The sequence below is a fragment of the Pseudomonas sp. St316 genome, from assembly GCF_018325905.1.
Taxonomy (GTDB): domain Bacteria; phylum Pseudomonadota; class Gammaproteobacteria; order Pseudomonadales; family Pseudomonadaceae; genus Aquipseudomonas.
In genome coordinates, this window is record NZ_AP021901.1 from 227,984 (window position 1) to 285,654 (window position 57,671).

Annotated in this window: 40 protein-coding genes, 3 tRNA genes, 4 rRNA genes and 1 pseudogene (2 of these 48 running past the window's edge); 35 read left to right on the forward strand and 13 right to left on the reverse strand. The window is 60.7% G+C overall.

Going from position 1 to position 57,671, the window contains the following annotated elements:
- Positions 1-877, reverse strand: the 5' portion of a protein-coding gene (locus tag KI237_RS01060; protein ID WP_212798434.1) for a LysR family transcriptional regulator. The gene continues 20 nt to the left of window position 1, outside the view; only the first 877 of its 897 coding nucleotides appear in the window; its start codon is at positions 875-877; the stop codon falls past the left edge of the window.
- Between the two features lie 156 nt (positions 878-1,033).
- Here KI237_RS01060 and KI237_RS01065 point away from each other — a divergent pair, with 156 nt between their 5' ends.
- From KI237_RS01065 to pgaD, 14 genes are all read left to right on the forward strand, one after another.
- A complete protein-coding gene (locus tag KI237_RS01065; protein ID WP_014335919.1) occupies positions 1,034-2,215 on the forward strand; it encodes an acyl-CoA dehydrogenase in 1,182 nt (393 codons plus the stop codon).
- A gap of 13 nt (positions 2,216-2,228) precedes the next feature.
- Positions 2,229-3,449 (forward strand): CaiB/BaiF CoA transferase family protein, encoded by a 1,221-nt coding sequence (locus KI237_RS01070; RefSeq protein ID WP_212798435.1) that lies wholly within the window; start codon positions 2,229-2,231, stop codon positions 3,447-3,449.
- Between the two features lie 629 nt (positions 3,450-4,078).
- Positions 4,079-5,615 (forward strand): 16S ribosomal RNA (locus KI237_RS01075).
- Positions 5,616-5,696: 81 nt separating this feature from the next.
- Positions 5,697-5,773, forward strand: a tRNA-Ile gene (locus KI237_RS01080).
- A gap of 30 nt (positions 5,774-5,803) precedes the next feature.
- Positions 5,804-5,879: transfer RNA gene (locus KI237_RS01085), tRNA-Ala, on the forward strand.
- A 245-nt stretch (positions 5,880-6,124) separates the two neighbouring features.
- Positions 6,125-9,016, forward strand: a 23S ribosomal RNA gene (locus KI237_RS01090).
- A gap of 158 nt (positions 9,017-9,174) precedes the next feature.
- Positions 9,175-9,290, forward strand: a 5S ribosomal RNA gene (rrf, locus tag KI237_RS01095).
- Between the two features lie 105 nt (positions 9,291-9,395).
- Positions 9,396-9,511 (forward strand): 5S ribosomal RNA (gene rrf / locus KI237_RS01100).
- Together the 16S, 23S and 5S rRNA genes with 2 tRNA genes alongside form the textbook arrangement of a ribosomal RNA operon.
- A gap of 174 nt (positions 9,512-9,685) precedes the next feature.
- Positions 9,686-10,324, forward strand: a complete 639-nt coding sequence (locus KI237_RS01105) for a hypothetical protein (protein WP_063323526.1) — start codon at positions 9,686-9,688, stop codon at positions 10,322-10,324.
- Positions 10,325-10,482: 158 nt separating this feature from the next.
- On the forward strand, positions 10,483-11,988 hold the full coding sequence (locus KI237_RS01110) for a YdgA family protein (RefSeq protein WP_212798436.1): 1,506 nt from the start codon (positions 10,483-10,485) through the stop codon (positions 11,986-11,988).
- Between the two features lie 245 nt (positions 11,989-12,233).
- Positions 12,234-14,714 (forward strand): poly-beta-1,6 N-acetyl-D-glucosamine export porin PgaA, encoded by a 2,481-nt coding sequence (pgaA, locus tag KI237_RS01115; RefSeq protein ID WP_212798437.1) that lies wholly within the window; start codon positions 12,234-12,236, stop codon positions 14,712-14,714.
- Between the two features lie 12 nt (positions 14,715-14,726).
- Entirely contained in the window at positions 14,727-16,724 is a 1,998-nt protein-coding gene (pgaB, locus tag KI237_RS01120) for a poly-beta-1,6-N-acetyl-D-glucosamine N-deacetylase PgaB (RefSeq protein WP_212798438.1), read from the forward strand.
- Position 16,725: 1 nt separating this feature from the next.
- Positions 16,726-18,081, forward strand: a complete 1,356-nt coding sequence (gene pgaC / locus KI237_RS01125) for a poly-beta-1,6-N-acetyl-D-glucosamine synthase (protein WP_060739781.1) — start codon at positions 16,726-16,728, stop codon at positions 18,079-18,081.
- Positions 18,078-18,584, forward strand: coding sequence for a poly-beta-1,6-N-acetyl-D-glucosamine biosynthesis protein PgaD (gene pgaD / locus KI237_RS01130; protein ID WP_212798439.1), 507 nt, complete (start codon positions 18,078-18,080; stop codon positions 18,582-18,584). The genes pgaC and pgaD overlap by 4 nt, the downstream gene beginning before the upstream one ends.
- Before the next feature lie 80 nt (positions 18,585-18,664).
- Here pgaD and KI237_RS01135 read toward each other — a convergent pair whose 3' ends face one another.
- Positions 18,665-20,197 carry an FAD-dependent oxidoreductase gene (locus KI237_RS01135; RefSeq protein ID WP_212798440.1) on the reverse strand — a complete coding sequence of 511 codons (1,533 nt, stop codon included), beginning with the start codon at positions 20,195-20,197 and terminating at the stop codon, positions 18,665-18,667.
- 139 nt (positions 20,198-20,336) lie between these two features.
- On the opposite strand from KI237_RS01135, the gene KI237_RS01140 reads away from it, so the two are divergent.
- From KI237_RS01140 to KI237_RS01150, 3 genes are all read left to right on the forward strand, one after another.
- A complete protein-coding gene (locus KI237_RS01140) occupies positions 20,337-20,897 on the forward strand; it encodes a YbhB/YbcL family Raf kinase inhibitor-like protein (RefSeq protein ID WP_212798441.1) in 561 nt (186 codons plus the stop codon).
- Between the two features lie 161 nt (positions 20,898-21,058).
- A complete protein-coding gene (locus KI237_RS01145) occupies positions 21,059-21,232 on the forward strand; it encodes a hypothetical protein (protein ID WP_018606597.1) in 174 nt (57 codons plus the stop codon).
- Between the two features lie 39 nt (positions 21,233-21,271).
- The gene (locus KI237_RS01150; RefSeq protein ID WP_212798442.1) at positions 21,272-22,585 is read left to right on the forward strand and encodes an MFS transporter; all 1,314 of its coding nucleotides are present in this window, start codon (positions 21,272-21,274) and stop codon (positions 22,583-22,585) included.
- A gap of 245 nt (positions 22,586-22,830) precedes the next feature.
- Here the strand turns inward: KI237_RS01150 and KI237_RS01155 are convergent, their stop codons facing one another.
- Both KI237_RS01155 and KI237_RS01160 read right to left on the reverse strand, forming a co-directional pair.
- Positions 22,831-23,418 carry a hypothetical protein gene (locus KI237_RS01155; protein ID WP_134922324.1) on the reverse strand — a complete coding sequence of 196 codons (588 nt, stop codon included), beginning with the start codon at positions 23,416-23,418 and terminating at the stop codon, positions 22,831-22,833.
- Positions 23,419-23,428: 10 nt separating this feature from the next.
- Entirely contained in the window at positions 23,429-24,040 is a 612-nt protein-coding gene (locus tag KI237_RS01160; RefSeq protein ID WP_134922325.1) for a hypothetical protein, read from the reverse strand.
- Between the two features lie 207 nt (positions 24,041-24,247).
- On the opposite strand from KI237_RS01160, the gene KI237_RS01165 reads away from it, so the two are divergent.
- From KI237_RS01165 to KI237_RS01175, 3 genes are all read left to right on the forward strand, one after another.
- Positions 24,248-25,921, forward strand: a complete 1,674-nt coding sequence (locus KI237_RS01165) for a vWA domain-containing protein (protein ID WP_212798443.1) — start codon at positions 24,248-24,250, stop codon at positions 25,919-25,921.
- A 171-nt stretch (positions 25,922-26,092) separates the two neighbouring features.
- Positions 26,093-26,665, forward strand: a complete 573-nt coding sequence (locus KI237_RS01170) for an RNA polymerase sigma factor (protein WP_212798444.1) — start codon at positions 26,093-26,095, stop codon at positions 26,663-26,665.
- A complete protein-coding gene (locus KI237_RS01175; RefSeq protein ID WP_212798445.1) occupies positions 26,662-27,279 on the forward strand; it encodes a hypothetical protein in 618 nt (205 codons plus the stop codon). Before KI237_RS01170 ends, KI237_RS01175 begins: the two co-directional genes overlap by 4 nt.
- 57 nt (positions 27,280-27,336) lie before the next feature.
- Here the strand turns inward: KI237_RS01175 and KI237_RS01180 are convergent.
- Positions 27,337-27,413, reverse strand: a tRNA-Arg gene (locus KI237_RS01180).
- Positions 27,414-27,762: 349 nt separating this feature from the next.
- Here KI237_RS01180 and gabD point away from each other — a divergent pair.
- From gabD to KI237_RS30695, 3 genes and pseudogenes are all read left to right on the forward strand, one after another.
- Positions 27,763-29,205 carry an NADP-dependent succinate-semialdehyde dehydrogenase gene (gabD, locus tag KI237_RS01185; protein WP_212798446.1) on the forward strand — a complete coding sequence of 481 codons (1,443 nt, stop codon included), beginning with the start codon at positions 27,763-27,765 and terminating at the stop codon, positions 29,203-29,205.
- A 171-nt stretch (positions 29,206-29,376) separates the two neighbouring features.
- A complete protein-coding gene (gabT, locus tag KI237_RS01190) occupies positions 29,377-30,654 on the forward strand; it encodes a 4-aminobutyrate--2-oxoglutarate transaminase (protein ID WP_212798447.1) in 1,278 nt (425 codons plus the stop codon).
- A gap of 139 nt (positions 30,655-30,793) precedes the next feature.
- A pseudogene (locus KI237_RS30695) lies at positions 30,794-32,010 on the forward strand (HDOD domain-containing protein).
- 140 nt (positions 32,011-32,150) lie between these two features.
- On the opposite strand, the gene KI237_RS01200 reads toward KI237_RS30695, so the two are convergent.
- Together KI237_RS01200 and desA are read right to left on the reverse strand one after the other, a co-directional pair.
- A complete protein-coding gene (locus KI237_RS01200; protein ID WP_212798448.1) occupies positions 32,151-33,140 on the reverse strand; it encodes a GGDEF domain-containing protein in 990 nt (329 codons plus the stop codon).
- A gap of 290 nt (positions 33,141-33,430) precedes the next feature.
- Positions 33,431-34,615, reverse strand: a complete 1,185-nt coding sequence (gene desA / locus KI237_RS01205; protein ID WP_212798449.1) for a delta-9 fatty acid desaturase DesA — start codon at positions 34,613-34,615, stop codon at positions 33,431-33,433.
- A 146-nt stretch (positions 34,616-34,761) separates the two neighbouring features.
- Here desA and dibA point away from each other — a divergent pair, with 146 nt between their 5' ends.
- The gene (gene dibA, locus KI237_RS01210) at positions 34,762-36,669 is read left to right on the forward strand and encodes a phosphodiesterase DibA (RefSeq protein WP_212798450.1); all 1,908 of its coding nucleotides are present in this window, start codon (positions 34,762-34,764) and stop codon (positions 36,667-36,669) included.
- Positions 36,670-37,537: 868 nt separating this feature from the next.
- On the opposite strand, the gene KI237_RS01215 is transcribed toward dibA, so the two are convergent.
- Positions 37,538-37,921 carry a DUF6124 family protein gene (locus KI237_RS01215; protein ID WP_212798451.1) on the reverse strand — a complete coding sequence of 128 codons (384 nt, stop codon included), beginning with the start codon at positions 37,919-37,921 and terminating at the stop codon, positions 37,538-37,540.
- A 483-nt stretch (positions 37,922-38,404) separates the two neighbouring features.
- Between KI237_RS01215 and oscA the strand changes: the two genes are divergently transcribed.
- The 8 genes from oscA (at position 38,405) to KI237_RS01255 (ending at position 46,928) form a co-directional block, all read left to right on the forward strand.
- Positions 38,405-38,587: a sulfur starvation response protein OscA gene (gene oscA / locus KI237_RS01220; RefSeq protein WP_003186967.1), complete on the forward strand. Its 183-nt coding sequence runs from the start codon at positions 38,405-38,407 to the stop codon at positions 38,585-38,587.
- 132 nt (positions 38,588-38,719) lie between these two features.
- Positions 38,720-39,733 carry a sulfate ABC transporter substrate-binding protein gene (locus tag KI237_RS01225; RefSeq protein WP_212798452.1) on the forward strand — a complete coding sequence of 338 codons (1,014 nt, stop codon included), beginning with the start codon at positions 38,720-38,722 and terminating at the stop codon, positions 39,731-39,733.
- A 143-nt stretch (positions 39,734-39,876) separates the two neighbouring features.
- On the forward strand, positions 39,877-40,695 hold the full coding sequence (gene cysT, locus KI237_RS01230; protein ID WP_013692011.1) for a sulfate ABC transporter permease subunit CysT: 819 nt from the start codon (positions 39,877-39,879) through the stop codon (positions 40,693-40,695).
- A 12-nt stretch (positions 40,696-40,707) separates the two neighbouring features.
- Positions 40,708-41,577 (forward strand): sulfate ABC transporter permease subunit CysW, encoded by an 870-nt coding sequence (gene cysW, locus KI237_RS01235; protein WP_212798453.1) that lies wholly within the window; start codon positions 40,708-40,710, stop codon positions 41,575-41,577.
- 3 nt (positions 41,578-41,580) lie between these two features.
- Positions 41,581-42,570, forward strand: coding sequence for a sulfate/molybdate ABC transporter ATP-binding protein (locus tag KI237_RS01240; RefSeq protein ID WP_212798454.1), 990 nt, complete (start codon positions 41,581-41,583; stop codon positions 42,568-42,570).
- 272 nt (positions 42,571-42,842) lie between these two features.
- Complete coding sequence (locus tag KI237_RS01245; protein ID WP_212798455.1) at positions 42,843-44,210, forward strand: cytochrome C; 1,368 nt, start codon at positions 42,843-42,845, stop codon at positions 44,208-44,210.
- Positions 44,200-44,709: a sorbitol dehydrogenase gene (locus KI237_RS01250; protein WP_212798456.1), complete on the forward strand. Its 510-nt coding sequence runs from the start codon at positions 44,200-44,202 to the stop codon at positions 44,707-44,709. Before KI237_RS01245 ends, KI237_RS01250 begins: the two co-directional genes overlap by 11 nt.
- Positions 44,706-46,928: a GMC oxidoreductase gene (locus tag KI237_RS01255; RefSeq protein WP_212798457.1), complete on the forward strand. Its 2,223-nt coding sequence runs from the start codon at positions 44,706-44,708 to the stop codon at positions 46,926-46,928. Before KI237_RS01250 ends, KI237_RS01255 begins: the two co-directional genes overlap by 4 nt.
- A 139-nt stretch (positions 46,929-47,067) precedes the next feature.
- On the opposite strand, the gene KI237_RS01260 is transcribed toward KI237_RS01255, so the two are convergent.
- Entirely contained in the window at positions 47,068-47,592 is a 525-nt protein-coding gene (locus tag KI237_RS01260) for an Mpo1 family 2-hydroxy fatty acid dioxygenase (protein WP_212798458.1), read from the reverse strand.
- A gap of 87 nt (positions 47,593-47,679) precedes the next feature.
- On the opposite strand from KI237_RS01260, the gene KI237_RS01265 reads away from it, so the two are divergent.
- Complete coding sequence (locus tag KI237_RS01265) at positions 47,680-48,366, forward strand: Crp/Fnr family transcriptional regulator (protein ID WP_212798459.1); 687 nt, start codon at positions 47,680-47,682, stop codon at positions 48,364-48,366.
- A gap of 198 nt (positions 48,367-48,564) precedes the next feature.
- On the opposite strand, the gene KI237_RS01270 is transcribed toward KI237_RS01265, so the two are convergent.
- The gene (locus KI237_RS01270) at positions 48,565-49,569 is read right to left on the reverse strand and encodes an AraC family transcriptional regulator (RefSeq protein WP_212798460.1); all 1,005 of its coding nucleotides are present in this window, start codon (positions 49,567-49,569) and stop codon (positions 48,565-48,567) included.
- A gap of 100 nt (positions 49,570-49,669) precedes the next feature.
- Between KI237_RS01270 and KI237_RS01275 the strand changes: the two genes are divergently transcribed.
- Both KI237_RS01275 and KI237_RS01280 read left to right on the forward strand, forming a co-directional pair.
- Positions 49,670-50,743, forward strand: a complete 1,074-nt coding sequence (locus tag KI237_RS01275) for a fatty acid desaturase (protein ID WP_212798461.1) — start codon at positions 49,670-49,672, stop codon at positions 50,741-50,743.
- A gap of 373 nt (positions 50,744-51,116) precedes the next feature.
- On the forward strand, positions 51,117-52,997 hold the full coding sequence (locus KI237_RS01280; protein WP_212798462.1) for a methyl-accepting chemotaxis protein: 1,881 nt from the start codon (positions 51,117-51,119) through the stop codon (positions 52,995-52,997).
- Between the two features lie 601 nt (positions 52,998-53,598).
- On the opposite strand, the gene KI237_RS01285 is transcribed toward KI237_RS01280, so the two are convergent.
- The 3 genes in view from KI237_RS01285 to KI237_RS01295 are tightly spaced (at most 32 nt apart) and all read right to left on the reverse strand, a layout consistent with a single transcriptional unit that may run on beyond the window.
- Positions 53,599-54,063 carry an SRPBCC family protein gene (locus KI237_RS01285; RefSeq protein ID WP_212798463.1) on the reverse strand — a complete coding sequence of 155 codons (465 nt, stop codon included), beginning with the start codon at positions 54,061-54,063 and terminating at the stop codon, positions 53,599-53,601.
- A gap of 32 nt (positions 54,064-54,095) precedes the next feature.
- The gene (locus KI237_RS01290; RefSeq protein ID WP_212798464.1) at positions 54,096-57,635 is read right to left on the reverse strand and encodes a non-ribosomal peptide synthetase; all 3,540 of its coding nucleotides are present in this window, start codon (positions 57,633-57,635) and stop codon (positions 54,096-54,098) included.
- Between the two features lie 10 nt (positions 57,636-57,645).
- Positions 57,646-57,671 carry the end of a diiron oxygenase gene (locus KI237_RS01295; RefSeq protein WP_212798465.1) on the reverse strand. The gene runs 907 nt beyond the window's last position, so the window shows 26 of its 933 coding nt (coding positions 908-933); its start codon lies beyond the right edge, outside the window; it ends in the stop codon at positions 57,646-57,648.

Genomic DNA, 57,671 nt, shown 5'->3' on the forward strand with positions numbered 1-57,671 from the left:
TTGCTTGCTTCACAAGCCAATCGCGAAAAGCTCGAAGAGAGGCGGATTCGACCTTTCGCTCCGGAATCATCAGGTAGTACGCCTTGATGCTCGATAACGCGCTACGGTTGGCCACGACCAGTCGTTGCTCTGCCAGCTCGCGCTGAATCAAGAAGGGCGGAATCAGCGCAATCCCCATGTCGTGCATGGCCGCTTGGGCAAGCATGGAGAATAGTTCATAACGTGGGCCTGTCAGGTCTCGTGCAATGTTCAGGTTCTGGGCGTTGAACCACTGGCGCCACGCATACGGACGAGTGGTTTGCTGGAGCAAGGGCAATTCGGCGATGGCCTCTGGTGCCAGGCTCGTCCGGTCTCCCAATAAGGTAGGGCTGCATACCGGCATCGGATTTTCGCCCATCAGTTTGTGGGATTCGGTACCGGACCAGTCCGCATCACCAAAATAGATGGCGGCATCAAACTCTGTGTCCGCAAAGAGAAAGGGTCGTGTGCGGTTGGTCAGGTTGACGGTGACTTCCGGATGCTGCAGCTGGAAATCCTTGAGGCGGGGTAGCAGCCATTGAGTGCCAAAGGTTGGGACCACGGCCAGTTCGATCACGTTCGCACCGGTATGCCCCATCACTGAAAGAGCGTCGCGCTCGACGGCATCCAGTTGAGTGGCAACTCGGCGGCTGTAGGAAAGGCCGGCTTCAGTCAGCTTGACGCCTCGACGTGAGCGTCGGAAAAGCTCCACGCTGAGAAAGTCTTCCAGGCTGGCGATTTGTCGGCAGATAGCGCCCTGCGTAAGAGAAAGCTCGTGTGCCGCCTTGGTGAAGCTCTCATGACGTGCGGCAGCCTCGAAACTGATCAGGGCGGTGGTGCTGGGGATTTTACGGCGCATGTACGCAAGCCTCACTCAATATCGACATAAACGGGGTTTATGGCGTTTACGGAGTGAGAAATTAGCACAAGATAGTGCGCAATCCTCGTTTGCCCTTGTAGGAAAGCGCGCCTAGGATCAATCCACGATTTTCATTTAATTGGCGAGGACTCTTTCATGGCCGGTAAAGCGAGCTTCAACTGGATCGATCCATTGTTGCTGGATCAGCAGCTCACCGAAGAAGAACGCATGATCCGCGACACTGCCGAGCAGTTCGCCCAGCAGAAGCTCGCGCCGCGGGTGCTGGAAGCGTTTCGCCATGAGAAGACCGACCCGGCGATTTTTCGCGAGATGGGTGAGGTGGGCCTGCTGGGGGCAACCATTCCTGAGCAGTACGGCGGCAGTGGGCTGAATTACGTCAGCTATGGCCTGATCGCTCGTGAAGTGGAGCGCGTCGATTCCGGTTATCGCTCGATGATGAGCGTGCAGTCGTCGCTGGTCATGGTGCCGATCAATGAATTCGGTACCGAGGCGCAAAAACAGAAGTATCTGCCAAAGCTGGCGTCTGGTGAATGGATCGGTTGCTTTGGTCTGACTGAGCCGAACCATGGTTCCGACCCGGGCGCGATGATTACTCGTGCACGCAAAGTGGAAGGCGGCTACAGCCTGACGGGTAGCAAAATGTGGATTACCAACAGTCCGATCGCCGACGTCTTTGTCGTCTGGGGTAAGGACGACGCTGGCGATATCCGCGGCTTCGTTCTCGAGAAGGGTTGGAAGGGCCTGAGTGCGCCGGCTATTCATGGCAAGGTCGGCCTGCGCGCCTCCATCACTGGTGAAATCGTGATGGACAACGTATTCGTTCCGGAAGAGAACATTTTTCCCGATGTCCGCGGCCTGAAGGGCCCGTTTACTTGCCTGAACTCGGCGCGTTATGGCATCTCCTGGGGCGCCTTGGGGGCGGCTGAGTTCTGCTGGCATACCGCCCGCCAGTACACGCTGGACCGACAGCAGTTTGGGCGTCCGCTGGCTGCCAATCAGTTGATCCAGAAGAAGCTGGCCGACATGCAGACCGAAATCACGCTGGCCTTGCAGGGATGCCTGCGTCTGGGGCGTATGAAAGATGAAGGCACGGCGGCGGTCGAGATCACCTCGATCATGAAGCGCAACTCCTGCGGCAAATCTCTGGATATCGCTCGCATGGCGAGGGACATGCTGGGCGGCAATGGTATTTCCGATGAGTTCGGCATCGCTCGTCATCTCGTGAACCTGGAAGTCGTAAACACCTACGAAGGTACCCACGACGTTCATGCGCTGATCCTGGGGCGTGCGCAAACCGGTATCCAGGCGTTCTATTAATAGGAGAACGTTCATGGGCGCGCTTTCGCATCTGCGGGTGTTGGATTTATCGAGGGTCCTGGCCGGGCCGTGGGCCGGACAGATCCTGGCGGACCTGGGGGCTGATGTCATCAAGGTCGAGCGCCCCGGCAACGGTGACGACACGCGTGCCTGGGGGCCGCCTTTCCTGAAGGATGCTCGAGGCGATAACACGACCGAGGCTGCTTATTATCTGTCGGCCAATCGCAACAAGCAGTCGGTGACCATTGATTTCACGCGCCCAGAGGGGCAGCGGCTGGTGCGAGAGCTGGCGGCCAAATCCGACATTCTGATCGAGAACTTCAAGGTTGGCGGGCTGGCGGCCTATGGTCTGGACTACGAGTCGCTAAAGGCGATCAATCCGCAATTGATCTATTGCTCAATTACCGGTTTTGGCCAAACCGGCCCTTATGCCAAGCGCGCCGGGTATGACTTCATGATTCAGGGGCTGGGGGGCTTGATGAGCCTGACCGGCCGCCCTGAGGGCGATCAGGGTGCGGGGCCGGTGAAGGTGGGGGTCGCGCTGACGGATATCCTCACGGGGCTGTATTCGACTGCTGCTATTTTAGCGGCACTGGCGCATCGTGATCATGCCGGCGGCGGGCAGCACATCGATATGGCCTTGCTGGATGTTCAAGTGGCCTGCCTGGCCAATCAGGCGATGAATTACCTGGCCACAGGTAATGCGCCGAAGCGGTTGGGCAATGCTCATCCGAATATCGTGCCTTATCAGGATTTTCCTACGGCCGATGGCGATTTCATCCTTACGGTGGGTAATGACGGCCAGTTCCGAAAATTCGCTGAGGTTGCCGGCCAACCTCAGTGGGCTGATGACCCGCGTTTTGCCACAAACAAGCTGCGGGTGGCGAATCGGGCGGTGTTGATTCCGTTGATTCGCCAGGCGACGGTGTTCAAGACTACTGCTGAGTGGGTGGCTCAATTGGAGCAGGCGGGCGTGCCGTGTGGGCCAATCAACGACCTTGCCCAGGTGTTTGCCGATCCTCAGGTGCAGGCGCGTGGATTGGCGATGGAGCTGCCTCACGTACTGGCTGGTAGTGTGCCGCAGGTGGCCAGTCCGATTCGACTCTCCGAGACGCCGGTGGAATATCGCAATGCGCCTCCTTTATTGGGTGAGCATACGCTGGAGGTCTTGCAGCGAGTGTTGGGGCTGGACGAAGCCGCGGTGGCGGCGTTCAGGGAGGCGGGGGTCCTATGAGTCTTCTCTTCTATATAGAGGGCGGTTCTTAAGGGCGAAAGCAGCGGTTTTGCCAGTGTTACGCAACTTATTGATAGGAAAGCGTAATTAGGGGTTGACGGCAGATTCTGGAAGTCTATAATTCGCCCCACTTCCGGCGCAGTCGAAACGGAAAACTCCTTGAGATTCAATGAGTTAAGTAGGTTTCGAGGGTGTTGGGCTTCAGATCATCGAAGTCCGGAAGGAGCAGGTAGAGCAGCGTAGTTTGGCTCTATCGGCGGTTCGATCTTCTCGGTCGAAAGCGGTGAAAAAGAGGTGTTGACAGCAGCGAGTAACGCTGTAGAATTCGCCTCCCGCTAACGAGAGATCGAAAGCGCAAGTGGTTGAAGTTGAAAAGGAAACTTTGAAAACTTCTGAAAATAACCGCTTGACAGATACACGGGGCGCTGTAGAATGCGCGCCTCGGTTGAGACGAAAGACTCAGCCAACCGCTCTTTAACAACTGAATCAAGCAATTCGTGTGGGTGCTTGTGGAGTCAGACTGCTAGTCAACAGATTATCAGCATCACAAGTTACTCCGCGAGAAATCAAAGATGTAACCAACGATTGCTGAGCCAAGTTTAGGGTTTTCTCAAAACCCAAAGATGTTTGAACTGAAGAGTTTGATCATGGCTCAGATTGAACGCTGGCGGCAGGCCTAACACATGCAAGTCGAGCGGTAGAGAGGTGCTTGCACCTCTTGAGAGCGGCGGACGGGTGAGTAATGCCTAGGAATCTGCCTGGTAGTGGGGGATAACGCTCGGAAACGGACGCTAATACCGCATACGTCCTACGGGAGAAAGCAGGGGACCTTCGGGCCTTGCGCTATCAGATGAGCCTAGGTCGGATTAGCTAGTTGGTGGGGTAATGGCTCACCAAGGCGACGATCCGTAACTGGTCTGAGAGGATGATCAGTCACACTGGAACTGAGACACGGTCCAGACTCCTACGGGAGGCAGCAGTGGGGAATATTGGACAATGGGCGAAAGCCTGATCCAGCCATGCCGCGTGTGTGAAGAAGGTCTTCGGATTGTAAAGCACTTTAAGTTGGGAGGAAGGGCATTAACCTAATACGTTAGTGTTTTGACGTTACCGACAGAATAAGCACCGGCTAACTCTGTGCCAGCAGCCGCGGTAATACAGAGGGTGCAAGCGTTAATCGGAATTACTGGGCGTAAAGCGCGCGTAGGTGGTTCGTTAAGTTGGATGTGAAATCCCCGGGCTCAACCTGGGAACTGCATTCAAAACTGTCGAGCTAGAGTATGGTAGAGGGTGGTGGAATTTCCTGTGTAGCGGTGAAATGCGTAGATATAGGAAGGAACACCAGTGGCGAAGGCGACCACCTGGACTGATACTGACACTGAGGTGCGAAAGCGTGGGGAGCAAACAGGATTAGATACCCTGGTAGTCCACGCCGTAAACGATGTCAACTAGCCGTTGGGAGCCTTGAGCTCTTAGTGGCGCAGCTAACGCATTAAGTTGACCGCCTGGGGAGTACGGCCGCAAGGTTAAAACTCAAATGAATTGACGGGGGCCCGCACAAGCGGTGGAGCATGTGGTTTAATTCGAAGCAACGCGAAGAACCTTACCAGGCCTTGACATCCAATGAACTTTCCAGAGATGGATTGGTGCCTTCGGGAACATTGAGACAGGTGCTGCATGGCTGTCGTCAGCTCGTGTCGTGAGATGTTGGGTTAAGTCCCGTAACGAGCGCAACCCTTGTCCTTAGTTACCAGCACGTTATGGTGGGCACTCTAAGGAGACTGCCGGTGACAAACCGGAGGAAGGTGGGGATGACGTCAAGTCATCATGGCCCTTACGGCCTGGGCTACACACGTGCTACAATGGTCGGTACAGAGGGTTGCCAAGCCGCGAGGTGGAGCTAATCCCACAAAACCGATCGTAGTCCGGATCGCAGTCTGCAACTCGACTGCGTGAAGTCGGAATCGCTAGTAATCGCGAATCAGAATGTCGCGGTGAATACGTTCCCGGGCCTTGTACACACCGCCCGTCACACCATGGGAGTGGGTTGCACCAGAAGTAGCTAGTCTAACCTTCGGGAGGACGGTTACCACGGTGTGATTCATGACTGGGGTGAAGTCGTAACAAGGTAGCCGTAGGGGAACCTGCGGCTGGATCACCTCCTTAATCGACGACCGCAGCTGCTCCATGAGCTCCCACACGAATTGCTTGATTCATTGAAGAAGACGAAAGAAGCAGCCCGAAATTGGGTCTGTAGCTCAGTTGGTTAGAGCGCACCCCTGATAAGGGTGAGGTCGGCAGTTCGAATCTGCCCAGACCCACCAATTTTGTGTGGGAAACGCCTGTAGAAATACGGGGCCATAGCTCAGCTGGGAGAGCGCCTGCCTTGCACGCAGGAGGTCAGCGGTTCGATCCCGCTTGGCTCCACCACTACTGCTTCGATTGTATAAAGCTTAGAAATGAGCATTCCATCGGTTCGATGGTGAATGTTGATTTCTAGTCTTTGACTAGTTCGTTCTTTAAAAATTTGGGTATGTGATAGAAAGATAGACTGAACGTTACTTTCACTGGTAACGGATCAGGCTAAGGTAAAATTTGTGAGTGGCTCAATGAGCGTGATCGAATTTTCGGCGAATGTCGTCTTCACAGTATAACCAGATTGCTTGGGGTTATATGGTCAAGTGAAGAAGCGCATACGGTGGATGCCTTGGCAGTCAGAGGCGATGAAAGACGTGGTAGCCTGCGAAAAGCTTCGGGGAGTCGGCAAACAGACTTTGATCCGGAGATGTCTGAATGGGGGAACCCAGCCATCATAAGATGGTTATCTTGTACTGAATACATAGGTGCAAGAGGCGAACCAGGGGAACTGAAACATCTAAGTACCCTGAGGAAAAGAAATCAACCGAGATTCCCTTAGTAGTGGCGAGCGAACGGGGACTAGCCCTTAAGCTTCTTTGATTTTAGCGGAACGCTCTGGAAAGTGCGGCCATAGTGGGTGATAGCCCTGTACGCGAAAGGATCTTAGAAGTGAAATCGAGTAGGACGGAGCACGAGAAACTTTGTCTGAATATGGGGGGACCATCCTCCAAGGCTAAATACTACTGACTGACCGATAGTGAACTAGTACCGTGAGGGAAAGGCGAAAAGAACCCCGGAGAGGGGAGTGAAATAGATCCTGAAACCGTATGCGTACAAGCAGTGGGAGCCCACTTTGTTGGGTGACTGCGTACCTTTTGTATAATGGGTCAGCGACTTATTTTCAGTGGCGAGCTTAACCGAATAGGGGAGGCGTAGCGAAAGCGAGTCTTAATAGGGCGTCTAGTCGCTGGGAATAGACCCGAAACCGGGCGATCTATCCATGGGCAGGTTGAAGGTTGGGTAACACTAACTGGAGGACCGAACCGACTACCGTTGAAAAGTTAGCGGATGACCTGTGGATCGGAGTGAAAGGCTAATCAAGCTCGGAGATAGCTGGTTCTCCTCGAAAGCTATTTAGGTAGCGCCTCATGTATCACTGTAGGGGGTAGAGCACTGTTTCGGCTAGGGGGTCATCCCGACTTACCAAACCGATGCAAACTCCGAATACCTACAAGTGCCGAGCATGGGAGACACACGGCGGGTGCTAACGTCCGTCGTGAAAAGGGAAACAACCCAGACCGTCAGCTAAGGTCCCAAAGTTATGGTTAAGTGGGAAACGATGTGGGAAGGCTTAGACAGCTAGGAGGTTGGCTTAGAAGCAGCCACCCTTTAAAGAAAGCGTAATAGCTCACTAGTCGAGTCGGCCTGCGCGGAAGATGTAACGGGGCTCAAACCATACACCGAAGCTACGGGTATCACGTAAGTGATGCGGTAGAGGAGCGTTCTGTAAGCCTGTGAAGGTGAGTTGAGAAGCTTGCTGGAGGTATCAGAAGTGCGAATGCTGACATGAGTAACGACAATGGGTGTGAAAAACACCCACGCCGAAAGACCAAGGTTTCCTGCGCAACGTTAATCGACGCAGGGTTAGTCGGTCCCTAAGGCGAGGCTGAAAAGCGTAGTCGATGGAAAACAGGTTAATATTCCTGTACTTCTGGTTATTGCGATGGAGGGACGGAGAAGGCTAGGCCAGCTTGGCGTTGGTTGTCCAAGTTTAAGGTGGTAGGCTGGAATCTTAGGTAAATCCGGGATTCTAAGGCCGAGAGCTGATGACGAGTTACCCTTTGGGTGACGAAGTGGTTGATGCCATGCTTCCAAGAAAAGCTTCTAAGCTTCAGGTAACCAGGAACCGTACCCCAAACCGACACAGGTGGTTGGGTAGAGAATACCAAGGCGCTTGAGAGAACTCGGGTGAAGGAACTAGGCAAAATGGCACCGTAACTTCGGGAGAAGGTGCGCCGGTGAGGGTGAAGCACTTGCTGCGTAAGCCCACGCCGGTCGAAGATACCAGGCCGCTGCGACTGTTTATTAAAAACACAGCACTCTGCAAACACGAAAGTGGACGTATAGGGTGTGACGCCTGCCCGGTGCCGGAAGGTTAATTGATGGGGTTAGCTAACGCGAAGCTCTTGATCGAAGCCCCGGTAAACGGCGGCCGTAACTATAACGGTCCTAAGGTAGCGAAATTCCTTGTCGGGTAAGTTCCGACCTGCACGAATGGCGTAACGATGGCGGCGCTGTCTCCACCCGAGACTCAGTGAAATTGAAATCGCTGTGAAGATGCAGTGTATCCGCGGCTAGACGGAAAGACCCCGTGAACCTTTACTATAGCTTTGCACTGGACTTTGAATTTGCTTGTGTAGGATAGGTGGGAGGCTTTGAAGCGTGGACGCCAGTTCGCGTGGAGCCAACCTTGAAATACCACCCTGGCAACTTTGAGGTTCTAACTCAGGTCCGTTATCCGGATCGAGGACAGTGTATGGTGGGTAGTTTGACTGGGGCGGTCTCCTCCTAAAGAGTAACGGAGGAGTACGAAGGTGCGCTCAGACCGGTCGGAAATCGGTCGTAGAGTATAAAGGCAAAAGCGCGCTTGACTGCGAGACAGACACGTCGAGCAGGTACGAAAGTAGGTCTTAGTGATCCGGTGGTTCTGTATGGAAGGGCCATCGCTCAACGGATAAAAGGTACTCCGGGGATAACAGGCTGATACCGCCCAAGAGTTCATATCGACGGCGGTGTTTGGCACCTCGATGTCGGCTCATCACATCCTGGGGCTGAAGCCGGTCCCAAGGGTATGGCTGTTCGCCATTTAAAGTGGTACGCGAGCTGGGTTTAGAACGTCGTGAGACAGTTCGGTCCCTATCTGCCGTGGACGTTTGAGATTTGAGAGGGGCTGCTCCTAGTACGAGAGGACCGGAGTGGACGAACCTCTGGTGTTCCGGTTGTCACGCCAGTGGCATTGCCGGGTAGCTATGTTCGGGAAAGATAACCGCTGAAAGCATCTAAGCGGGAAACTTGCCTCAAGATGAGATCTCACTGGGACCTTGAGTCCCCTGAAGGGCCGTCGAAGACTACGACGTTGATAGGCAGGGTGTGTAAGCGCTGTGAGGCGTTGAGCTAACCTGTACTAATTGCCCGTGAGGCTTGACCATATAACACCCAAGCAATTTGTGAACTCGAAAGAGGCCAGATTGCGGTGTGTGAAGACGAAACGAACCGAAAGTTCGAGAGACTCGACAGCAACACACAAATCTATCGCATACCCATTCGCTGGCACGTGACCGCAAGGCACGCACCGGCTACCGAATTTCTTGACGACCATAGAGCATTGGAACCACCTGATCCCATCCCGAACTCAGCAGTGAAACGATGCATCGCCGATGGTAGTGTGGGGTTTCCCCATGTGAGAGTAGGTCATCGTCAAGATTAAATTCCGAAACCCCAATTGCGAAAGCAATTGGGGTTTTGTTTTTAGTAGAAGTCATCGATTTTACCGAGACGTTGTTGTTGAACGGCTCGGTCACAGAATTTCTTGACGACCATAGAGCATTGGAACCACCTGATCCCATCCCGAACTCAGTAGTGAAACGATGCATCGCCGATGGTAGTGTGGGGTTTCCCCATGTGAGAGTAGGTCATCGTCAAGATTGAATTCCCAGAACCCCTGTCTGCCTCAGCAGCCAGGGGTTTTGTCGTTTTGGGCCGGTAATCGGATCGAGCCCAATGCCCCGGCAAACCCCCTGCGCCGTTGCTATGCTGTGAGAGTCGGGCCCTGGCGACCAAAAAGGCCCGCGACGTCACTGGTCATGGGGATTCCAATAATGAAAAACCCTTATGCTCCCGGCTTCTGGTGCGCCATTGCGGCCTTGCTGCTGCTTTCGGCCACTTATTTCTATGGCGTCATGCTGACTCACCAGATCGACAAAGCCCTGTTGTTCCTCGATAGCGCCGCGGCGTTGATCGGCGTGATATCTATTGCAATCGTGGCCTGGGCATCGCTTCAGGGGCAGCGCATCAAGAAAAAACACCTCGAACAAGGCAAGACACTGGTGCTGATTTGGGACACCAAGGTTGCCCTGCGACGTGTCGAAACGGTGTTTGACCGTTATTTCTGGGGCAGTTATTGGCAGCCTGGCCGCACGTTCCAGGAAGTCATGGGGGAGCTCACCGGAACCCCGCTGGAAAAAAGCCTGGAAGCCCTGAAAACCCAATGTGCTGCCCTGGACAAGCAAGTCACCCAGGACGGCTGGCATTGGCTCAACAACGCCCGAGAGTTGTGTGACGTGGCTAACGCCATGGCCCGTGAGCGCTATCAACTGGACTTCTGCGATTCACGCGCAGACTCATCATCGGGCGCGGCAGTGATCAATCGCGATTTTGAAGTGCTGGTGTACACCTGGACGGCCCGTCTCAAGACTTTCGACCATCAGCTCGACGAGATCGAAGTCCAATATTCGTAGACCACCTCGCAAGAAAACGTTTTTACCCCTTTAAACATTGGGCCCGCAAGGGTGCCTGATGGTAATCTCCCCTCCTCTTTTACGGCGTCGAGCCACACCCTTTGCGGGTCAGGGAAGGCGACGGCTTTGTTCAACCATGGATATCGATCGGGTCACTCATGAATAAATCAGCAAGCATACTTCTGGGAATCGTTGTGGCTGTCGGTGCTGTCAGCGCAGGCGGCGCCTGGTACACCGGGACCAAACTCGAAGGCGTGTTGACGAACGCTATTGCCGATAGCAACAAGCAGATGCAGACAGCCTTGGCCGGGTCTAACAGCACCGCCACCCTGGAGCTGGTCTCCATGGACCGTGGGACGTTCAGCAGCACCGCCCACTACCGCCTCAAGGGCGAGGGCGAGATCTTCGGTGGCGAGCCGGTTGAGCTGCTCTTCGTCGACCAGATCGAGCACGGACCACTGCCATTTTCGCGCTTGATAACGCTCAAATGGCTGCCGGTCATGGCCACCAGTCACACCGCGCTTGAGCGCAATCCGCTGACTGACAAGTGGTTTGCCGCCACCAAGGATCAATCGCCGCTCAAAGGTGTAGTCAACCTGGGTTACGACCAATCCATCAATGGCACCTACGAGCTGCTGCCCGTGGATACCAAGCTGGATGAGCAATCCCAGCTCACTTTCTCCGGTCTTAAAATCGACTTGGCCGCCAGCGCCCAGGCCCAGAAGGTCAAGGCCGACGGCTACATGGACAGCTTCAAGCTGACCACCGTTGCCGAAGACCAGACGCGGGTGCAGGTTGAGCTGAACGGCCTGACATTGGCCAGCAACCTGAGCAAAAGCTCCTACGGTTACTACATGGGTGACAACACCCTGCTGATGAGCAGCACCAAGGCCACTTTTGGTGAGCCCAAGTCGGTGCTGGGCCTGAAGAACTTCGAGATGAAGAACAGCAGCACCGAAAGCGGTACCAGCGCTTCGGGGCGTGCCGATTACAAGATCGGTGAGTTGTCGTTCAACGACAAGACCATTGGTTCGGCGCAGATGGCAGTCAGCCTGAAGAACCTGGACATCCCGGCCACCATGTCGCTGATGCAGATTTACCAGACCAAGCTGCAACCCTACGAAAAAGCGGCTGCCGAGGCCGCAGCTGCCGGTGAGCCGGCGCCAGAGCTGAGCCTGACCGAAGCTGAAGAAGCGCAGGTCAAGGCTGATCTGGAGAAACTCCTGGCCGGCGCCCCGCAAGTGGCGTTGGAAAACCTGTCGTTCAGCACCGCCAATGGTGAGAGCCGCGCCAACCTGATCGTTGATCTGGCCAAGCCGCAGTCCATGGACCTGCCACCGGATGAATTGGGCCGTCAGTTGCTCGCCCTGCTGGATTTCAACGTCAAGGTTTCCAAGCCGATGCTGGTGGACCTGATGACCGTGCAGGCACAGATGGAAGGCCAGACGGATGCCAAGTTGATCGCCGATCAGGCCACGGCCACCAGCGATATGTTCAGCGCCATGGCGGTCGGTTCGGAACTGGCAACGCTTGAAGGCAACGATGTTGTCACCAAGCTGCACTACGCCAACAATCAGGTCGATTTCAACGGCCAGAAGATGACCGTCGAGCAATTCACGGCATTCGTGATGAGCAAGCTGGGTGGTGGCGTCGCCGTCCAGTAACGCGTTCGGCAACACCCCAAACCCGGCCCGTGCATGACGCATGGGCCGGGTTTTTTTACGCCTGTCGATCAGCCCTGCGCCGAAATCTGTAGCGATTCTGAAGAATTGTGGCGTTCCTGAAGATGACCCGCCTGAGAGTGCAAGACTAGGCCCATTAGAGCTTGGCTGGATTCCTTTGATCCGGCTTCCTGTTTGATGGGCAAGGGGGCACTGCGACCCGGCTGGCCATGTAAGGATGCTGACGAATGCCGCGTACTGTGGGTCCTTTTATTCAACGTGGTTTACGCCCGTTGTTTCGCGTCGCGCTGTGCAGCCAATTGTGCTGGCCGATGCTGGCGTTTGCCGATACCGCCTATGACCAAATGGTGCTCGACGCCCGTGCAGGCCATTACACGCCTGCGCTGACCGCGTTGCGCCAGGTGCCGGCTGGCCAGGCCAGCACTGCGCAGATCAGCGACCACCTGCAGATCGCCAGTTGGGCCGGCCTCGACGCCGAGGTGGTGACGGTCTATGAGACCCAGGGCCGCAATCGAGTGCTGCCTGTCCAGGCGCTGACCGCTACGGCTCGCGCCTATCGAAACCTCAAGCGTTGGGATCCGGCGGCCGAGCTGTACCGCCAGGCCTTGGTGATTGATCCCCAGAACCCCGACCTGCAACTCGGCCTGGCCTTGACCCAGGCCGATGGCGGTCAGCCCGACGAAGCCGTCACCCGCGCCAAGGCCATGGTCGCCGCCAAACCGACAGACCCAATGCGTCGACTGGCGCTGGGTTATGCCCTGACCCGCGCCAACAACCCCCACGAAGCGCTGTTCGAATACGACCAGGCCTTCACCCGCGCGGGCAACAGCCCAGAGATTGCACGCGAATACATCTATGCCCTCCAACGCGCGCGGCTGCCCGAGCCGGCGCTGCGCCTGGCACGTCTGCAGCCGGGGCTGATCGATCGTGGTGTGCAGCGCCGCCTGGAAGGCGACGTAGCCGCCGAACGGGTGCGTCTGGCGGACATGACCAGTCGCGGTGAGCAGGAACGCTTCGTCATTGCCGACCGCGCCCTGGCCGACTACGACAAGCTGCTCGCCACCTGGACTCCGGTGGCCGAGGCCCATGACGACGTACTCCGTTGGCGCATCGATCGCATGGGCGCTCTCAATGCCCGCGCCCGTCGCGCTGAAGTGATTGCCCAATACCAGAAGCTGATCGCAGAGGGCGTGAGCATTCCTACCTATGCCCTGCGTTGGGTGGCTTCTTCCTATCTGGAACAACGTGAACCGGAAATCGCCGTCGGGCTGTACCGCCAGATACTGGCGGCGCCGGATGCCGATCCTGCGGAGCGCTTTGAGGACAGCACTGCGCTCTACTACGCGTTGCTGGAAAGTGAAAAATCCGAAGAGGCCCGTGCACTGGCTGAGGACATGGCGAAAGCCCAGCACCCGCGCATCGAACTCAAGGGCTTGCCGATCGGCAACCCCAACGATGAGTGGATGGACGCCCAGCAACTCGCCGCCCAGGCAGGCACTTATGGCGCCGACCTGCCTTCTGCCGAAGCGCGCCTGGACACCCTGGTCAGCCAAGGCCCCGGCAACACCGGCATGCGCCTGGCCCAGGCCGATCTGTACCAGGCCCGTGACTGGCCGCGCCGTTCGGAAAACCTGCTCAAGGAAGTCGAGGCCACGATCCCGCGCAACCCTGACCTGGAAATCGCCCAGGCCCGCGCAGCCATGGATTTGCAGGAATGGCGGCAGATGGATGCACTGACCGACGACGTGGTCGCCCGCTATCCGGAAAACGCCCATGTCAAACGCCTGCAACGCCAGCGCGACGTACACGACATGGCCGAACTGCGTATCGAGGCCTACACCGGCAAGAGCTATGGCGGTGGCAACGGTGATGCCGGGGCAGTGACCGGCAGCCGGGACTTTGGCATCGAAACCCTGCTCTACAGCCCGCCCATCGATGAAGACTGGCGGCTGTTCGGCGGTGCCGGCTACGCCACCGGTGATTTCGAGGAAGGCACCGGCCATCACCGCTGGCAGCGCCTGGGCGTGGAGCGTCGCACCCGGGACATGACGCTGGAGGCCGAGGTCTCCAATCATTCCTATGGCTCCGGCGACAAGCAAGGTGCGCGCCTGGCCGTGGCCCGGGACATCGACGATCACTGGCAGTACGGCGGCAGCCTGGATTATCTCTCGGCCAATACCCCGTTGCGGGCGCTCAACAGCGGCATTCGCTCTAACGGCGGTAGCGGTTTCGTACGCTGGCGGGCCAATGAAAGCCGCGAGTGGCGACTGGCTGTCAGCCCGTCCCATTTCAGCGATGGCAACAACCGCCTCGAAACCCAACTGACCGGTCGCGAAGGCATCTACAGCACACCGCGCGTGCAAGTGGAGCTGGGTCTGGACGTGGGTGCCAGCCGTAACAGCGGCTCCAACGAAGTGCCCTATTTCAATCCGAAATCGGACTTCAGCGTCATGCCGACCGTGAGCGTCAATCACGTGTTGCACCGCCGCTACGAGACCACGTGGAGCCAGCAGTTCCAGGTCGGTGCCGGTACCTACAGCCAGCGAGACTACAACACAGCGGCCGTGGGATTGCTCAGCTACGGCCAGCGTTTCATCTGGAACGACGTGCTGGAGGCCGGTGCGGCGCTGAGCTGGCTCAACCGCCCCTACGACGGCGATCGCGAAAGCGATCTGCGCCTGCTTGTCGACCTCACTTATCGCTTCTAGAAGAGTTTGAAGATGCCTGTCATTTCGCGATTCATCCTTCTGCTGGGGGTCTTGCTGATCAGCGCTTGTGCCCAGCAAGCCCCGGCGTTTACGCCGCCCTCACAGCGCCCGCTGGCGGCCAATGACGCCCCGTGGCCGAAGAACCATGTGCTGGGCATCGCCTACCACGATGTCGACGACCGCGACCCGGACCAGGCGCTGGTCGCCGTGCGTACCGAACGCCTGATCGAACAACTGGCGTGGCTGCGGGAAAACAACTACCAGCCGGTCACGGTGGATCAGATCATCACGGCCCGCAATGGCGGCCCGCAACTGCCACCGCGTGCGGTGCTGTTGAGTTTCGACGACGGCTACGCAAGCTTCTACACCCGCGTCATGCCCATCCTGCGTGCCTATAACTGGCCGGCGATCCTCGCCCCGGTCGGCAGTTGGGTGGATACACCGCTCAATCAAACGGTGGATTTCGCCGGGATGCCGCGCAAGCGTTCCGAGTTCCTGACCTGGGAACAGATTCGCGAGGTCTCCAAATCGGGCCTGGTGGAAATCGCCGCCCACACCGACGCCAACCACAAAGGCGTGCTCGCCAACCCGCAAGGCAACCAGCAACCCGCCGCGACCACCCGGCGCTACGACCCCGCCACTGGTGGCTATGAGACCGAGGCCGATTTCCAGGCTCGCTTGCGCATGGACGTGGCGGCCATTTCCGAGAAAATCCGCAAGGTCACCGGCTACAGCCCCCGCGTCTGGGTCTGGCCTTATGGGGAAGCCGACGGCACCGCGTTGCAGGTGATTGGCAGTGAGGGCTATCAGATGGCCCTGACCCTGGAGGACGGACTCGACAGCCTGGACAACCTGATGAGCGGCCCACGCTTTTTGGTGGCGTCCGATCCAGATGGGGCCCATTTCGCCGAAAGCATCGTGTCGGTGCAGACGATTGACCCGATGCGCGTGGTGCATGTCGACCTGGATTACGTCTACGACCCGGACCCGGTGCAGCAGGAGGCCAATGTCGGCAAGTTGGTCCAGCGCATTTCCGACCTGGGCGCCAACACGGTGTTCCTGCAAGCCTTTGCCGATCCCCAAGGCGACGGTCTCGTGCGTTCGTTGTACTTCCCCAACCGTCACCTGCCGGTACGCGCCGACCTGTTCGACCGGGTTGCCTGGCAGTTGCGCACCCGGGCCAATGCCAAGGTCTATGCCTGGATGCCGGTGCTCAGTTTCGCCCTGGACGCCAAGCTGCCACGGGTACAGCGTTGGGATCCGAAAACCGGCAAGACTGACGTCGCCCCGGACCAGTACGTGCGCTTGTCGCCGTTCGACCCGAACGTGCGCAAGGTCATCGGCGAGATCTACGAAGACCTGGCACGGATGAGCTCGTTGGATGGCGTCTTGTATCATGATGACGCGGTGTTCTCCGACTTCGAGGATGCCAGCCCTGCGGCCCTGAAAGTCTATGCCGCCAACGGCCTGCCGACGTCCATCGCTACCCTGCGTGACGACCCTGCGGCGATGCAACGCTGGACCCGCTTCAAGAGTCGCTACCTGATCGACTTCACCCACGAGCTCACCGCCAAGGTTCGGGCCATTCGCGGCCCACAGGTGCTGACGGCGCGCAACATTTTTGCCGAGCCGATGCTCAACCCGGAAAGCGAAGCCTGGTTCGCCCAGAACCTCGACGATTTCCTCGGCGCCTATGACTGGACCGCCCCGATGGCCATGCCGTTGATGGAAAAACAGACCCTCGCGCAATCGGGTCCATGGCTGGAGCGCCTGGCCCAGACCGTCAAGTCCCGGCCCGGAGCCCTCAAGCGCACGGTGTTCGAATTGCAGGCCCGTGACTGGGACAGCCAACCGGCTGCCGACATCGACGGCAAACGGCTGGCCGACTGGATGGGGCGTCTCAAGCGCCAAGGCGTGACCAGTTTCGGCTACTACCCGGACAACTTCATCGAAGACCAGCCCGCTGTGAAAACCGTGCGGCCGGCGCTCTCCAACAAGTGGAATCCTTGACATGCTCGACAGACTGCTCGCCCTGCTGGTGCTGGCGATCGTCCTTGGGGTGCCCCTGGGCCTGATTTTCCTGGTCACCGGACAATTCCTGATGGACTTCGTGTTCTTTTACCCGCTGTTCATGTCCGGGCTGTGGATCGCCGGCGGCTTGTATTTCTGGCTGCACTGGGAGCGCCACTGGCCCTGGAAGGACGACACCTTGCCACCGCCCCTGGCCGGCGAGCCGTTGATCAGCATCCTGATCCCGTGCTTCAACGAAGGCGATAACGTCGCCGACACCATTCACGCGGCGTTGGGCCAGCATTACCCGAACATCGAAGTCATCGCCATCAACGACGGCTCGAAGGACAACACGGCCCAGATGCTCGATCAGTTGGCGGCTGAAGACCCGCGCCTGCGCGTCCTGCACCTGGCAGAAAACCAGGGCAAGGCCGTGGCCCTGCGCATGGGCGCCATCGCGGCGCGCAGCGAATACCTGGTGTGCATCGACGGTGACGCGCTGCTGGCGCCGAACACCTGTGCCTATCTGGTGGCGCCTATGCTGGACAACGCCCGCCTCGGCGCGGTGACCGGCAACCCGCGGATTCGCACCCGCTCGACGCTGATAGGCCGGGTCCAGGTTGGCGAGTTCTCCTCGATCATCGGCTTGATCAAGCGCACCCAACGGGTGTTCGGGCGGATCTTCACCGTGTCCGGCGTGATCGTCGCGTTCCGGCGCACCGCCCTGCACCGGGTTGGCTATTGGAGCCCGGACATGATCACCGAAGACATCGACATCAGTTGGAAGCTGCAACTGGATCACTGGAGCATCTTCTACGAGCCGCGCGCGCTGTGCTGGATCCTTATGCCCGAAACCCTGCGCGGCCTGTGGCGGCAACGGCTGCGCTGGGCCCAGGGTGGCGCGGAAGTGTTGTTCAAGAACATTCGTGGCATCTGGCAATACCGCCACCGCTACCTGTGGCCGCTGTTGTTCGAATATTGCCTGTCCACCGGTTGGGCGTTCACGTTCCTGCTGTCGGTGATTTTCTGGGGCGCCGGTAAGTTCGTCGAGATGCCGGCGGCCATCGCGGTCGATCACCTCATGCCGCCAGCCTTCACCGGTCTGTTGCTGGCGGTGGTGTGTCTGCTGCAGTTCGCCGTGAGCATCCTGATTGATCGGCGCTACGAAAAAGGCCTGTGGCACATCATGTTCTGGGTGGTCTGGTACCCGTTGGTGTTCTGGCTGATCAGCCTCTTCACCACCCTGGTGAGTTTTCCAAAAGTGCTGTTCGGGCAGCATCAGAAGCGTGCGCGCTGGATCAGTCCGGATCGCGGTATCAAGCCGTTCGATGATCAGGAAGAGGAAGTGATCCGATGAAAATTGTCAGGACCCGGCAACGGCCTTTTCTAGTGGTCATCGATGTGTTTTTTACCGTGCTGGCGTGGGTGGGGCTGTTGTATCTGCTGGTCAATGGGTTGTGGCCGCTGTTTGCGAGCCAGGCCGGTCCGCGCCCGGGAGGGTCTCTGTTCGATACCCTGGGAACCTTGCAGGTCTATGGCTGGATCGCGTTGGTCAACGCGGTGCTGTTGATTACCTGGGCGCGTTACCAACAGCGCAAAAGCCGCCGCTTCGCCCAGCGCCGGTCGCCGGCCCCGGTAGTGAATGACCAGGGCTTGAGCGCCAGTTTCAAGTTGACCGACGAGCGCCTGGACACGCTGCGCCAGCCCGGCTCGAAGACTATTCACAACAACCAGGACGGTGATATCAGCCACGTCGTGCCGCACTTCCACTTGCTCAGCCCCGACTTGCAGCCACCGCCGCTGGCGCCAATGGAGCGGCCCTGCGTGATTCACCTGCCAGCCGATCAGTCCGTACATTGATGCCATACTGAGGTCGACTGACTCACCGCTATCGCGAGCAAGCTCGCTCCCACAGGGGATTTGGTGGAGGTGGGACAGAGCTACGACGAGAAGTCCCGGATCAGCCGCCATGCCTCGTCCACCGGCAACGGTTGTTTCATGCGTTGGGCCAGCGCCGCCATGGCCCGCCCCTCATCACAGGCCACTGCGGCGGCAACGAGGCCGTCCTTGCCCAGCAGGGCAATAAAGGGCGGATGCTCGGGCGTGCCCTTGAATTCCACCTCGTCCCAATGTTCGGCGTGGCCAAGATAGTCGTAGCGTTTGCCAAAGTGATAGGTCCAGAAAAACGGCACGTCCAGATAGTGCTCGTCGCCGCCGAGCATGTTCGCAGCGGCAATGCGGGCCTGTTGCTGGGCCAGGCGCCAGTGCTCGATGCGCAGGGGCTGGCCGTTCAGGGGAAAGGTGGCGATATCACCGACGGCCCATAAACCATCAGTCACTCGCATGCCCGCGTCAACGGACAGTGACTCGTCCTGTTCCCGTGGCAATCCGGCGAAGGGCTCGGTGGCCGGGCGCACGCCGACGCCGATGATCACCAGGTCCGCGGCAACGCGCTGGCCGTTGTCCAGCACCACGGCTTCGACCTTGCCCGCCCCCTCGATCTGCGCCGCTTCGCTGTCGGTGCGGTACACCACACCATTGGCCCGGTGTCTGGCCAGGATGGCCTGGCCAACGCTCTGGCTCAATTGTGCGGCGAACGGCACCGGATGCCGGGCCAGGACGGTGACGTCCAGTTCGCGCTTGCGCAGGGACGAGGCGACTTCCATGGCGATGAAACTGTCGCCGATGATCACCGCCTGTTGGCCTGCCCGGGCCGTGTCGAGAATCTGCCGGGCGTGGGCGATCGAACGCAGTACGAAGACTTGCGGCAAGTCGACGCCCGGCAGGGCTGGCACCTTGGGTACTGCGCCAGTGGCGATGAGCGCGGCGTCGTAGTCCAGGCGTCGGCCATCGGCGAGTTGGATGTGCCGAGTATCGGGGTCCAAATGGGTGACCTCGCCGTGGAGCCTTTCGATGCGTTGCTGGGTGAAATAAGTTTCATCGCGCAGCGGCGCTGTCTCGTTGACCGCCATGTCGCCGGCCAACACATACTTGCTCAGCACCGTACGGTCGTAGCCGGCTTCGGCTTCGCGGTCGATCATCAGGATTCGCCCGCCAAAACCCTTCTCGCGCAACGCCGCCGCGCCAGCCGTGCCGGCGGCACCGGCGCCGATGATGACAAAGGTGCGCGCGTCATCGGCCGGCGGGACTTTATCGGTTGGCAGGGGTTGATCGTCGACCCAGACGTCACCGTCCCGGACCTCGACGTGATAGCGCGCCAGGCTGTCGAGGGCCGGTGGTTCACACAGGGCGCCATCTTCAGCCCGGAACGCCGCCTTGTGCCACGGGCAAATCAGCCTTCCATGGCACACCGCGCCCTTGGCCAGTGGTGCGCCGGCATGCGGGCATTTGCCCTGGAAGGCGCGCACCCGGTCGCCGGAGCGCAACAGCAGGATGGACGTGTCGTCGATTTTGACTTCTAGGCCGCGGTCTTCACGAACGTCGGCGAAACGGGCGACTTGATGCACAGACATGCTCATTCTCCGGCAGGCGTTTCTCTTTGGAGTCGCAGGGCCGGAACGAGTTTCAGCATAATTGTCACTGCAACCTTGGCGAAGCAGCGGCTATAGTTCGCAAGCCGTCCATGGCCAGACACGCACAAGGTGCCCCGGTATGACCCGATTGAACTCCCTCTCCCCTTGGCTGGCGGCCGTCGCCCTGGTGCTGTGCGCACAAGGAGCTGTCCAGGCCGAGGAGCGTTTTACCCTCAGCATCCCCGGCGTGTCGGACGACCGCCTCTTCACGGCGGCAGCAGCCAGTGATGCCAACACCTGTGGTGGCAAGAACATTTCTCCGGCCTTGAGCTGGAACGCCGGCCCGCCCGGCACCCTCAGCTACGCCATCGTCATGTTGGACCCGGACGGTCAAAGGGGCCAAGGTGTCGACCACTGGATCCACTACGGTATCAAGGCCACCACGCGGCAGATTCCGGCGGGCGCCGGTACCAAGTCTTCGTTGGAAGGCATGAGCGGTATCAACAGCAAGAACACCCACGGCTACATCGGTCCTTGTCCGCCTATCGGCGACAGCGCTCACCACTACCTGATCCAGCTTTTCGCCCTGGACCTGCCGCCGGAAGCCCTGCCAGCTGATCTCACTCGTGCCCAACTGATGGAAAAAATCAAAGGCCACGTCCTGCGCAACAGCAGCGTAGTGCGCCGCTACCACCGCTGACCCAAGACAACACAACCCCTGTTTAATCCGGGATATGGTCTACACCTTGTGGCGAGGGACTTTGCTCGCGCTGGGCTGCGAAGCGGCCCCCCATAAAATTGGCATCACGCGCCAAAAGCGAGCACTATCGAACCCCTGTTCACTCATGCCGGAGGATGGCGATGACGCAGAAACCCGACGGCATCGCCCGCCTTCTGAACTGCCCCACCAAGGGCGATGAGATACGCCGGGCCATCGCCCAGAGCCGCAAGGATTTCCTGCCTGTCGACGAGGCCGAAGACGCCGAGCCAGGCCAGCCACCGGTTCAACCGGTGGACCATGATCGCGACGACTGAGCCGTCGTCCTCTCTCAAACTTATTGTTCAAATCTGCCTATGACTGCCACCACTGTTCTACCCGGTGACCGATTCCGCCGATCCGATTACAAGACCCTGGGCCTGGCCGCCTTGGGAGGTGCGCTGGAGATCTACGATTTCATCATCTTCGTCTTCTTCGCCCTGACCCTCAGCCAGTTGTTCTTCCCGCCACAAATGCCTGATTGGCTGCGCTTGCTGCAAAGCTTCGGGATTTTCGCCACCGGCTACCTGGCCCGGCCCCTGGGCGGCATTCTCATGGCGCACTTCGCCGATCGCCTGGGACGCAAGCGCGTGTTCAGCCTGAGCATCCTGATGATGGCCTTGCCGTGCCTGCTCATCGGGGTGATGCCGACCTACGCGCAAATCGGTTATTTCGCCCCGTTGCTGTTGCTGGCACTGCGTATCCTGCAGGGCGCGGCGGTGGGCGGCGAGGTGCCCAGCGCCTGGGTGTTCGTGGCCGAACATGCGCCACTGCATCATCGCGGCTATGCCTTGGGTTTCCTCCAGGCCGGCCTGACCTTCGGCTACTTGCTGGGCGCCTTGACCGCAACAGCGCTGGCGCGGATCTACACGCCGGCAGAGATTCTCGATTACGCCTGGCGCCTGCCGTTCCTGCTCGGTGGGGTCTTCGGCGTGATTGGCGTCTGGTTGCGTCGCTGGCTGAGTGAAACGCCGATCTTCATGGCCCTGCAAGCCAATCGCGAGGGTGCTGCGGAACTGCCGTTGCGCACCGTCCTGCGCGACCACCGCCAGGCTTTGCTGCCGGCTGCGATCCTGACCTGCGTGCTGACCTCTGCCGTGGTGGTGTTCGTGGTCATCACCCCGACCGTTATGCAGAAAAGCTTCGGCATGACCCCCAGCCACACCTTCGCCCTGAGCAGCCTGGGTATCGTGTTCCTGAACATCGGCTGTGTCCTGGCCGGCCTCATCGTCGACCGCATCGGCGCCTGGCGCACCGTCATGCTCTACAGCCTGCTGCTGCCGGTGGGCATCGCCGTGCTCTACGCCAGCCTGATCAGTGGAGGCGCCTGGCTGGGCCTGGCCTACGCCGTGGCCGGCCTGGGTTGCGGCGTGGTGGGTGCGGTGCCTTCGGTGATGGTCAGCCTGTTCCCGCCGAAGATCCGCGTGTCCGGCATCTCGCTCACCTACAACATCGCCTATGCGTTGTGGGCGAGCATGACGCCGTTGATGCTGATTGCATTGGTGCCGTGGAGCCCATGGGTGTGCGTGGCGTATTGCGGTGTGATGGGGGCGGTGGGCGTGGCTGCGGCGGCGTATTTTCCAAGGCGACATGGTAAGGCTGCGCAGCCGTCATTGGCCTGTGAGTCCTGATCCGGCCTGTCAAAGGCGCTGATGGGCAGCGCCAACGGCTGGTAATCGGCCAGCAGGGCGCAGACGGTTCCCTGGCGAACATCGGCAGCGAACAACCACTGCGGTGAAAGCGAAACGCCCGGACCCGAAAGCGCCATCCCGACTGACCGGGCTGGCGCTCCAGTGCGAAGCACTCATGTAAGGGCCGCTTCACAGCCCAGCGGGAGCAAGCGCCCTCGCCACAATGACTTCGACTGGCGGGGCAGTTACAGCAACCGCCGCTGTACAGCCTCTTCCAACGTGCTGCGCGTCAGGGCTTGCACCACGTCACGGGTGTCCTGCTGGAACGGAATGCCAAAAATCAGTACCAGATGCATCCAGGTTCGCACCGACTCACTCTTCTGCACGCGCCCCAGTTCCTTGCCGTCCTTGTCCTTGAACACCGTTTCGAGGGTAAAGGTGTTCTCGGCCGTGGAGGGGATCACGAAAAATGTCGCGCCGGTGATGATGGCCGAGGCCATGCTGAACTGTTCGTTGTTGCTCAAGGTGGCTTCGGCGTAGATGTCCGACTCGACCTTGTCGGTGCTGACCCGCGCGAAGCGCCCGGAATCGCGGAACGTCTCGGCCACGGACGTTTCCCATGCGGTGGCCTGGGCGCCCGAAGCGGCCACGGCCGGGCCGCTGTTGACCTGGTTCTGCGCGGTGGTGCGCAGGAAGGCGCTGGGTTTGGCGGCGGGCGTGGCGGCGGCCGGTGGCCAGGTCTTCACGTCAGGTAATTCGTGTTGCGAGTAGGACACGCAGCCGGTCAGCAGGACGGCGGCCAGCACCAGGCTGTGTTTGATGAAACCCATCATGTGTTGCTCCTTATTGTTTGGCCAGGCGTGCGGTGGCGGTGTCCAGCAGCTGTGCGACCAACTGGTTCATTTGCTGGGCACCCATGGTTGGCGCCCAATATTCGCGGCCATACAGGCCAACATTGCGCTCCAGCTTGACCTCTTCCTTGGCCGCAGCCAGTTCCTTGCCGTCGCGGTCGACGATCACCAGATTGCCGGCGACGTCGAAACTGTCGACATAGATAGGGCCGTTAACCCAGATCCAGACCGTCAGCGTCAGCAACGCGCCAGGGAAGTAGCCCGGGTGCGGGGCGCGATGACCTTTGAGGGACGTCATGTTGAACTTGAGCAACACATCGTTCTCGCCCAGGCGTGTCGGGTATTCGGTGACCTGCTTGAAGTAGCCGCCGGTTTGCACGTACTGATTGAGCTGGGCCGTGAGCGAGCGGCTGATGGCCGTGCGCGTGGCATCGTTGACATCGGGGGCAGTCACGGCGACATCGGCGATTTGTGCGATACGCGGGCTGCTGACGGGAGCCGGGTGTTGCGGAGCGCCCACTGGGCCGGTGACGGTGTAGGACACGCAGCCGGTCATCGACAGGGTGGCGATGAGGGCAGTGGCCTTGAGAAGTGTTTTGAACACGGAATGTCCTTATAGGGTTGATGGCACTTTAGTGTCTCGACTTGGGGGCCGGTAACTTGAGGGAAAACCAGAACGGTATCAAGGGGCTGGAGAGGAAAATGGCGAGGCCTGTCAGCCGCCGGAAAATAATTTCAACCGGTTAACCCGAACCGTGAGTGCGTTGCGTCTGAGCTTGTGTACGAATCATTCACTCACGAGGTTCAGTCCATGTCCCGTCCACTCCCCTTTATGCGTCCTGCTGCCCAGGGCTTCGCCGTGACTTTGCTGGTGGCGTTGGCCGGTTGTGGGTTGTCTTCCCGAGAGGCTGCCAGGCCGTCCGAACCGGTGGCCGTGGCGCCCAGCGTCGTACCGCAAGGCGAGCTCACCGAAGTGCGCCAGTCGACGGTCAAGCGCATGCTCATGAAGCCGGCATCGATGCCCGCCCCGAGCGTGGCGAGCGATGCCATCGCCGCAGGTTACCGCGACGAATCGCGTGAGCAGTACGAAAAACTGCCGGATAACCCGATCCACAGCGTTGCCGAAACGCCGGTCTCGACCTTCAGCGTGGATGTCGACACCGGCAGCTATGCCAATGTGCGCCGTTTGCTCAATCAAGGCAGCCTGCCGCCCGAAGGGGCCGTGCGACTGGAGGAAATGGTCAACTACTTTCCTTACCACTACGCCCTGCCCACCGACGGTTCGCCCTTTGGCGTGACCACCGAGGTGGCCCCATCGCCGTGGAACCCCCACACCCGCTTGCTGCGCATCGGCATCAAGGCCAGCGACCGTGCCGTGGCGGATCTGGCGCCGGCCAACCTGGTATTCCTGGTGGACGTATCCGGTTCCATGGACCGTCGCGAAGGGCTGCCGCTGGTCAAGAGCACGCTGAAACTGCTGGTGGACCAATTGCGCGATCAGGATCGGGTGTCCCTGGTGGTCTATGCCGGTGAATCCCGGGTGGTGCTCAAGCCCACCTCGGGGCGCGACAAGGTGAAAATCCGCAACGCCATCGACCAACTCGATGCCGGTGGTTCAACCGCAGGGGCGTCGGGTATCGAACTGGCCTATCAAATGGCTCGGGAAAGCTTTATCGACAAGGGCATCAACCGCATCCTGCTGGCCACCGATGGCGACTTCAACGTCGGCGTCAGTGATTTCGACAGTCTCAAGCAGATGGCGGTGGATCAGCGTAAAAGCGGCGTCTCCCTGACGACGCTGGGCTTCGGTGTGGATAACTACAATGAACACCTGATGGAGCAATTGGCCGATGCGGGTGACGGTAACTATGCCTACATCGACAACCTGCTCGAAGCGCGCAAGGTGTTGGTGGACCAGCTCAGCTCAACCCTGGCGGTGGTGGCGCGGGATGTGAAGTTGCAGGTGGAGTTCAACCCCGCCCAAGTCAGCGAATATCGCCTGTTGGGGTATGAGAACCGCGCACTCAAGCGTGAGGATTTCAACAACGACAAGGTCGATGCGGGTGAGATCGGTGCCGGGCATACGGTGACGGCCTTGTATGAAATTGTCCCCAAGGGCCAGCCGGGCTGGTTGGAGCCGCTGCGTTATGCCAGCACGCCCCAGTCGGAGGGTAAATCAGGCGAATTGGCGATGTTGCGCGTACGCTACAAACCCGCTGAGGGCGGTAGCAGCCGATTGATCGAGCATCCCATTGCGGGCGTGCAGAACGACGACAAGCCTAGCGATGACCTGCGTTTCTCCGCCGCCGTGGCGGCCTTCGCCCAGCAGCTCAAGGGGGATGGGCGTTACACTGGAACGATGAGCTTGAAGGACACTGCACAATTGGCCCGCTCGGCCCGAGGTGACGACCCGTTTGGCTTGCGCGGCGAGTTTGTGCAGTTGGTGGAGCTTGCCCAGAGCCTCGAGCCTGCGCCCAAACGCTGATCCTGGCCACAGCGGGGATCAGAATGTAGGAGCGAGCTTGCTCGCGATGGCGTCGGATCAGTCAATGATGAGCATGACCGGTCCACCGCTATCGCGAGCAAGCTCGCACACAAGGTTCCCTTGTTGTCTGCCAGACTGTGTGCAATGACCGGAAAGGAGTTCGTCACCTACATGCCCGCTGCGCTTGATTCTCCCAGCGACGAATCGCTGCTGGCCCGCTACCGCAACGGCGACGGGGCTTCTTTTGAAGTCCTCTACGCGCGCCATCGGCAAGGGCTTTACCGTTTCCTGGTGTCCTTGAGCAACAAAGCCGAATTGGCCGAGGAGGTTTTCCAGGAGACTTGGCTCAGCCTGATTCGCAGCACCACCCAGCCACAAGGCCGGGCGAGTTTTCGTACCTGGCTGTTCCAGATTGCCCGCAACCGCTTGATCGATAACTGGCGCAAACACGGGGTCCACACCCCGTTGCATGACAGTTACGACGAGCAGCTTCACGTCCAGCCCGACGACACCGGCAGCCCTGAGCAACAGTTGAGCTTGAGCCGCGATCAGGCCCGTCTCGACGCCGCGTTGCAGGCCTTGCCCGAGGATCAGCGGGAGGTCTTCCTGCTGCGCCTGCACGGCGACCTGGAGCTGCCGCAGATCGCCGCCTTGACCGGCGCTCCGCTGGAAACGGTCAAAAGCCGCTTGCGTTACGCCCAGCAGAAATTGCAGCGACTGCTGGCCGAGGAGGTACCTGCATGATTGATTCCAAACACACTCCGGATCCCGACGACGAAATGCTGATCGAGCATTTTCGCCAACACGCCAGTGCCGAGCCGCCGGCCTCCCTGGACGCCTTCATCCTGGCCACCGCCCGCCGTGAAGCCCCGACGCCGACGCCAGGCCTGTGGTCGCGCTGGCTGCAAGCCTGCCAACGGCCGCGTTGGCAAATGGCATTCGCCACGGTCGCCGGTGTGGCGCTGATGATCGGCCTGGTGCTGCGTTCGCCCGTGCCCCATGACGAGCTGTCCTCACCCGCCTCGATGGAGTTTTCCGCCGATCGGCAAGCACCCGCCGTTGCCGCGGCACCGCCGCCGGCCATGCCCGCCCCAGCCCCGATCACCCGCATGGAGCTCCAGGGCGAACTGACCCGTGACCCGGTAAGCCCGATGCAATCCTTGGCGCAAAAGCCTGCGGCGAAAATGAGCAAATCCGCGCCGGCAGCCTTGCCATCGCTGGAGCAAAGCCTGATGGAAATCCTGCGGTTGCGCGAAGCGGGTGAGGGCAAGGCCGCTGATGAGAAGTTACTGGCGTTGCACGAGCGTTTTCCCAAGGAAGACCTGCCGGCGCGGTTGGAGGCGTTGCAAAAGCGTTGAGTGAGCGCCCACAAAAAAGCCCCAGGCCTTGCGACCTGGGGCTTTTGATTCTGAAGATGGTGCACCAGGCGGGATTCGAACCCACGACCCCTGCCTTCGGAGGGCAGTACTCTATCCAGCTGAGCTACTGGTGCAACGCGGGCGCCATGATACTCATATGCGTGGCGGGCGTCCATGCTACTGAATCGCCTGCGTTTTCATGCGGTTCTGCGGCTCTTGGCTACGCTGATCAGAAAAAGCGGGCAAATTCGGCTTTTTCGTTCTTTTTTTCGAACAGCCTATTGTCCTTCACCCCTATCGGCCCTAGGATTCGTTTGAGATTTCAAACGCTCTTGTCTGGGTGCTGAACCGCACGTCTGTGCTTATGTGCGTTATTTCTGTGCTTCAGCCCGGTGAATGATTTCCCTGACGGCAGCCCTTGAGGCGCCTTTCTACAAATCTAATTCGCTCCGCGCGTGCGCGGTGCTGTTAAGGAAAGCCGACATGCAGCTTAAAGACACCCAGTTGTTCCGCCAGCAAGCCTTTATCGATGGCGCTTGGGTCGATGCGGACAATGGTCAGACAATCAAGGTCACCAACCCGGCGACGGGCGAAGTGCTGGGCACCGTGCCGAAGATGGGCGCTGCCGAAACCCGTCGGGCGATTGAAGCCGCCGACAAGGCACTGCCGGCCTGGCGTGCGCTGACCGCCAAGGAGCGCGCCAACAAGCTGCGCCGCTGGTACGAATTGCTGATCGAAAACCAGGACGACCTCGGTCGCCTGATGACCCTGGAACAAGGCAAGCCCCTGGCCGAAGCCAAGGGCGAAATCGTCTACGCCGCCTCGTTCATCGAATGGTTCGCCGAAGAAGCCAAGCGCATCTACGGTGACGTGATTCCCGGCCACCAGCCCGACAAGCGCCTGATCGTGATCAAGCAGCCGATCGGCGTGACCGCGGCCATTACCCCGTGGAACTTCCCGGCCGCGATGATCACCCGCAAGGCTGGCCCGGCCCTGGCTGCCGGTTGCACCATGGTCATCAAGCCAGCTTCGCAAACTCCGTTCTCGGCCCTGGCCCTGGTGGAACTGGCGCACCGTGCCGGCATCCCGCAAGGCGTGTTGAGCGTCGTTACCGGCAGCGCCGGCGACATTGGTGGCGAGCTGACCAGCAACCCGATCGTGCGTAAGCTGTCCTTCACCGGCTCGACCGAGATCGGTCGCCAGTTGATGGCCGAATGTGCGAAGGACATCAAGAAAGTTTCCCTGGAACTGGGCGGCAACGCGCCGTTCATCGTGTTCGACGACGCGGACCTGGATAAGGCCGTCGAAGGCGCGATCATTTCCAAATACCGCAACAACGGCCAGACCTGCGTCTGCGCCAACCGTCTGTACATCCAGGATTCGGTGTACGACGCGTTTGCCGAAAAACTCAAGGCAGCGGTCGCCAAGCTCAAGATCGGCAACGGTCTGGACGATGGCACCACCACCGGTCCCTTGATCGATGGCAAAGCGGTCGCCAAGGTGCAGGAACATATCGCCGATGCTGTCAGCAAGGGCGCGACCGTGCTGACGGGCGGCAAGGCGATGGAAGGCAACTTCTTCGAGCCGACCATTCTGACCAACGTACCGAAAAACGCGGCCGTGGCGAAGGAAGAAACCTTCGGCCCGCTGGCGCCGCTGTTCCGTTTCAAAGACGAAGCTGAAGTGATCGCGATGTCCAACGACACCGAGTTCGGCCTGGCCTCGTATTTCTATGCCCGCGACCTGGGCCGTGTGTTCCGTGTGGCCGAGGCCCTGGAATACGGCATGGTCGGCGTCAACACCGGGTTGATTTCCAACGAAGTCGCGCCATTCGGCGGCATCAAGGCTTCGGGCCTGGGCCGTGAAGGCTCCAAGTACGGCATCGAGGATTACCTGGAAATCAAATACCTCTGCCTGGGTATCTGATCGGCTTCAAGCGCAAAGGGCACGAGAGCGCTGTCCCTTTGCATGTTTCACCCGTTCTGTTTCTTGTGGCCGGAACGCTGTGGCAGTCGATCATCGCATGCTGTCGCAGTTGCCTCCCCGCCATGTACTCCTTGGACCACGCCGACCGATGAGCGGCGAATGAGGACTTTAATGAGCAAGACTAACGCTGACTTGATGGCCCGCCGTACCGCCGCTGTTCCCCGTGGCGTCGGCCAGATTCACCCGATCTTCGCCGAATCGGCGAAGAACGCCACGGTAACCGACGTCGAGGGGCGTGAATTCATCGACTTCGCCGGCGGCATCGCCGTACTGAACACCGGCCACGTGCACCCGAAAATCATCGCCGCCGTGACCGCACAGTTGAACAAGCTGACCCACACCTGCTTCCAGGTCCTGGCCTATGAGCCGTACGTGGAACTGTGCGAAAAAATCAACGCCAAGGTGCCGGGTGATTTCGCCAAGAAAACCCTGCTGGTGACCACCGGTTCGGAAGCGGTGGAAAACGCCGTGAAAATCGCCCGCGCCGCCACGGGCCGTGCTGGTGTGATTGCCTTCACCGGCGCTTACCACGGTCGCACCATGATGACCTTGGGCCTGACCGGTAAAGTCGTGCCGTACTCGGCCGGCATGGGCTTGATGCCCGGCGGTATCTTCCGCGCGTTGTACCCGAACGAACTGCACGGCGTGAGCATCGACGATTCCATCGCCAGCATCGAGCGCATCTTCAAGAACGACGCCGAGCCGCGTGACATCGCGGCAATCATCATCGAGCCGGTGCAGGGCGAGGGTGGTTTCTACGTAGCGCCCAAGGCATTCATGCAGCGCCTGCGCGCCCTGTGCGACCAGCACGGCATCCTGCTGATCGCTGACGAAGTACAGACCGGCGCCGGTCGTACCGGCACCTTCTTCGCCATGGAGCAGATGGGCGTTGCCGCCGACCTGACCACCTTCGCCAAATCCATTGCCGGCGGCTTCCCGTTGGCCGGTGTGTGCGGCAAGGCCGAGTACATGGATGCTATCGCGCCGGGTGGCCTGGGCGGCACCTATGCCGGTAGCCCGATCGCCTGTGCGGCGGCACTGGCGGTGATGGAAGTGTTCGAAGAAGAACACCTGCTCGATCGCTGCAAGGCCGTGGGCGAACGTCTGGTGACCGGCCTCAAGGCTATCCAGAAGAAGTATCCGGTGATCGGTGAAGTGCGTGCCCTGGGCGCGATGATCGCCGTGGAGCTGTTCGAAAACGGCGACTCCCACAAGCCCAATGCCGCGGCGGTAGCTCAGGTCGTGGCCAAGGCGCGCGACAAGGGTCTGATCCTGCTGTCCTGCGGCACCTACGGCAACGTTCTGCGGGTGCTGGTGCCGCTGACTGCGCCGGACGAGCAAATGGATAAAGGCCTGGCGATCATCGAAGAGTGCTTCTCCGAGCTCTGAGCCCGGGTTGTGCGCTGATCCACAAAAACCCGCCTGTTGGCGGGTTTTTTCATGTCCGCGAGCCCGCTAGCTGGATTTTGAGCTGTCTGGAACGGTCGCCAGCGTCTAAGGTGCAAGTATGGCAAGGGAGCAATGCTGCATGACTGCTGTGGATTTACCTGCTGTACCCCGTGTGTTGATCGCCGAGGCCGATCCGGCGGCCCGTGAGCTGCTCGAACAGGTGTTGTCGGGTGTGCGCTGTGATGCCCGGGTGGACACGTGCGAGGAGGGCCGGCAGGCGCTGGATTTGCTGGCGAGCCAGCCCTATGACCTGGTGATCGCCGATTGGGAGCTGCCGGGAGTCGATGGCTTGGCGATCTTGCGTGGCCTTCGCCAGCAGCATCGCAGCCCGCCGTTGCCGTTCATCCTGATGAGTCGGCGCAACGACAGCGCCAGCGTGCGCGAGGTCTTGCCGCTGGCGCCGACTGCCTATTTGACCAAGCCCCTGAACCGGGAGAACCTGACCCAGCGTTTGCAGGGGTTGTTAGTGGGCGGCGGTGAAGAAACCTCCAACGAGGCGCCGATCCCTGGGCCGGGCCTGACCTTGCCGACCTTCCTGGAACGTCGGCGTGACCTGTCCGAGGGCGCGCCCTTGATGGCCGATGTGCATGTGGCGATCAAGCGCAGCCTCAACCCCGGCGGCCTTGACCTGAAGCTGCTCGAAGAAGAAATCCGCACCGACCCGCAGATCACCGCGGTGCTGATCGCTGCAGCCAACGGCGCTGCCCAGCATCAGGGCGGTGGCCCGGTACAGACCGTGGCCCAGGCGCTGCACCAGCTCGGCACCGGGCAAAGCATGAACCTGATCCTCGGCCTGACCCTCAAGCGCTGCGCCCGGCTCAGCGTTCCGTGCCTGGCGGACTACGCCGAGCGTTACTGGGAGCTGTCGCTGCACACGGCCGAATACGCCCGGACGATGGCGCGGTTGCTGGACCTGGAGCCGGAGCGCTGTTATTGCGCCGGATTATTGCATCGCTTGGGCGACCTGGCGTTGTTGCGCTGCCTGGAAGAGTGGAAACAGGCCGGCGGCGAGCTCGACGAGCCAGAGGAAGTCGGCGACTCGCTGGACATGTTCGGCGCCAGTTTCGGCTCGGCGTTACGTGCCCGCTGGCGTCTGCCGTTGGAACTGCGGGAGTTGATTGCGGCGGTCTATAGCCTGGGGGCGGGGTGTATTCGCGAGAAGCCTTGGTGATGAACATGGCGGCGCAGATGGCGCACCTGCCCGCGCATGAAGGCCTTGAAGAACTGGCCCGTGGCCGCACGGCGCGGTTGCTGAAGATCGGCTTGCCGGAGTTGACGCGGTTGCGCCGTAAATAAAGCCGTCGCCCACCCCTGTGGGAGCGAGCTTGCTCGCGATGGCGGCATGACTGTCGCCTCGGCATTGAATGTCAGGGCCTCATCGCGAGCAAGCTCGCTCCCACAGGGTAAGTGATGCCTTTGGATTCTCTGCGATTGCGTCAAGCCGCAATGATGCGGTTCTTCCCCTTGCGCTTGGCTTCGTACATGGCTGCGTCGGCACGGGCGAACAGGCTGTCGAGGCTCTGGTCGTCGGCGGTGATGCTGGTCAGGCCCTGGCTGACGGTAATGCCGAAGCTCTGTTCACCGCAGCGGAACATCAGGCGCTGGATTTCCCGTTGCAACCGCTCGGCCACTTGCAATGCCATGTCGGGGGCGCAGCCGGGGAATACTGCGGCGAACTCTTCGCCACCGATCCGCCCGAACAGGTCGCCGCGACGGAGCACGGACCGCCCACTTTCGGCGATTCTCTGTAACACGGTATCGCCTTCCTGATGGCCGTAGGTGTCATTGATCACCTTGAAGTCATCGATGTCCAGCAACAGGAACGCCATGGGCATCTCTTGTAGCCGTGCCTGCTCGAACTCACGGTGGGCGCATTCGAAGAAATGCCGGCGATTGCTGCTCTGGGTCAGCACGTCGGTGGTCGCCAGGCGCTGCAGTTCGCTTTCCAGCAGCTTCTTTTCGGTGATGTCTTCGGCAATGCCCACCACAATCACCGGTTGCCCTGGCTCGGCCTTGCGGTTGATGAAGCATTTGTCGCTCAGCCAGCGGATCTGGCCGTTGCCGGCGATGATGCGGTATTCACGGTCTTCGACGGCGCCTTTGACCAATACCTCGGCCAGGCTGCGCTCGGCGTACTCCAGGTCGTCGGGGTAGATTGCGTCGCGCCATTCGTTGAAGTCAGCCAGGACCAGGCCTGCCGGGCGGCCGAAGATCCGCTCGTAGGCGGGGCTGACATACAGCACCTGCCGGGTTTCCCAGTTGAAGGCCCACAGCACGGCATTGACGCTGACCAGCAACGAGCTGAACAGCTGCTCACGTTCGCTCAGGCGCGCCACTTCGCCCTGGGCATGCATCAGCGCCATGAGCGTCTGGGCTGCCTCGGGCCATTGAGGTAGGGAGTAATCCTGTAGGTTCTTGTCGACCATCGGCACAAATCTCAAAGAGCATGCACTGCTGTTGGTTCGCACGCGCTTTCTCCAAAGCCCGCCTGGATGGCGAAGTGCTCTTTGAGATAGGGGATTTGGGGCGAAGTTCCTTTCCAGGCGACGAAGGGCGGGGGATTTAGCGAGTCAGGTGCCAAGTGCTGAATCTGTGGCGAGGGAGCTTGCTCCCGCTTGAGCGCGAAGCGCTCACAAGAAAAGAAGGGCTGCTGCGCAGCCCAGCGGGAGCAAGCTCCCTCGCCACAAAAAAGCCCTTCCCCACAGGCGTTGCCTGGTCAGGCCGTGGCAGGCCGTAGCGAATAGGTCTTGAGTTGGTCGGCAAACTCGCGCAGGGACTGGATGCCGCTGGCCTCGGCCTCGTGGACCCATTCCTTGATGGCGGCGAGCATGTCGTGGCCGTTGCTGCTGGTCTTGACCCAGATCTGCTGCAAGGCCAGGCGTTTCTCATAGATCACCTTCAGCGCCTGGCTGTGTTCAAGCATGGTCTGGATGCGCACGTGGTGCCGGTCGTCCAGCAGGCTGGTTTCCCGCGACAGCAAGCGTTTGGCCCGGTGAAACTGGTGCCGCACCGAGTGATCGACCTTTTCCAATTCCTGCTTGACCAGCGGCGCGATCACCAGCCGGCGGTACTGCGCCATGATCTGGAAACGGTTGTTGAGAATCGCCATGGCCGTGTCCATGTCCAGGTGGCCCTTGCCTGCGACCCGGTGAGCGATCGGCGCAACCCGCTGGACCTTGGCCAGGCGCAGGAAACTGAACACCCTGATCCAGGCCCAGCCCAGGTCGAACTCCCATTTGCGTACCGACAGCTTGGCCGAGTTGGGGTAGGTGTGGTGGTTGTTGTGCAGTTCTTCGCCACCGATCAGGATGCCCCAGGGCACCAGGTTGGTCGCCGCGTCGCGGCATTCGAAGTTGCGGTAGCCCACGGCGTGGCCCAGGCCGTTGACCACGCCGGCGGCCCAGACGGGGATCCACATCATCTGGATGGCCCAGATAGTGATGCCGATGGTGCCGAACAGCAGCAGGTCGATGACGCCCATGATCGCCACGCCCAGCAGCGGGAAGCGGCTGTAGAGGTTGCGCTCGATCCAGTCTTCAGGGCAGTTCTTGCCGTAGATGCGCAGGGTTTCCGGGTTTTCCGCTTCGGCGCGATACAACTCGGCGCCTTTGCGCAGCACGGTGGACAAACCTTTTATGACCGGGCTGTGGGGGTCGTCGACGGTTTCGCACTTGGCGTGGTGCTTGCGGTGGATGGCGGTCCATTCGCGGGTGTTCTGCGCTGTGGTCAGCCACAGCCAGAAACGGAAGAAATGCTTGAGGCCGGCGTTGAGCTCCAGGGAGCGGTGCGCCGAATAACGGTGCAGGTAGACCGTGACGGCAATGATCGTGACGTGGGTCATCAGCAGGGTGACTGCCACCAGTGACCAGGCCGACAAGCCAAGAAAACCTTCGTACCACATAGGCTGTAGGGCCCTCGATAAAGATAGAAACTGCCGTTGCATTATCACCAGCCCTACAGATAAAACCAGTCGGCCTTTCAGATAAGAGTGGCTGGATGTTTCTTCCTCTATAATCCCTACCTCTCTGTAGGGACATGGATGGCCGAATGCCTGCCTATCAACGCAGTGCCATGCGCGTAGCGCTGCTTTACCTCGTGTTGTCAGTTGTCTGGCTGCAGCTGATTGGTTATTTATTGAGCAGTTTCTTCGATCAATTCGCTGACAGGCAACGCTGGCTGCTGATCAACGGTTATGCCTGGGTCCTGCTCAGCGCCGGCTTGATCTTCCTGGCGCGGGCGCGAATCTCACGATTTTTCACCAAGGATGAGCAGGGCGACGATCGCGAGCGCCTGCGCCAGGCGGCCGCGGTCTTCGATTGCACCCGCGAAGGGGTGTTGGTGACGGACCGCAACGGCCTGATCGTGCACGTGAACCGGGCCTTCATGGCGATCACCGGTTATGAGGAGCACGCGGTCCTGGGCCAGCGTCCCAACCTGTTCAAGTCCGGTCGCCATGGGCCGGAGTTCTATCGCGATATGTTTGCCTCCCTGAGCAGCCTGGGCGAGTGGAGCGGCGAGATCTGGAACCGACGTAAAAGTGGTGAGATCTACCCGCAATGGCAGACGATCCGCGTCATTCGCGACGACAGCGGCGAGGTCAGCCATTATGTCGCGGTGTTTTCGGACATCAGCGCCATCAAGGACTCCGAGCACGAACTGGCCTACCTGGCACATCACGACCCGCTGACAGGCTTGCCCAACCGCCTGCTGTTTTCTGATCGCACCGAGCAGGCCCTGGCGTCTGCGCAATTGTACAAGCGTGGCTGTGCCCTGTTGCTGCTGGACCTGGATCACTTCAAGAACATCAATGACAGCCTGGGTCACAACGTGGGCGATGAATTGCTCAAGGGCGTGGCCGAGCGGTTCTGCGGGCTTTTTGCGCCGGGCGTGACCCTGGCCCGGCTGGGAGGTGACGAATTTGCGGTGCTGGTGGAAAACTGCTCGCAGCCAGGTCAGGCAGCGGCGTTGGCCCGGCGTATCCTCGATGCGTTGAAAGAGCCCCTCTGGCTCGGTGATCATGCATTGTTCATCAATGCCAGCATCGGCATCAGCCTGTTTCCCGGCGATGCCCTGAGCGCCGGGCAGCTGCTGCGCAATGCCGATTCGGCGTTGTTCAAGGCCAAGAGCGCCGGACGCGACGGCTACGCCCTGTACACCGAGGAACTCACCGCCCACGCTCAGCAACGGGTCGAGATTGCCTTCGAACTGCGGCGCGCGCTGCAACAGCAGGAGCTGCGTGTTCACTACCAGCCGGTACACGACCTGGCGACCAGCCGGCTGATCGGCGTCGAGGCGTTGGTGCGCTGGGAGCATCCCACGCGAGGGTTGGTGTCGCCGGCCGAGTTCATTCCCATCGCTGAGCGTACTGGCCTGATTGCCCAGGTCGATGCCTGGGTCATGGACCAGGCCTGCCGCCAGATGTGCCAGTGGCAGCAGGCCGGCGTGGCGCTGTCGTTTGTCGCCGTCAACGTATCGAGTCGGTTGTTTGCTCGTCGTGAGTTGTATGACCAGGTCGCCCAGGTGTTGCACGACACGGGCCTGGATCCGGCCTGCCTGGAACTGGAAGTGACGGAAAGCGCAGTGATGGAAGACCCGGAGGTGGCGCTGGAGCAGATGCATCGCCTGCGGGAGCTGGGCGTGCGCCTGGCCATCGATGATTTCGGCACGGGTTATTCGTCGCTGCTGCGCCTCAAGCGCCTGCCGGTGCAGAAGCTCAAGATTGACCAGGGCTTTGTCGCCGGCTTGCCGTGGGACGAGGACGACGCGGCGATCGTCCGGGTGATCATCGCCCTGGCTCGGAGCATGGGCATGCAAGTGCACGCCGAGGGCATCGAGCAGCGTGAGCAGGCGGCGTTCCTGCTGGAACAGGCTTGTGAGCTGGGGCAGGGCTACTGGTTTGGCCGGCCCGTGGCGGCGGGGCAGTTGGATTGGGGGCGGGCGCCGGTTATTGCTTGATCATCCGTGGCAGGGATGTTGGCCGAGTACATATCCATTGTTGCGGTAACGGCGGCTTATGGTTCCGCCCTGACGGCGGGTCACTTTCGAAAAGCGCGAAAGTAACCAAAGCGCTCATGCCCCACCACTCGGCACCTCGCCTAGGCTCGGTGTGCCCTCACTCCGGCATTGCTCCGTGGGCCCGCCGCGAAGGGCCATCCATGGCCCAGCGCGGCTATCCCGGCATCCATGCCGGGATGCCCACTGCGCAATACCTGCGTTCGGCCAGCGTGGTTAACGGGGCGCCGAGATCAACGTCCTCCGCGAGGCGGCCTTAGAGCCGACCTGGTTCTTTCGGTCGTACACCTGTCAGATCTGTGGGAGCAAAGCTTGCTCGCGAGGCGGCCTTACAGCCGGCCTGTACCCCGATCCAATTGTGGGAGCGAGCCTGCTCGCGATGGCGTCGGCTCAGTTGGCATTGATAGGGACTGATACACCGCTTCGCGAGCAGGCTCGCTCCCACAATGGATTGGCGTTGAACTGCAGATTCGGTTCGACACAGAACCCTGTGGGAGCGAGCTTGCTCGCGATGGCGTCGGTTCAGTTGGCACGGATAGGGACTGATGCATCGCTATCGCGAGCAGGCTCGCTCCCACAATGGATTGGCGTTGAACTGCAGATTCGGTTCGACACAGAACCCTGTGGGAGCGAGCTTGCTCGCGATGGCGTCGGTTCAGTTGGCACGGATAGGGACTGATGCATCGCTATCGCGAGCAGGCTCGCTCCCACAATGGATTGGCGTTGAACTGGAGATTCGGTTCGACACAGAACCCTGTGGGAGCGAGCTTGCTCGCGATGGCGCCGGTTCAGCCTGCATCAATGCAAAGCTCTACATCTTGGCGCCGGGCGCCACCGCCTCCTTGGTTTCCAAATGATCCAACGCCCGCTCGACCAACAACTGCACCCCATCGGCCATGCGACTGATCGCCAGGGCGACGCAGCGGCGTGAGTCGTCGACGTCGTCAGCCAGGTCGGCGGCGATGGTGCTGATGGACAGCAGGTCTTCGGAGGCGTTGGCCAGCAGGGTTTCGGTGTCGATGTGGGGGGAGACGATGAAGAGTTGGTTTTTGTCGGGTTCGGGCGGTGAGGCGGGCTTGGGGTTGAGGTAGTAGTCGAGGGCGCGGGTGGCGGCGTCTTCGAGCTTTTTTTCTTCGAGGATTTCGACGCGGGATTTGTGATTGTTTTGCGGTGAATCAGTTGAAGATTTAGGCATTGTTGAACTCCATGGTTTAGGAGCCAACACCGTTTCGCTTGCACATTCGAAAGAGGTGGCAGCTATACATAGGTGTGCAAGACCGGTGGAGTATCCGGCAGACCCGAAGGTCTCCCATGCACAGCTGCCATAACGATTCGCGAGCATAGAAAAATGCCCGATCAATAGCCATGACAATTGTGTCTCCACCGGACTTGCACGTCCGCGTCACCGTTTTTTTCGATGACGAACCAAAAGGTTAGCGACGCATAACCGTGGTGCCTAGTTCATGAACACCCCGGCGTCTTGAAGGAAATCTCCGAGGGTTTGGCAGGGAAAAGCCCCCAATCCTCCCTGCCGTAGGACGTCAGCCACTTTATGTGATTTTGGTTATATAAAAATTCTTAAATAGTCTTTTTAAGAATATTCGCACTTATCTAGTATTGCTCCCACGCCGCAAGCAGTGCCGCCCACTGCCAGGCATTCATTCAAAGGAGCAGCAGCATGAGCGCATCTCTACGTAGCGTTGACGGACAGGACGAAGCCACCATCTTGCGTGAGATCCAGAGCGCGTTGCGCGATCTGCGCTTTGGGGCAGTGGAAATCACCGTGCACAACGCGCAAGTGGTTCAGATCGAACGCAAGGAAAAATTCCGCTTGCAGCAGCCGAGCCATAAGCCGTCTTGAAAAAGCCAAAAGATCGCAGCCTTCGGCAGCTCCTACAGGGGGGCTTGGCGTAGGAGCTGCCGAAGGCTGCGATCGTTTCACGGCCACAACGATTTCTAAGCCATAAAAACCAGAATTCCAGGAGCTTTCACCATGTCGTCCATTCGTCGTTATGCCCTGGCCGCCTTGGCCAGTGCTGTTTTTGCCGGTTCCGCCGTCGCCAAGGATTACGAGTTGCTCAATGTGTCCTACGACCCGACCCGTGAGCTTTATCAGGATTACAACGCCGAATTCGCCAGCTTCTGGAAGAAGGCGCACCCGGACGACAACGTGAAGATCCAGCAGTCCCATGGTGGTTCGGGCAAGCAAGGCCGGGCGGTGATCGATGGTCTGCGGGCCGACGTGGTGACCCTGGCCCTGGCTGGCGACATCGATGAAATCGCCAAGCTGGGCAAGTCCCTGCCAGCGGACTGGCAAACACGCCTGCCGGAGGCCAGCACGCCTTATACCTCGACCATCGTGTTCCTGGTGCGCAAGGGCAACCCCAAGGGCATCAAGGATTGGGGCGACCTGATCAAGAATGACGTATCGGTCATCACCCCGAACCCGAAGACTTCCGGAGGTGCGCGCTGGAACTTCCTCGCCGCCTGGGCCTATGGCCTGAAGGCCAACGGGGGGGACGAAGCCAAGGCCAAGGAATACGTGCAAGCGCTGTTCAAGCATGTGCCGATCCTCGACACCGGCGCCCGTGGCTCGACCATTACCTTCGTCAACAACGGGCAGGGCGACGTGTTGCTGGCCTGGGAAAACGAAGCCTTCCTGGCGCTGAAGGAAGACGGCGGCGCCGACAAGTTCGACATCGTCGTGCCGTCGCTGTCGATCCTCGCCGAACCGCCCGTGGCGGTGGTGGACAAGAACGCCGAGAAAAAGGGCAACCTGGAGATCGCTGAGGCCTACCTCAAGCACCTGTACAGCCCGGCCGGCCAGGAAATCGCTGCGAAAAACTACTATCGCCCGCGTGACAAGGACGTGGCCGCCAAGTACGCCCGGCAATTTCCAAAGGTGGAGCTGGTGAGCATCGACAAGGACTTCGGCGGCTGGAAAACTGCCCAGCCGAAATTCTTCAACGATGGCGGCGTGTTCGACCAGATCTATCAGGCGCAGTAAGCTGGGGTTTCCTAGCAGTCGGTCAGCCACACAACCTGTGGGAGCGAGCTTGCTCGCGATAGGGCCATGCCAGTCGACAACTATGTTGGCTGATCCGCCGCCATCGCGAGCAAGCTCGCTCCCACAGTCAACCAAGGACTTCTATGTCGCGTCGCATATCCCCCGTCATACCCGGCTTCGGGCTGACGCTGGGCTACACCCTGGTGTACCTCAGTCTGATTGTGCTCATACCCCTGGCGGCGATGTTCGTGCATGCCGCCCAACTCACCTGGGAACAGTTCTGGGCGATCATTTCGGCGCCGCGGGTGCTGGCGGCCTTGAAACTCAGTTTCGGCACCGCACTGTACGCCGCCATCATCAACGGCGTGATCGGCACGCTGCTGGCCTGGGTGCTGGTGCGCTACACCTTCCCCGGTCGCAAGATCATCGATGCGATGATCGACCTGCCGTTCGCCTTGCCCACCGCCGTGGCCGGTATTGCCCTGACGGCGTTGTATGCGCCGACCGGACTGGTCGGCCAGTTCGCCACTGACCTGGGCTTCAAGATCGCTTATACGCCACTGGGCATCACCCTGGCGCTGACCTTCGTGACGCTGCCGTTCGTGGTGCGCACGGTGCAGCCGGTGCTGGCCGATATTCCCCGTGAAGTCGAAGAAGCCGCCGCTTGCCTGGGCGCCAAGCCGTGGCAGGTGTTCCGCCACATCCTCGTGCCGGCGTTGTTGCCGGCCTGGTTGACCGGCTTCGCCCTGGCCTTTGCCCGTGGCGTGGGCGAGTACGGTTCGGTGATTTTCATCGCCGGCAACATGCCGATGAAAACCGAGATCCTGCCGCTGCTGATCATGGTCAAGCTCGACCAATACGACTACACCGGCGCCACTTCCATCGGCGTGCTGATGCTGGTGGTTTCCTTCGTCCTGTTGCTGCTGATCAACCTGTTGCAGCGGCGCATCGAAACCCCATAAGGAGGCGCGAACATGTCCCAATCGTCTATTACCGCAGCCTCCACCAACGCCGCTCGCCGCGGCAGTGCGACGTCGCGGCGCGTGCTGATCGGTCTTGGCTGGCTGATCTTTGCGCTATTTTTGCTGTTGCCGCTGTTCATCGTGGTGTCCCAGGGCCTGAAGCTCGGGCTGGGGGCTTTTTTCACGGCGATCTTTGAGCCCGACGCGCTGTCAGCGTTGAAACTCACGGTGATTGCCGTGCTGATCTCGGTGCCGCTGAACCTGGTGTTCGGCGTCAGTGCCGCGTGGTGCGTGAGCAAGTATTCATTCCGTGGCAAGAGCATGCTGGTGACGCTGATCGACCTGCCGTTCTCGGTGTCGCCAGTGATCGCCGGCCTGGTCTATGTGCTGATGTTCGGCGCCCAGGGCTTGTTCGGGCCGTGGCTGTCGGATCACGACATCCAGATCGTCTTCGCGCTGCCCGGCATCGTACTGGCGACGATTTTCGTCACCGTGCCATTCGTGGCCCGTGAGCTGATCCCGCTGATGCAGGAGCAGGGCACCCAGGAAGAAGAGGCCGCGCGCCTGCTGGGCGCCAACGGCTGGCAGATGTTCTGGCATATCACCGTACCGAACATCAAGTGGGGGCTGATCTATGGCGTGGTGCTGTGTACCGCCCGGGCGATGGGCGAGTTCGGCGCGGTGTCGGTGGTGTCGGGGCACATTCGCGGGGTGACCAACACCCTGCCGCTGCACGTCGAGATCCTCTACAACGAATACAACCACGTGGCCGCGTTCGCCGTGGCGAGCCTGTTGCTGATCCTGGCGCTCTTGATCCTGCTGCTCAAGCAGTGGAGCGAAAACCGAATCAACCGCCTGCGCGCCAGCGCCGCGGAGGAATAAGTCATGTCGATCGAAGTCCGTAACGTCAGCAAGAATTTCAACGCGTTCAGGGCCCTGGACGAGATCAGCCTGGATATCCAGAGCGGCGAGCTGGTGGCGCTGCTGGGCCCGTCGGGCTGCGGCAAGACCACTCTGCTGCGGATCATCGCCGGCCTCGAAACCCCGGACCAAGGCAGCATCGTGTTCCACGGCGAGGACGTGTCCGGCCACGACGTGCGTGATCGCAACGTCGGTTTCGTGTTCCAGCACTACGCCTTGTTCCGCCACATGACGGTGTTCGACAACGTCGCCTTCGGCTTGCGCATGAAGCCCAAGAATCAGCGCCCGAACGAAAGCCAGATCGCGACCAAGGTCCATGAGCTGTTGAACATGGTGCAACTGGACTGGCTCGCCGACCGCTACCCGGAGCAGTTGTCCGGCGGCCAGCGCCAGCGTATCGCCCTGGCCCGTGCCCTGGCGGTGGAGCCCAAGGTGTTGTTGCTGGACGAACCGTTCGGCGCCCTTGACGCCAAGGTCCGCAAGGAACTGCGCCGCTGGCTGGCGCGGCTGCACGAGGACATCAACCTGACTTCCGTGTTCGTGACTCACGACCAGGAAGAGGCCATGGAAGTCGCCGACCGGATCGTGGTGATGAACAAAGGCGTGATCGAGCAGATCGGCTCGCCCGGCGACGTCTACGAAAACCCGGCCAGCGATTTCGTCTATCACTTCCTCGGCGACTCGAACCGCCTGCACTTGGGTGAAGACCGGCATGTGCTGTTCCGCCCTCACGAAGTTTCGCTGTCGCGCTCGGAACTGGAAGACCACCACGCCGCCCAAGTGCGCGACATTCGTCCATTGGGCGCCACCACTCGGGTGACCCTGAAGGTGGAAGGCCAGAGCGAGCTGATCGAAGCCGAGGTGGTGAAGGACCACGATAGCCTGGTGGGCCTGGCGAAGGGCGAGACGCTGTTCTTCAAGCCCAAGGTCTGGCAGAAAGTCGCCAACCTTTAAAAGCAAAAAGCATCGCGAGCAAGCTCGCTCCCACAGGGGATTTGTGAACGGCGCAGATCCATTGTGGGAGCGAGCTTGCTCGCGATGGCGCCCTCACTGACACCCCGAACCGAATCTGAATAACCCCACCCAACCTTGCTTCGATTGGTTCTACGCCAACGCCTTTTCCCCGCCCAAACCCTACCTAGACTCTGACAGGCCAGGAGGCAAGTGAGAGTCCATGACGGACCGGTGTTATCTCTCCTGGTGCCCTGATGCCAAGGAGAGAAAACATGAGCGTGGAAGTCAGTCGGTATGGCCCGTTTGGCTGTGCATTGTTAGGCGTCTTGCTGGCTCCGGCCACCAGCGCCGCCCCCTCGTTGTCCCCCCAGATACCCTTCGATGTCACGGTGACCAACCCCGTTTCACTGGTCAGCCTGCAAGCCAATTTCGATGAGCTGTCGTGGCAGACCTTCATTGCCCTGAACTGGCCCGCGCTGGATAACGGCGCTCCCAATGCCGGCACCCCCATCGGCAAGCAGGATGGCGCCACGGTTTGGGAAAGCTGGAAAGAGAGCTACCAGATTTTCCGGGCCAAGGGCCAGGCCCCGCTGCCCTGGAATGCCCCGGCGACCCTGCCTGAAGCGTGCAAGTCGCTCAAGCCCGGCCGCCTGTTGCAGCAAATGGGCAAGGTGCCCGATGTGCTGGATGAATTTATCCAGCCCTTCGAGAGCGGCCCGCTGGTGGACCAGAACGGCACCTATACGCGCAACGAAATCGTGGTCAACCAATCGATGTTCAACGGGATCGTCGACAACGGCCTGTACAGCATCGAAGGGCAGCAGACGTTTTTCGCCGCCAATGCGAAGAACGCCGTCGCCTTCAGCTGTGGTTCCACCGACACCCAGCAGGTCGGTGCGGTGATGGTGAAGGCGTCGTGGAAAGTGCTGGGCCCCAACGACAACCGCCAGGATTTTCATACCGTCGATGCGCTGGTCTACACCCCGGGGAACAACGACCCGAGCCATGGGCCGATTGTCGCGGAGTCGTGCGTGTCCGAGCCGGTCGGGTTGGTGGGGCTGCACATGGTCCATAAGACCACCAGCGCGGCGCAATGGGTCTGGTCAACCTTCGAGCATGTGAAAAACGTGCCGGAAAAAACCACGCCTGTTGCCCAGCGGACCGGACCCTATCTGTTCTACAACGCAGCCAGCAAAAGCGCTATCAACCAGCCGCCGCCACGGCCATGGAACCCGGCCGTCAAGGCGACGCCCTCGCAAATCGTGCGCGAAGTGCCGCTGACTGACGCCACCAAGACCCTGAATACCACCTATCAAGCGCTGTTGCGCACGGCCAACCCGCAGAGCGTCTGGGCCAACTATCAACTGATCAGTACCCAGTGGCCGTCAGACCCGCCCAAGAACTGCCAGGTATCGGCAGCCAACCCGTTGGGCAGTCCCGCGCCATTGTTCCTGGCCAACGCCACGCTGGAAACCTACATCCAGGGCACCGTGCCCCAGGCGTCCTCCAGTTGCATGGCCTGTCACGGCAACGCGGCCACCCATGTCACCGAGTCACCGCGTACCAGCTTCGCGGATTTCACCTATTTGCTCGAACGCGCACAGTCCACTGGCGGACAAGGAGTCAACCATGAGCAGTGATCTGGACAATTTCGTAGGCCTGTCATCGGCCCTGACCGGCATTCCCACCGATCGGCTGGCACCGGCGATCGACCAGGTGGGTTTGCCACCGATCTTTCTCGCGTTCATCACCCCGCGCATCACCCCGGCTGTGCTCAATACATTGCTGACCCAGTACGCCACGCTGGTGGCCGACCATATGTCCCCCGACCAGATCGCCAAGGCGGTGCTGATGGACGGATCGCGCCCAGCCGTCACGCAAGCGGCCCAAGCCGCGCGTTCGATCATGAAGCTCTGGTTGCTGGGGGTCTGGTATCAGCCCTATGCCACCGGCAGCTACAAATCGACCGACTCGACGGTGGTGTCCGACCAGGCCTACATCCAGAGCTGGGCCTGGAAAATCGCCCAGGCCCATCCCATGGGCTACAGCGAGATGTTTTTCGGCTATTGGAACACGACGCCGCCCAGCCTTGAGGACTACACCGGCGTGCCTGCCAACGCACAAGGAGCCTCGTCATGAGTACCGAACAAGCAGAGGTGATCATCGTTGGCGCGGGGCTGGCCGGCAGCATCATCGCTTATCAGTTGGGCATGGCGGGCGTGGACGTGCTGATACTCGAATCGGGGCCGGAGGTCCCGGCCAACCGTGCGCAATACTTGGAACGCTTCTACACGGCCACTCTGAAAACCCCGGAATCGCCCTATCCGCCGGTCTCGACCCTGGATACGCCACGCGATCCGAGCAAGGAAAATGCGCCTCGGGCGACCATCGCCGACCTGATCCTTCTCAAGGACAAGCCGCAATTGAGCTACTTGGTACAAAAAGGCCCGCTGCCCTTCAATAGCACCTATGAACGGGTGGGCGGCGGCACGACCTGGCATTGGGTCGGGACGTGCCTGCGCATGGTGCCGAACGATTTTCGCCTCAAGAGCAAGTACAACGTCGGGGTGGACTGGCCGATCGGTTACGACGATCTGCAAAGCGCCTATTGCCGGGCCGAGGCGGAAATTGGGGTATCGGCCAATGTCGCCGACCAGGCCTATCTGGGCATGACCTTTCCCGAGGGCTATTCATTCCCGATGCACAGCATTCCGTTGTCGTTGGTCGATGGCAGTTTTGTCACCGCCGTGACCGGGAAGACGTTTGACGGTTTGCCGCTGGTGGTCAGCCCGACGCCGGCCGGGCGCAATTCCCAGCCCTACGCCGGGCGCCGGGTGTGTGCCGGCAATACCAACTGCACGCCGATCTGCCCGATCCAGGCCAAGTACGACGCCACCGTGACCCTGAACAAGGCCCTGGCCACCGGCAAGGTCCGGGTGCTGTACCGGACCGTGGCCAGCAAAGTGACCGTGGGCCCTGACAAGCACATCAATGGCGTCCAATTCATTCAGTATCAGCTGGGCGAGGGACCGCAGACGGGCACCGGCGTGGCCATCGGGCAGCGTTACGTGATCGCCGCCCATGCCATTGAAACCCCTAAATTGCTGCTCAACTCCAAGACCCCGGCCTGGCCCAAAGGTGTGGCCAATAGCAGCGGGCAGGTGGGACGCAGTTTGTCCGACCATCCGATATACCTGGCGTGGGGGCTGATGCCGGAAGGCAAGACGGTGTTCCCGTACCGTGGCCCGGTGTCCACGGCGGGCATCGAGAGCCTGCGTGACGGCGATTTTCGTAGCCAGCGCGCGGCGTGGCGCATCGAAATCGGCAACGAGGGCTGGAACTGGCCGGTGGGCGATCCTTACGTCACCGTGGCCGATTTTATCGACGGGAAGAACAAAAGCTGCAGCAACCCATTGCCCTCGAAGGAGACACCGCCGCCGCCCACTGAAGCGCTTTACGGCACGGCACTGATTCAAAAGCTCAACGATCTGTTCATCCGTCAGTTCCGGATCGGATTTTTGGTGGAGCAGGTGGAGGAGCATCCCGACCAGGCCAACAGCTACATCGTGCCTTCGACGGATAACTACACGGATGGGCTTGGCATTCTTCGGCCGGAAATCCACTACGACCTGTCCGACTACACCAAGGAAGGTTTCAGGCAGGCGAAGATATTGGCGAGCCACATCATCAAGGACCTGCTCGGTGCCGTGGAACTGACGGTACCCATTGGGGGAGGGACATTCAGATACAAAGACGAGGATTACAGCTTCCAGGGCGCCGGGCACCTGATGGGCACCTATCGCATGGGCGATGATCCGGCCAAGTCGGTGGTGGACAAGTACCAGCGCAGTTGGGACCACAAGAACCTGTTCCTGGTGGGCGATGGCGTCTTTCCCAGCACCGGTACCTCGAACCCGAGCCTGACGATTGCGGCGCTGTCGTTCCAGGCCGGGGACACCGTGGCCAACGACCTGAAGGCGGTGACGATGCAGGTTCAATCCAACATCGCCTGGCAGGGCACCGGTGTGCAGGTCAACGGGTTGGTGCCGCGCCTGGTTCGCTACGTCAGTGGGCTATGGTGTGCCAGTCCGCAGGGCGGCAATGTCGATGGAAAGGGCGGTTCCAGGCACATCGATTACAGCAGCTATGCCTTGCCCGGTGCCGCCGAAGGTGCCTTGATCGGGCGCGTGGGCAATGCTGGCAAGCCGTTCCTGGTGGGTGATCTGGGGCAGGTTCCGGGCGATCAGCAAGGGGAACTGCAACTGTGCATCAACGATGACCTGACCGGGCAGTACGGGTCTGGCTTGAAAGACAACACCGGCGCGCTGACGATACGGGTCGAGTTCGGTGCGCTGTAACTGGAGCGGTAAAACCTAACGCTTGTGGGAGCAAGGCTTGCCCGCGATGCAAACACCTCGGTGTAGCGGATAGACCGAGGTGATGCCTTCGCGGGCAAGCCTTCCTCCCACAGAGGGGGCGGCGGGTATTACGTTGTTCTCAGGCCGCCGAACGCTGGCTGCGCAACGCCACCGGCCCGACGCGCTCTTCGATGGCCCGCTTCAGTTCGCCGCGAAGCCCCAGCAGAAAACCCGCCTCCACCACCACAAACAGCGGCCCGACAATCAACCCTGTGAGGTCGTCGACGAACGCCGGCTTGCGGCCTTCGTAATAGTGGCCGACGAACTGGATCGCCCAGCCCACCACGAACATGCCCAGGCCACTGCCCAGCCATACCGAGGTGCTTTGTGCGGCGAGTATCTGGCCCAGCCAAACTGCCAGGGCCAGCAGCGCCGTCATCAGCAGTCCCAGGCGCAACTCCAGGCGCAGATAGAACCAGGCACTGGCCGCCGCGACCAGCAGCGCCGGCGACACCAGGACCGCGCCCACTGGCCAGCCTGGGCGTGACAGCAGCACGGCGACGGCGACGAAAATCAGCGGGATACCGATGAAATGGCTGGCGATGTTGCGCGGGTCGCGGTGATAAGCCGCGTATTGACTGAGATGATCGACGAGGCTTTTCATTGTTGTTCCTCCTGAGGTGATGCCTGCATGATGCCCAGGTACCGCAAGGTGTTCTGTCAGTTAGCCGACACTTGTCCCGGAGTTTCCATGAATTCGCATCCCTGGCACTCACACCTGATGGCCGGCCATTGGTACAGCCATCTGCCTGCTGAGTTACAGAATAGTCTGCTGGGCATGGCGCGGGTGCGCCGCCTGCCGCCGGGCCATCGACTGTTCCAGCGCGGCGATCCACCGTGCGGGCTGTATGCCGTACTGGAAGGCGCGGTGCGCGTCGGTGCGGTGAACGAGCAGGGCAAGGAGGCGTTGCTGAGCGTGGTGGAGGCGCCCCACTGGTTCGGTGAAATCTGCCTGTTCGATGGCCAGCCGCGAACCCATGATGCGGTCGTGGTGGGTCAATGTACGCTGCTGCACTTGCCCCAGGCGCCGTTGCTGGCCTTCCTGCAGGAGCAGCCGGTCTACTGGCGGCATCTCGCATTGTTGATGAGCCACAAGCTGCGCCTGGCCTTCATCAACCTCGAACACCTGAGCCTGATGCCCGCCCCGGCCCGCGTGGCCCACCGCCTGCTGCTGATCGCCGAAGGCTACGGCGAGATCGAACCGGCCCGACGGGTTCTGCAACTGCCCCAGGAGCAACTGGCGCTGATGCTCGCGCTGTCACGCCAGACCACCAACCAGATCCTCAAGGACCTGCAGGCCCAGGGCATTCTTCACCTCAGTTATGGCGAGATCGAAATCCTCGACATCGAGCGGTTGCGAGCGTTGACTACAATCTGAACCCGACCTGAACCTTGTGGGAGCGAGCTTGCTCGCGATGAGGGCCTAACATTCAACATCAACGTTGACTGTTGTACCGCCGTCGCGAGCAAGCTCGCTCCCACAGGGGGTGATGTTGTCGCCGATATTGCGCTCATACCGATTCCAATGTGGGAGCGAGCCTGCTCGCGATAGGGCCAGTGCAACCAACGCAAATCCCTAGCGCAAGCCCTCCCGAAACTGCCCCGGCGTCATTCCGGTCCAGCGCTTGAATGCGCGGCTGAAGCTGCTGGTATCGGCAAAGCCCAACAGGTAGCTGACTTCGCTCAGCGAGCAGTTCGGATCCCGCAGGTGCAGCAGCGCGAGGTTTTCCCGGCACTCGTTGAGCAGGGCGTCGAAGCGGCAGCCTTCGTCGGCCAGGTGCCGTTGCAGGCTGCGCAGGCTCAGGTGCATGGCTTGGGCGATGCGTTCAGCACTGGGCTCGCCTTCGGGCAGTTGGGCCTCGATGGCCGCGCGTACCTTGCGTTCCCAGGTCAGCGGCTTGAGCTGCGCCAGGGTGCGTTCGAGCACTGTTTCGTTGTGCTCGGCCAGTTCCGGATTGGCGTCGTCCAGGTGGCTGTCGAAATCGGTGAGGTTGAACTCCAGGCAATCCTGGGCCGCGCCGAAATACATCGGCGAGCGGAACACTTTGTGCCAGGGGCTGGGGTCCGCCGGTTCCGGGCGCCGCAGGTACACCGCCAGCGGTGCGTAATCGCGACCGAGGCGGTTGCGACAAGTGCGCACGTAAATCGCCGCGAACGCGTCGATGGCTTCAAAGGCTGGCGCCGGTCGACCCTGGGGCACATCGAGACTGAAGCGGTAGCGGTCTTCGCCGCGGCTCAATTGCAGGGTCAGCGCATCGCTGACCACCGGGTGATAGCGCACGATCCGCTCGAACACTTCCCGCAGGCTGCCGCTGGCCACCAGGGCATAACCCAGTGCGTGAAACGTGGTGGGGCTGACGAAGCGCGATACCCGCAGGCCAATGGCCGGGTCGCCGCTGGCCTGCACGGCCAATGCCCACAGACGCGTGGTGGCCGAGAGCGGGTAACGGGCGTTCGGGTCGTCCATCCATTGCGGGTCGAGGCCGGCCTCCAGGCACAGGGCATGACTGTCCAGGCCCAGCGCATCGAGCTGTTTGCGCAGGGCGCGGGTCCAGCTGGCAAGGGAGGTCGGTTCAGTCATGACGATTGGCGCTTGCGGTCAACAGGTTGGCGTTTACGGCTACCACCCCAGGGGGCAACGCCCGGCAGGATGAGCTCATCTCTAACAGAGGATGTAAGCCATGCACGGCACTTGCGCAAGCCCCGAGCGATTGAATGCACAACAGCGAGCCGCCCATATTCGCCAGGTGGTCCTGGCCCGGGGCGATGAACTGCGCCAGCGTTATCCGATCCTGCGTCATCAGGATGCGCTGGGTGCGGGCATCCTGGCGTTCGCCCTGGTCGGGATGATCGGTTCGGCGCTGCTCTACATCAACGGTTACCTGGCCGGATGGGCGTGCCTGTTGCTCAACGCGTTTTTCGCATCGCTGACCCACGAGCTGGAACATGACCTGATCCACAGCATGTATTTTCGCAAGCAACGCCTGCCCCATAATTTGATGATGGGATTGGTCTGGCTGGCGCGGCCGAGCACGATCAACCCGTGGATCCGCCGCCACCTGCACCTCAATCACCACAAGGTGTCCGGCAGCGAAGCCGACATGGAGGAGCGCGCCATCACCAACGGCGAGCCCTGGGGGCTGGCGCGGTTGCTGATGGTCGGTGATAACGTGATGTCGGCCTTCATCCGCCTGTTGCGGGCCAAGACCTGGACGCACAAGCGCAGCATCCTCAAGCGCACGCTGAAGGTGTATTTCCCGCTGGCGTTGCTGCATTGGGGGACCTGGTATGTGTTTCTCGGTTTCCATGGGGCCAACGGCATCGCCGGTCTGCTGGGCATGTCGATCGATTGGTCGACGACCACGCTGTCGGTCATGCACGTGATCGACATCGCGGCGGTGGTAATCATCGGCCCGAATGTATTGCGCACTTTTTGCCTGCATTTCATCAGCTCGAACATGCACTACTACGGCGACATCGAGCCGGGCAATGTCATCCAGCAGACCCAGGTGCTCAACCCTTGGTGGCTGTGGCCGTTGCAGGCGTTCTGCTTCAACTTCGGCAGCAGCCATGGCATTCATCATTTCGTGGTGAAGGAACCGTTCTATATTCGCCAACTGACGGTGCCGGTGGCTCACAAGGTGATGCGCGAGATGGGTGTGCGGTTCAATGATTTCGGCACGTTCGGGCGGGCGAATCGGTTTGTGCGCGCGGAGCGTGTGCTGCGCGATGAGGTGGGTACGGCTCGGGTTTGAGACGCAGCACCTTAGGCATGAAAAACACATCCTGTGGCGAGGCAATTCATCCCCCCGCCACATTGGGCTCTTCGCCCATGTCGCAATAGCTCAGGCTGCCGCACGAGGCGACGTGGGTTTCGTTCGCAGCCACGTATTGAGCCAGCCGTTATGCCGGCGCAAGAGCACCTATACTGCAAACGCGGGTGCAACCCTGTTCACCTGCCGTGTCCTCCCGTCGCCTATTTCTTCGACACCCTAATTATTTGTACAGCTTTGCCGACAGATTGGTATGCGTGCACCAAAGTGGAGCGAAGTGATAACCGCTCGCACTGCTACACGGAACGTTGCAAACCTGGAATGCATCCCCACTCCTGCATAAGAAGCCTACTCAATGAATCTGAAATTCAGCCATAAAATCCTTCTTGCCGCCTCCGGTGTGGTGGTTCTGGCTTTTGCCCTGTTCACGCTCTACAACGATTATTTGCAGCGCAACACCATCGGCAGCAGCCTTGAGTCGTCCATCGAGCAATCCGGCGACCTGACCGCCAGCAGCATCCAGAACTGGATGAGTGGCCGGATACTGGTGCTGGAAAACCTGGCGCAAAACATCGCGCACCAGGGCGCTTCTGCCGATCTGCCGGGGTTGGTCGATCAGCCAGCGCTGACGTCGAACTTCCAGTTCACTTATGTGGGCCAGGCCAACGGTGTCTTCACCCAACGCCCTGATGCAAAAATGCCTGACGGCTACGACCCGCGTCAGCGCCCTTGGTACAAGCAGGCGGTGACTGCCGATAAAACCATGCTGACCCCGCCTTATTCGGCGGCGGTGGGCGGCCTGGTGGTGACCGTTGCCCTGCCGGTGAAGCACAATGGCGAACTGCTCGGCGTGGTAGGTGGTGACCTGAGCCTGGAAACCCTGGTGAAAATCATCAACTCCGTGGACTTCGGTGGTATCGGCCATGCGTTCCTGGTCAGCGGCGACGGTCAGGTGATCGTCAGCCCGGAAAAAGACCAGGTGATGAAGAACCTCAAGGACATCTACCCAGGTACTGCGGTGCGCATTGGCAAGGGTATCCAGGAGGTTGAGCTGAACGGGCAGGACCGTATCCTTTCGTTTACTCCAGTGACTGGCTTGCCGAACGCCGAGTGGTACATCGGCCTGTCGATCGATAAGGCCAAGGCCTACGCGCCGCTGAGCCAGTTCCGTACGTCTGCGTTGATTGCGATGTTTGTCGCGGTGGCGGCCATTGCGTTGCTGCTGAGCATGCTGATCCAAGTGTTGATGCGTCCATTGACCACCATGGGCCGCGCCATGCAGGACATCGCCCAGGGCGAAGGCGACCTGACCCGGCGCCTGGTCGTGCAGGGCAAGGATGAATTCGCAGTGTTGGGAGGTTCGTTCAACCAGTTCGTGGAGCGGATTCACGCGTCGATCTCGGAAGTGTCTTCCGCGACTCGCCAGGTGCATGACCTGTCGCAGCGGGTGATGACTTCGTCCAATGCGTCGCTCGTCGGCTCGGATGAACAGAGCGCCCGTACCAACAGCGTGGCCGCGGCCATCAACCAGTTGGGCGCCGCGACCCAGGAAATCGCCCGCAATGCCGCCGATGCCTCGCAACATGCCAGCGGTGCCAGCGAACAGGCTGATGACGGTCGCCAGGTGGTGGAGAAAACCATCCAGGCCATGACCGAGCTGTCGCAGAAGATCAGCCTTTCGTGCACCCAGATCGAAACCCTGAACGCCAGCACCGACAACATCGGGCACATCCTGGACGTGATCAAGGGCATCTCCCAGCAAACCAACCTGTTGGCCCTGAACGCGGCCATCGAAGCAGCCCGTGCCGGTGAAGCCGGCCGTGGTTTTGCGGTGGTGGCCGATGAAGTGCGCAACCTGGCGCACCGCACCCAGGAGTCGGCGGAAGAAATCCACAAGATGATCACCTCGCTGCAGGTCGGCTCCCGTGAGGCGGTGACCACGATGAACGCCAGCCAGACCTCCAGCGAAGAAAGCGTGGAAGTGGCCAACCAGGCCGGCCTGCGCCTGGTCAGCGTAACGCAGCGCATCGGTGAGATCGACGGCATGAACCAGTCGGTGGCCGCCGCGACCGAAGAACAGACGGCCGTGGTGGAAACCCTCAACATGGACGTCAGCCACATCAACCTGCTGAACCAGCAGAGCGTGGCCAACCTCAATGAAACCCTGAAGGATTGCGATGCCTTGTCGCAACAGGCGAACCGGTTGAAGCAACTGGTGGACAGCTTCAAGATCTGACCCAGTCACAAGCCGACCCACCGCCATCGCGAGCAAGCTCGCTCCCACAAGGGATTGGCGGTGGCTCGGGATTTTGCATCTCCCGGAACCAAAACCGTGGGAGCGAGCTTGCTCGCGATGACGGCGGCTCAGCCAACATCACTGCCAGCCGACCCACCGCCATCGCGAGCAAGCTCGCTCCCACCAGGGATTGGCGGTGGCTCGGGATTTTGCATCTCCCGGAACCAAAACCGTGGGAGCGAGCTTGCTCGCGATGACGGCGGCACAGCCAACATCACTGCCAGCCGACCCACCGCCATCGCGAGCAAGCTCGCTCCCACCAGGGATTGGCGGTGGCTCGGGATTTTGCACCTCCCGGAACCAAAACCGTGGGAGCGAGCTTGCTCGCGATGACGGCGGCACAGCCAACATCACGGCCAGTTGACCCACCGCTTTCGCGAGCAAGCTCGCTCCCACCAGGGATTGGCGGTGGCTCGGGATTTTGCCCCCTCCGGAACCAAAACCGAGCGAGCTTGCTCGCGATGACGGCGGCTCAGCCAACATCACTGCCAGTTGACCCACCGCTTTCGCCATCAAGCTCGCTCCCACAAGGGAGTGGCGCTTACTTGAACATCCCCTGCACATTCCCCATCGCCTCATCGGCAAAGCCCTGGAGGAAATCCCTGAAGCCCGACGGCGTGTGGGCGTCGGTGTGGTCGGCGATGATGGTCCAGGTGGCGCGGCAGCGGTTGTCCGCCAGGGGCTCGACGCGCATGGCCGCCCACAGGTTGTCGATGCCCAGGGTGTTGTAGATCAGCGTCCAGGTCATGTGCATGGCCTGTTCGTCACGGCTGTTGAGCTGTTCCACCACCAGGTTTTGCCCATCGCGGAAGAACTTCTTGCGCAGGGACCTCACGCCCTGGCCGGTCATTTCGATACGCTCCAGGGCCGGGATGAAACGGTTGAATCCGCCAAAATCACCCACCACGTCCCAGACGCGCGCCGCGTCGGCGGGTACCTCCACCGAGGTTTCGACCTGGCAGGCATGGGGGTTCTTGATCAGGGTGTCGGGTTGAAATGCACTCATGGTCTTGCTCCTTGCTTTGGGTTGAGGGTGTTTCAGATGAAGTCGATGGCCTTGAGGTACTCGGCGCCGCGACGCAGCAGGGCCGGGGATTTCTCCGGGTAGCTGGCGCCCATCTGCCGCACGCCGGCGCGGGCGTTGTCATGGCTGATCAACGAGATATCGCCGATGTCTTCCTCGAAGCCATTGAGGTAGAAACCCAGCACGCCAAACAACGCGTTGTCGGCATCGACCCGCGCCAACTGCCGTTGCCACTCGGCGACGCTGACCAACGAAAACTCCCGGCCGCTGTCGCGGAACGACGCCACATAAGCGTCCCAGCTCAACGGCTGTGGGTTGTGCAGGTTGAACACCGCTTGCGTCGGCTGGTAACGGCTGGCGTGGAAGGCGATGAAGCGGGCCAGGAAATCCACCGGCATCAGGTCGAAATTGAGGGACAGCTCCGGCACCTGGCCGAGCTGGATCGAGCCCTTGAGCATCAGCATCAAGCGATTCTTGTGGGGCTGGCAGACCCCGGTCAGGCTGTTGAAACTGATGTTGCCGGGACGGAACAGATTGACCCACACCCCGCGATCCCGGGCGCGTTGCAGGATCCGTTCGCCGACCCATTTGGACAGGTTGTAGCCGTTCTTGATGTAGATCGGCGGCGTCTTGGCGGCAGGCTGTTCCAGCACTTGGCCGTCGGCGTCCAGGGCACTGGAGGCGGAAAGCGTGGAGACGAAGTTGAAGATCTTCTTGCTGCGCCCTTCACACAGGCGCAGGCATTCGAAGATCGGCTCCACGTTGTCCCGCGCCAGGGACTCGTAGTCGAGCACATGGTTGACGTGTGCGGCGTTGTGCACCAGCGCGCCGAAGGTGCGGTCGATGCGGGTGTAGATGTCGTCCGGCAGACCCAATTGCGGTTGGGTGATGTCGGCGGCATACACGCTGACGCGGTCCAGGTCCAGGTGAGTCAGGTGATTGTCCTGAAGGGCCTGGGAGAAGCGCTCGGCCGCGCTTTGTTCGGCGCTGGCGCGCACCAGGCACGCGACTTCGGTGGCGCCCCAGGCCAGCAGTGCTTCGACGATATGCACCCCGAGAAAACTGTTGGCGCCGGTCACCACCACCTTGTGCACATCACCACATTGGTTGATGGGCAGCGGATCGAGGTTGAGCTCGGCCTCGGCATCGATGAAGGCCTGGGGGCTGAGGATCGATGCACTGCTTTGCTCCGGGTCGTCCAGCAACTTCGCCAAGGTCATCAGCGTTGGCGCTTCGATAAAGCGATTGATCGACAGGCTGCGGCCGAACGTCTGGCGGATGCTCAGCAGCAGTCGCGACAACAGGATCGAATGCCCGCCGAGGTTGAAGAAGCTTTCGTCGGTGGCGATGTCCTCGACGGGCAGTTCAAGCAGCTCGGCCCACAGTTGCTGCAGTTGCGTCTCCAGGGCGTTTTGCGGCTGGCGGCGCTGGCCGTCGACCTGCACCTGCACCGCCATGGCGAGCAATGCCCGGCGATCGACCTTGCCGTTGCTGGTGTAGGGCAGGCTGGGCAATTGGACGTAGGCGGCCGGGTGCATGTAGTTGGGCAAGCTGTTCTGCACATGCTCGCGCAATGCCTGGAGGACGTCGCCGGAGCGCTCGGGATGAACCAGGAACGCCAGGATTCGCCGCCGTTCATCGACCCCCACCGCCACCTGGCGAAACAATTGGCTATCGCGCAGGCAGTGCTCGATTTCCTCGGGCTCGACCCGGAAGCCGCGGATCTTCACCTGGTTATCGCGCCGGCCACACAGTTCGATGCCGTTGTCGGTCCACTGGCCGATATCACCCGTGCGATAGACCCGCAGCGTTTGCCCGGTGGGCAGCGCCAGGTCGAGGTAACGTGTCGCGGTCAGCGTCGGGTCGTTCAGATAGCCCAGCCCGACGCCCGGGCCGGCAATGTACAACTCGCCGGGGACCCCTTGGGGAACCGGTTGCAGCTGTTCGTCCAGGATCAGCACCCGGCCATTGGCGATGGGCACGCCGAGGTTGCGGTTGTTGTCGCCGACGCCGAACGGTCGTGTGGTCGCCAGCACCGTGGTTTCGGTCGGGCCGTAGATATTGTGGAACTGGCACTGTGGCGCGAGCTGTTCGATCACGAACGGTTCGCAGACATCGCCACCAGTGATCAGGTGCGTCAGGCCCAACGGTGCATTAAGGGGCATGACGCTCAACAGCGCGGGCGGCAGAAAGGCGTGGCTGATGTGCTGCTGGTGAATCAACGCGACCAATTGCTGCGGATCGCGGCGTTGGTCTTCGCTGGGCACCACCAGCAGGGCGCCGTGGATGAAAGTTGGCAGTATATCGAGCAGCGACGCGTCAAAGTTGATGGTCGAAAACTGCAACGCCCGGCTGTCGCGCTGCAACCCGACGTAGTCGCCGTACCAGGCGCAGAAATGGCTGAGGTTGCGGTGGCTGAGCAACACGCCCTTGGGCTGGCCGGTGGTGCCGGAGGTGTAGATCGCCACGGCCGGTTCGTCGCTGTCCACTGTGCGGCGGATCAACGAGGCTGGAATGCCCGGCTTGGGGGGTGGCAACTGATGGACATTCAGCGTTGGCAATGCCAGGTCACCCAGGTCGCTGTCGCCGTCGTGCAGCAGCAGGTCTGCCTGGGCATTTTCCAGGATGAAGCGCCGACGTTGCGCCGGGTGCTGCGGGTCCAGCGGCAGGTACACCGCCCCACAGCCCAGCACCGCCAGGATCGCCGCATACAGGTGCGCGGACTTGGGCAGGCAGACACCGATCACCTTGTGGGAGGAAGGCTCGTGGGAGGAAGGCTTGCCCCCGATGAACGATGACGCGGCTTGCTCGGGAACTTCGGTGTCTTCATCGCGGGCAAGCCTTGCTCCCACAGATTCTGCTCTCCTTGCTCCTGCAGGTTCGGCGCCCTGCAGTATTTTCAGCATCGGCTCTTGCAACCTCAGCGCCAGGCGGCGCAAGGATTTGTAGTCGATGAGTTGTCCATCGACCCACAGGGCCGATTGCGTCGCGTCGTCGAGCATGCGCTGTTCGATGTTGTGCATCACCGGCACGTCGGCGGCGGCCAGCAGCCAGGGCACCGACGGCCGATTGAGACCATGCTCGAACGCCAGCGGCTCCAGCGCATCGAGCCCGAGCAGGGGTAGCTCGACAGCGTCAGCGTGCACGGTCGGCCAGTGATCGAAGCAGGTGTCGTCCCGCGATAGCTGGCTGACCAGCCGTGCGCCGGTCTCGACCACTGTCGCCAGGGTACGCAACCGCAGGGACTGACCGTTGCCATCGCGTTGTGGCGCAATCACCTCCTGGCATAACAGCCGCTGCGCGCCGTCGCGGAATATCACCACCGGTTGCGGCAATACCTCGCCGGGTAGCGTGCGCAGCGCAACGCGGACCTGGAGGCATGAGCGGGCCTCAATGGCCCACGGCGTCGTACCGTCGTCGATCAACAGATCGACCATGCCGTGGTTGGCCGGTGATTGCCGATCCACGAGGCCATGACCATGCTGCTCCAGTTCCCGGGCCAGTTCGGCCATGGCCTGGCTGGTGCCAGGCACTGCAATTTCGAGGCGTCTCATCGGAAGGTCCTCATGGGGTCAGGTAATCAGCGAGGG

What these genes read in the sequence shown, in the direction of transcription:
- KI237_RS01065 (WP_014335919.1), top strand. Translation starts at nt 1,034, where the DNA reads ATGGCCGGTAAAGCGAGCTTCAACTGGATCGATCCATTGTTGCTGGAT.
- KI237_RS01070 (WP_212798435.1), top strand. Translation starts at nt 2,229, where the DNA reads ATGGGCGCGCTTTCGCATCTGCGGGTGTTGGATTTATCGAGGGTCCTG.
- KI237_RS01105 (WP_063323526.1), top strand. Translation starts at nt 9,686, where the DNA reads ATGAAAAACCCTTATGCTCCCGGCTTCTGGTGCGCCATTGCGGCCTTG.
- KI237_RS01110 (WP_212798436.1), top strand. Translation starts at nt 10,483, where the DNA reads ATGAATAAATCAGCAAGCATACTTCTGGGAATCGTTGTGGCTGTCGGT.
- pgaA (WP_212798437.1), top strand. Translation starts at nt 12,234, where the DNA reads ATGCCGCGTACTGTGGGTCCTTTTATTCAACGTGGTTTACGCCCGTTG.
- pgaB (WP_212798438.1), top strand. Translation starts at nt 14,727, where the DNA reads ATGCCTGTCATTTCGCGATTCATCCTTCTGCTGGGGGTCTTGCTGATC.
- pgaC (WP_060739781.1), top strand. Translation starts at nt 16,726, where the DNA reads ATGCTCGACAGACTGCTCGCCCTGCTGGTGCTGGCGATCGTCCTTGGG.
- pgaD (WP_212798439.1), top strand. Translation starts at nt 18,078, where the DNA reads ATGAAAATTGTCAGGACCCGGCAACGGCCTTTTCTAGTGGTCATCGAT.
- KI237_RS01135 (WP_212798440.1), bottom strand. Translation starts at nt 20,197, where the DNA reads ATGTCTGTGCATCAAGTCGCCCGTTTCGCCGACGTTCGTGAAGACCGC.
- KI237_RS01140 (WP_212798441.1), top strand. Translation starts at nt 20,337, where the DNA reads ATGACCCGATTGAACTCCCTCTCCCCTTGGCTGGCGGCCGTCGCCCTG.
- KI237_RS01145 (WP_018606597.1), top strand. Translation starts at nt 21,059, where the DNA reads ATGACGCAGAAACCCGACGGCATCGCCCGCCTTCTGAACTGCCCCACC.
- KI237_RS01150 (WP_212798442.1), top strand. Translation starts at nt 21,272, where the DNA reads ATGACTGCCACCACTGTTCTACCCGGTGACCGATTCCGCCGATCCGAT.
- KI237_RS01155 (WP_134922324.1), bottom strand. Translation starts at nt 23,418, where the DNA reads ATGATGGGTTTCATCAAACACAGCCTGGTGCTGGCCGCCGTCCTGCTG.
- KI237_RS01165 (WP_212798443.1), top strand. Translation starts at nt 24,248, where the DNA reads ATGTCCCGTCCACTCCCCTTTATGCGTCCTGCTGCCCAGGGCTTCGCC.
- KI237_RS01170 (WP_212798444.1), top strand. Translation starts at nt 26,093, where the DNA reads ATGCCCGCTGCGCTTGATTCTCCCAGCGACGAATCGCTGCTGGCCCGC.
- KI237_RS01175 (WP_212798445.1), top strand. Translation starts at nt 26,662, where the DNA reads ATGATTGATTCCAAACACACTCCGGATCCCGACGACGAAATGCTGATC.
- gabD (WP_212798446.1), top strand. Translation starts at nt 27,763, where the DNA reads ATGCAGCTTAAAGACACCCAGTTGTTCCGCCAGCAAGCCTTTATCGAT.
- gabT (WP_212798447.1), top strand. Translation starts at nt 29,377, where the DNA reads ATGAGCAAGACTAACGCTGACTTGATGGCCCGCCGTACCGCCGCTGTT.
- KI237_RS01200 (WP_212798448.1), bottom strand. Translation starts at nt 33,140, where the DNA reads ATGGTCGACAAGAACCTACAGGATTACTCCCTACCTCAATGGCCCGAG.
- desA (WP_212798449.1), bottom strand. Translation starts at nt 34,615, where the DNA reads ATGTGGTACGAAGGTTTTCTTGGCTTGTCGGCCTGGTCACTGGTGGCA.
- dibA (WP_212798450.1), top strand. Translation starts at nt 34,762, where the DNA reads ATGCCTGCCTATCAACGCAGTGCCATGCGCGTAGCGCTGCTTTACCTC.
- KI237_RS01215 (WP_212798451.1), bottom strand. Translation starts at nt 37,921, where the DNA reads ATGCCTAAATCTTCAACTGATTCACCGCAAAACAATCACAAATCCCGC.
- oscA (WP_003186967.1), top strand. Translation starts at nt 38,405, where the DNA reads ATGAGCGCATCTCTACGTAGCGTTGACGGACAGGACGAAGCCACCATC.
- KI237_RS01225 (WP_212798452.1), top strand. Translation starts at nt 38,720, where the DNA reads ATGTCGTCCATTCGTCGTTATGCCCTGGCCGCCTTGGCCAGTGCTGTT.
- cysT (WP_013692011.1), top strand. Translation starts at nt 39,877, where the DNA reads ATGTCGCGTCGCATATCCCCCGTCATACCCGGCTTCGGGCTGACGCTG.
- cysW (WP_212798453.1), top strand. Translation starts at nt 40,708, where the DNA reads ATGTCCCAATCGTCTATTACCGCAGCCTCCACCAACGCCGCTCGCCGC.
- KI237_RS01240 (WP_212798454.1), top strand. Translation starts at nt 41,581, where the DNA reads ATGTCGATCGAAGTCCGTAACGTCAGCAAGAATTTCAACGCGTTCAGG.
- KI237_RS01245 (WP_212798455.1), top strand. Translation starts at nt 42,843, where the DNA reads ATGAGCGTGGAAGTCAGTCGGTATGGCCCGTTTGGCTGTGCATTGTTA.
- KI237_RS01250 (WP_212798456.1), top strand. Translation starts at nt 44,200, where the DNA reads ATGAGCAGTGATCTGGACAATTTCGTAGGCCTGTCATCGGCCCTGACC.
- KI237_RS01255 (WP_212798457.1), top strand. Translation starts at nt 44,706, where the DNA reads ATGAGTACCGAACAAGCAGAGGTGATCATCGTTGGCGCGGGGCTGGCC.
- KI237_RS01260 (WP_212798458.1), bottom strand. Translation starts at nt 47,592, where the DNA reads ATGAAAAGCCTCGTCGATCATCTCAGTCAATACGCGGCTTATCACCGC.
- KI237_RS01265 (WP_212798459.1), top strand. Translation starts at nt 47,680, where the DNA reads ATGAATTCGCATCCCTGGCACTCACACCTGATGGCCGGCCATTGGTAC.
- KI237_RS01270 (WP_212798460.1), bottom strand. Translation starts at nt 49,569, where the DNA reads ATGACTGAACCGACCTCCCTTGCCAGCTGGACCCGCGCCCTGCGCAAA.
- KI237_RS01275 (WP_212798461.1), top strand. Translation starts at nt 49,670, where the DNA reads ATGCACGGCACTTGCGCAAGCCCCGAGCGATTGAATGCACAACAGCGA.
- KI237_RS01280 (WP_212798462.1), top strand. Translation starts at nt 51,117, where the DNA reads ATGAATCTGAAATTCAGCCATAAAATCCTTCTTGCCGCCTCCGGTGTG.
- KI237_RS01285 (WP_212798463.1), bottom strand. Translation starts at nt 54,063, where the DNA reads ATGAGTGCATTTCAACCCGACACCCTGATCAAGAACCCCCATGCCTGC.
- KI237_RS01290 (WP_212798464.1), bottom strand. Translation starts at nt 57,635, where the DNA reads ATGAGACGCCTCGAAATTGCAGTGCCTGGCACCAGCCAGGCCATGGCC.